Genomic DNA, 55,595 nt, shown 5'->3' on the forward strand with positions numbered 1-55,595 from the left:
GCTATTGCGACCGCCTCGTCGGCATGTCTGCTGGCAAGATCGTATTCCGCGGCACACCGTCGATGCTGACAGATATGGCATCACGCGACCTTTACGGCATGGAAGCCGCTGACGTCATCGATGCCGATGAGCAGCAGGATGAGCCAATGCCTATGCCAGTTCCGCAGTCGGCTGAAGCCGTTCTGCGCCAGCTTTCCGCCTGAGCGCACAAAGCTCCGGAAAAGAAACACGCTCCAAACTCAGGATTAACAGGAGATACCTATGCTTAACCGTAGAAACTTTCTGGCGGCTGCTGCGCTTACCGCAACGCTGACCATGCCAATGATGGCTTCCACCGCTCAGGCTGCTGACTGGAGCAAGGATTATCCGGAAATCGTTCTGGGCGTGATCCCGGCTGAAAACGCTTCGACCACTTCTGACCGTTATGCGCCTCTGGCAGCTTACCTCGGCAAGGAACTCGGCACGAAGGTCACGCTGCGCGTCGCCAACGACTATGCTGCTGTCATTGAAGGCCAGCGCGCCGGCAACATCCAGATCGCATTCTATGGCCCGGCTTCCTATGCGCGCGCCGTCATGACCGGCGTTGAAACCACTCCGCTCGTCAACCAGCGCCATGACACCGGCGTCAACGGCTATTACTCGGTCGTTTATGTTCGCGCCGACAGCCCGTACCAGAAGATGGACGACCTGAAGGGCAAGACCATTGCTCTCGTCGATCCGAACTCGACCTCGGGCAACAATGCGCCGCGCTTCTTCCTCAACCGCGAAGGCTATAGCGTCGATACGTTCTTCGGTAAGAACTTCTTCGCTGGCAGCCATGAAAACGCAGTCCTCGCACTTGCGCAGGGCACCGCTGACGCCGCTGCCAACTCCTGGAACTCGGAAGACGATTCCAACCTGACCCGTATGGTCAGCCGCGGCGTTCTGAAAGACGCCAACGGCAAGGCAATGACGAAGGACGATTTCCGCGTCATCTTCAAATCGGACTTCCTTCCTGAAGGCCCGTTCGCCGTTCTCAGCACGCTGCCAGACCAGTTGAAGGCAGACATCAAGCAGGCTTTCCTCGACATGCCGACGAAGGACAAGGCTGGCTTTGACGCTCTTTCCGACGGCAAGGACAAGGAATTCGTAGCGACCGAAGCCAAGGAATATGAGCCGATCATCGAGATGCTCAAGTTCAACGACAAGGCTCGCAAGTCTTAATCCGCAGAACAATTGAAGTGCCCGGAACGTAACCCGTTCCGGGCATTTTTTTAGAGCATGATCCCGAAAAGTCGGAACCGCCTACGCAGGGAAATCAGTCCACTGGACTGATTTATGATCCTGCTCCGATCAGACAAGGTCATGCTTGATTAGAGCGCATCCCGAAAAGTGGGAACCGGTTTTCGGAGAAGATGCGCGTCAAAACAAACAGTTAGAGCGTCGACCTGATGCAATCAGATTGAAATACGCTCTAAAGGAATCTCGCATGACGGTATCCTCACTCGACGGCAACAGTGCAAAAGGACTGCTTGCCGATTATCGGAGAGAAGTCGGCAAACGGCGTCTCTACGGTATCGCGCTGCTCCTCGCGCTTGTCGTTGTCGCCATTGCTGCCTCCGTCGTTGCCGATGTTCGGCCGGGCACGCTGGTCGAAAATCTCTTTCGCTTCACAAGCTATCTCGGTCGCATTCTGCCGGATCTGACCCTTGCCAATTTCTGGAGCGACCTCGCAGCCTGGTACTGGAACCTCGGCGGCTGGCTCAAAATGCTATTTGAGACGCTGCTGATCGCCTATCTGGCGACATTGATCGGTGCAGTCGTCGCTTTCGCCGCTTCCTTCGCGGCTTCATCCAACATGGCTCCCAATTCGACGGTTCGCTTCATCGTCCGTCGCGGACTGGAATTGTTGCGTACGGTTCCAGAAATCGTCTTCGCGCTGCTCTTCGTCATTGCCTTCGGTCTTGGGCCGATGGCAGGTGTGCTGGCGCTCATGCTTCATACGACAGGGGCGCTGGGCAAGCTGTTTTCCGAAGTCGTCGAGAATATCGACATGCGCCCGGTGGAAGGTATCCGCGCATCAGGCGGCTCCGGCCTGCAGGTCATTCGCTTTGCCGTGCTGCCGCAAGTGGCCGCGAATTTTGCTTCCTATGGCCTGCTGCGCTTTGAAATCAATGTGCGCGGCGCTTCCGTCATGGGGTTTGTGGGGGCAGGCGGCATCGGGCAGGAACTGCTCACTTCGATCCGACAGTTCTATTACAGCGATGTCAGCGCCATCCTGCTTCTGATCATCGTGACCATTGTTGTCATCGACCTCATTACGCAGCGCGTTCGTCACGCACTGCTTGGCCGTATTGGTTGAGGAGCGTGATCCCGAAAAGTGGGAACCGGTTTTCGGGAAAAGATCATGCTCAAACAGAAGAGAGAATTATGACCGATATTGCACAAAGTCTCTCCCGTGAGGCACACGCGCACGAAAAGGAACTTCGGGCGGAACATGCCGAATTGTTCGGAAATGCGCGTGCGTGGCGCAATCTGGCGATTTTAACCCTAGCTCTCATCGCTTCGGTCTGGTTCGCCTTCTACTGGCTCGATTTTTCGCTGCTGCGCATTCTGAACGGTCTCGGTCGCCTTGGCGATTTCGCGCTGATGATGATGCCGCCATCGTCCGGCGGTCGTTTCAGCCTCTATCTGTGGTCGATGATGGAAACGCTGGCGATTGCCTATCTCGGCACATTGCTGGCGGCGATCCTGGCCTTTCCATTTGGTTTTCTGGCTGCCAAGAACATTATCCCGAATGTCTTCCTGCATTTCGGCATTCGCCGCTTCCTCGACACCATTCGCGGCGTCGATACGCTGATCTGGGCGCTGATCTGGGTGTCGGTGGTGGGACTTGGACCATTTGCCGGTATTCTCGCCATTGCCTGCTCGGATTTCGGAGCCTTCGGCAAGCTTTTCTCCGAAGCCATTGAAGGGGCCGACAAGAAGCCGGTCGAAGGCGTGGTGTCATCGGGTGGGGGCAGGCTGCACGGTTATCGCTTTGGCGTGCTGCCACAGGTTCTGCCGTTGATTGGCAGTCAGGTTCTTTACTTCTTCGAATCGAATACCCGTTCGGCGACAATCATCGGCATCGTCGGGGCAGGCGGGATCGGCGCGCATCTGGCGGAACAGATCAAGGTTCTGAACCTTCAGGATGTTTCCTTCCTGATCATCATGATCCTGATCGCTGTTGCCGTGATCGACTGGTTCTCGTCCAAGCTTCGTCACGCGATGATCGGCAAGAAGGCGCAGAAATCGGCTTAACCGTTGATGAGTGTCTTGATGCCATCGGCAACGAACTGAACGGCAAGCGCTGCCAGAATGACGCCCAGAAGGCGGGTCAGGATGGAACGACCGGTTTCGCCTAGAAACCGGTCGACGCGCTCTGCCAGCAGCAGCACGAGATAGGTAATCAGCAGGCAGACGAAGATAACGCCAAGAAGGGCCAGACGCGGCCCGATGCCGTGGAATGAGTCCGAGGTCAGCACGATAGCCGAAATTGCGCCCGGACCGGCAATCAGCGGAATGGCGAGCGGGAAGGCAGCTATATTGCGGATATGGTCCTTGGTGATCGCAACCTCGGCGCTCTTTTCCTTGCGCTCCGTCCGCTTCTCGAAAATCATTTCAAAAGCGATCCAGAACAGCAGCAGGCCACCGGCAACGCGGAACGCGCCAATAGTAATGCCGAACATGCCAAGAATCTGCGCACCGGCAATGGCGAAGAGCGCCATCACGATAAAACCGATGATCGAGGCGCGTAGCGCCACCTGTCCGCGGTGATGCCGCTCCATGCCCGGCGTCAGCGCCAGAAACAACGGCGCCAGTCCGGGCGGATCGATTGTAACAAGCAGGGTGACGAACGCACTGAAAACCGTATCGTAGAACCCCATACTGCAAGCGCCCTTCTTGTTGGCATGTTATGCTCAATCGGATACATGGATTGTAGACGATCGACGGCACATGGTCGACGCAAAGCGCCAGTACGAGCAACATCGTTGCTCAATCTTTATGTGAATATCTTTTAAGTCATTGAATTGACAGACGGAAATAGCCCGCCGAAACGGTCGTGAAATTGGCGTTTTTTGCTGGTTTCCGTTATAAAGTGACTTTATCGATTCTGTTGAGAAAGAAATCTGAATAGTGTCAGATCAAACGCCTCCACCCGGTTCCGACGATATGAATGGTGGCCCAAACGGCGGCCCTAGCGGTATCGAACCGATTTCCATTATCGAGGAGATGCAGCGCTCCTATCTCGATTACGCGATGAGCGTTATCGTGAGCCGTGCGCTGCCCGATGTGCGCGACGGCCTGAAGCCCGTGCATCGCCGCATTCTCCATGCCATGAACGAGATGAACCTCGCCTATAACCGCCCGTACCGTAAGTCGGCGGGTGTGGTCGGTGAGGTCATGGGTAAGTATCACCCGCATGGCGACGCTTCCATTTATGACGCTCTCGTGCGTATGGCGCAGGATTTTTCCATGCGCGATCCGCTGGTCGACGGGCAGGGCAATTTCGGCTCCATCGACGGCGATCCTCCGGCAGCGATGCGTTACACCGAATGCCGTCTGGAAAAGCTTACCGAATCCATCCTGTCGGATATCGACAAGGATACGGTCGACTTCCAGGACAATTATGACGGCCGCGAGCAGGAACCTGTGGTTATGCCTGCTCGCTTCCCGAACCTGCTCGTCAATGGTTCGGGCGGTATCGCGGTCGGCATGGCGACCAATATCCCGCCGCACAATCTCGGCGAAATCATCGACGGTTGCATTGCGCTGATCGACAATCCGGCCATCGAGCTGGAAGAAATGATTGAGATCATCCCTGGTCCTGATTTCCCAACCGGCGGCATCATTCTCGGGCGCGCAGGCATCAATTCCGCCTACACGACCGGACGCGGTTCGGTGGTCATGCGCGGACGCGCCACCATTGAGCCGATGCGCGGTGACCGCGAAGCCATTATCATCACCGAGATCCCGTATCAGGTGAACAAGGCTTCGATGATCGAGAAGATGGCCGAACTGGTGCGCGACAAGCGCATCGAAGGCATTTCCGATCTGCGTGACGAATCCGACCGCGAAGGCTATCGCGTCGTGGTGGAACTCAAGCGCGATGCTGTTGCCGATGTCGTGCTTAACCAGCTCTATCGCTACACGCCGCTGCAGACCTCGTTCGGCTGCAACATGGTGGCGCTGAACGGCGGCAAGCCGGAACAGCTCAATCTGCTCGACATGCTGCGCGCATTCGTCGTCTTCCGCGAGGAAGTGGTGACGCGCCGTACCAAGTTCCTGCTCAACAAGGCGCGTGACCGCGCGCATGTGTTGGTCGGTCTTGCAATCGCCGTTGCCAATATCGATGAAGTGATCGCACTCATTCGCCGTGCGCCCGATCCGACGACGGCGCGCGAGCAATTGATGGAACGTCGCTGGCCGGCAGTCGATGTGGCTCCGCTGATCCGTCTGATCGACGATCCGCGCCACACCATCAATGAAGACAACACCTACAATCTCTCCGAGGAACAGGCTCGTGCCATTCTCGATCTGCGTCTGCAGCGCCTGACCGCGCTCGGTCGCGACGAAGTAGCCGACGAACTGAACAAAATCGGCGAGGAAATCCGCGATTATCTCGACATCCTCTCGTCGCGCCTGCGCGTGATGACGATCGTCAAGGACGAGATGATTGCGGTTCGCGACGAGTTCGCAACGCCACGCCGCACCGAAATCGGTTTCGGCGGCGCTGAAATGGACGACGAAGACCTGATCGCCCGTGAGGATATGGTCGTCACCGTCAGCCATGCAGGCTATATCAAGCGCGTTCCGCTAACGACCTATCGTGCGCAGCGCCGTGGCGGCAAGGGTCGCTCCGGCATGGCGACGAAGGATGAGGATTTCGTAACCCGCCTGTTCGTCGCCAATACGCATACGCCGGTTCTGTTCTTCTCCTCGCGTGGCATTGTCTACAAGGAGAAGGTCTGGCGTCTGCCTGTCGGTACACCGCAGTCGCGCGGCAAGGCGCTCATCAACATGCTGCCATTGCAGCAGGGCGAGCGCATCACCACAATCATGCCGCTGCCGGAGGATGAAGAATCCTGGGCAAACCTCGACGTCATGTTCTCGACCACGCGCGGTACGGTTCGCCGTAACAAGCTGTCGGACTTCGTTCAGGTCAACCGCAATGGCAAGATCGCGATGAAGCTCGACGACGAGGGCGATGAAATCCTCTCGGTCGATACCTGTACGGAATTCGATGACGTGCTTCTGACCTGTGCCGGTGGCCAGTGCATCCGCTTCCCGGTTACCGATGTGCGCGTCTTTGCAGGCCGTAATTCCATCGGCGTGCGCGGCATCAATCTGGCTGATGGCGACAAGGTCATCTCCATGGCGATCCTGCATCACGTCGATGCCGATGCATCGACCCGTTCCGCCTATCTCAAGCGTTCGATTGCCGAGCGCAGGGCGCAGGGTGCGGACGACGCGGACGACATCGTGGTGGTCGGTGAAGACGTTGGAACCGATGCGGAACTGACCGAAGAACTCTATCAGGAGTTGAAGGCTCGCGAAGAAACCGTGCTGACTGTCAGCGAATACGGTTACGGCAAGCGGTCCTCATCTTACGAGTTCCGCGTTTCGGGCCGTGGCGGCAAGGGTATTCGTGCTACCGATACGTCGAAGACCGACGAAATCGGCAAGCTCGTCGCCCTGTTCCCGGTCGAAGCAAGCGACCAGATTCTGCTTGTTTCCGATGGCGGACAGCTCATCCGTGTGCCGGTCGACGGTATCCGTATTGCCGGACGCTCCACCAAGGGCGTCACGATCTTCAACACGGCGGACGGCGAAAAGGTCGTCTCGGTCGAACGCATATCCGAAGCGGATAGCGACGAAGAAAACGGTAATGAGGGCGAGGCAGCTTCTGAAGGCGAAGCACCAGCCACAGACACCGAGGAATAATCAAAAGCCCAGGTTGGAGTATTTCCGAGCCAAAAGTGTGAAACAGTTTTGCGTCGGATAATGCGATAAAACAACGGATCTGGGCTTTTTATATAGATCAATGAAAAAGGCCGATGGCGGGAACCATCGGCCTTTTTCAGATGCCAAGACTGGAGGAATTGGCGATCACACAAACTCTTTGCCAGCAAGCTCCAACGCTATTGCGTGAACTCGGCTGTTAATACTCAGCGCGAACGCATGTTGCGCAAGCTGTTGATGTCGAATGCCACCTGACGCACGCGCTGACGCTTGGTTTCATTCTCTTCAAGAAGCAAAATGATTGCCGATGCAGCCATCGCGACCATCATGGATAATGCCAGAAGAAAGATCATCATCGTGTTATCCTTTCGACATACATACGCTTCAGAAGCGAAAAGGTTGCACCAAACTTGCACCTATCTTGGTAAATCGGTTGTGAACTTGTCGTGAAATCGCTGTTCATATCGCGTTCATCTGGTTTCTTGGTTTCTGTTTTCTTATCGCAGTGGTTCTTGTTGAAAATCCCGTCAGAAAAGGCTAGCTGGAAGAAATGACGATCGCGATTTATGCGGGCTCCTTCGACCCGGTGACAAACGGCCATATGGATGTCCTCAAAGGTGCCTTGCGCCTTGCCGACGAGGTTATTGTCGCAATCGGCGTTCATCCCGGCAAAAAACCTCTCTTCACCTTCGAGGAGCGCGTGGCGCTCATCGGTGAAAGCTCCAAGGCTGTATTGGGCAAGGATGCAGGCCGGGTTTCGGTCATTTCCTTCGACGGGCTGGTTATCGATGCAGCGCGCAAGCATGCCGCACAATTGATGGTACGCGGTTTGCGTGATGGTACTGATCTCGACTATGAAATGCAGATGGCGGGCATGAATGGCACGATGGCGCCGGAATTACAGACCGTATTCCTTCCGGCTGACCCGGCAGTGCGCACGATTACCGCCACATTGGTTCGCCAGATTGCCTCCATGGGCGGCGATATAAAGCCTTTCGTTCCTGCGGCTGTTGCTGCCGCCTTGAACGCCAAATTCAAATCCTGACCACAGGGAGTTTTTCGATTATGTCCTTTATTCGTTCGGCGCTTGCCGCTGTTGCCTTTATCGCGCTGTCGCAAGGGGCGGTCCAGACGGCTTCCGCCGCCAAGGCCGAAAACACCGTGGTTCTCAAGCTGAAGGACGGCGATGTTGCCATCCAGCTTCGCCCCGATCTCGCACCCAAGCATGTCGCCCAGATTGAAAAGCTGGTTGGTGAGGGCGCTTATGACGGCGTTGCCTTCCACCGCGTCATTCCGGGCTTCATGGCTCAGACCGGCGATGTGAAGTTCGGTAACGTGGACAAGGGCTTCGATGCTTCGCGCGTCGGCACCGGCGGTTCCGACTATCCGGATATTCCGGCAGAATTTTCCAAGGAACCCTTCGTGCGCGGAACGGTGGGCATGGCCCGCAGCCAGAACCCGAATTCGGCCAATTCGCAATTCTTCATCATGTTTGCGGACGGCGCTTTCCTCAACGGCCAATATACTGTGGTCGGCAAGGTTGTCAGCGGCATGGACGTCGTCGACAAGATAAAGAAGGGTAGCGAAGCCGATAATGGCGCCGTGGAAACCCCCGACAAGATCATCAAGGCCACGCTTCAGGCCAATAAAAAGTAAATACAAGGAGAGGCCCAATGGCTTACAAAGACCCTGAAAATACACTCGTTCTTGAAACCACCAAGGGCAATGTCGTTCTCGAACTCTACCCGGACCTCGCGCCGGATCATGTTGCGCGCGTCAAGGAACTGGCTCGCGAAGGCGCTTATGACGGCGTCGTATTCCACCGCGTGATCGACGGCTTCATGGCCCAGACCGGTGACGTGAAGTTCGGCAAGACCGGCGGTGCTCATTTCAATGGCTCGCGCGCTGGCATGGGCGGTTCGGACAAGCCGGACCTGAAGGCTGAGTTCTCCAACACGCCGCACAAGCGCGGTACTGCTTCGATGGCACGTTCGGCCAACCCGAATTCGGCCAATTCGCAGTTCTTCATCTGCTTTGCTGATGCTCCGTGGCTCGACCGCCAGTACAGCGTATGGGGCCAGGTCATCGAAGGCATGGACAATGTCGACAAGATCAAGCGCGGTGAGCCTGTATCCGATCCGGACACGATCGTAACGGCCCGCATCGCTGCCGACGTCTGATCCTGCCGATTCCATTGAGAAATTACGGCTCCGGTTCATGCCGGGGCCGTAATTTGTTTACCGCATTTCCGAACGCAAAACCGCTTCGCACTTTTGCTGGAAATGCTTTAGAGGTTCATAATGCGTGTTGATCTTTTCGATTTCGATTTGCCGGATGAGAGCATTGCTCTGCGCCCGACGGAGCCGCGTGACCACGCAAGGCTGTTGCGTGTCCGTCCCGGCCAGCCATTCGAAGATCGACAGGTATTCGAATTGCCCGATCTGTTGCAGCCGGGCGATGCGCTTGTCTTCAATGATACCAAGGTAATACCCGCGCAGCTTGAAGGCATGCGTGAGCGCGACGGCAATATTTCGCAGGTCAGCGCTACGCTGCATATGCGCGCCGGTCCGGATCGCTGGAAAGCATTTCTGCGTCCGGGCAAGCGCGTAAAGGAAGGCGACCGCATTCGTTTCGGCCATTCCGGTTCAAGCTGCTTCCTTGGTACACTTGATGCCACCGTGGCGGAAAAGGGCGATGCGGGCGAAGCGCTTCTCGTGTTCGATCTATCTGGCGCCATGCTGGACGAGGCCATTGCATCGGTCGGGCACATTCCCCTGCCACCCTATATCGCGTCGAAGCGCGCCGAAGACGAGCGCGACCGCAAGGACTACCAGACGGTCTATGCCCGCGAGGAAGGCGCTGTCGCGGCTCCCACTGCCGGATTGCATTTCACGCCCGACCTTCTGGAAAAGATCAAGGCCAAAGGCGTTGAAGAACATTTCGTAACGCTGCATGTGGGGGCAGGGACATTCCTGCCGGTCAAGGCCGATGACACCACCGACCACAAGATGCATTCGGAAATCGGATATGTGTCACAGCGGACTGCCTATGCGCTCAATGCCGTGCATGAGCGGGGCGGCAGGATCATCTGTGTCGGCACGACATCGCTGCGCCTGATCGAAAGTGCTGCGGGCGAAGATGGCATCATCCGTCCATGGTCTGGCGCGACCGACATCTTCATCACGCCGGGCTACAAGTTCCGTGCGGTCGATCTGCTGATGACCAACTTCCATTTGCCGCGCTCGACGCTGTTCATGCTCGTATCGGCCTTCAGCGGTCTCGACACGATGCGCGCCGCCTATGACCATGCCATCCGCAACGGCTATCGCTTTTATTCCTATGGTGACGGCAGCTTGCTTGAGCGAGCCGACAAAGTTAAAGACACCGCATGACACTGGAAAACCTAAAGACAAGCGAAAACTTCGAATTCAAAGTGCTGGCAACCGACGGCGCTGCTCGTCAGGGCGAGATTTCCATGCCGCGCGGCGTGGTGCGTACGCCTGCCTTCATGCCGGTCGGCACGGCCGGCACGGTCAAGGCCATGTATATGGACCAGGTGAAAGAGCTTGGAGCCGACATTATCCTTGGCAATACCTATCACCTGATGCTGCGTCCCGGTGCCGAGCGTGTGGCGCGACTGGGTGGCCTGCATGAGTTCGGCGGCTGGAAAGGTCCGATCCTCACCGATTCCGGCGGTTTCCAGGTCATGTCGCTCGCGCAATTGCGCAAGCTCGACGAAAATGGCGTGACATTCCGATCGCATATCGATGGCAAACCTTATGAAATGACGCCGGAGCGATCCATCGAGATTCAGGGGCTGCTCGATAGCGATATCCAGATGCAGCTCGATGAATGCGTGGCGCTGCCTTCACCGGAAAAGAACACCGAGCGCGCAATGGAATTGTCGCTGCGCTGGGCCGAGCGCTGCAAGGTCGCCTTCGGCAATCAGCCGGGCAAGGCGATGTTCGGCATCGTGCAGGGCGGCGACGTTGCACGCCTGCGCGAAAAATCGGCGGAAGCGCTGAAGGCAATGGACCTCAAGGGCTATTCGGTCGGTGGGCTTGCGGTCGGCGAGCCGCAGCAGGTCATGCTCGACATGCTGGAAGTGGTCTGCCCGATCCTGCCATCGGAAAAGCCGCGTTACCTGATGGGCGTCGGCACGCCGGACGATATTTTGAAGTCCGTAGCGCGCGGGATCGACATGTTCGATTGCGTGATGCCAACACGTGCAGGTCGTCATGGCCTCGCTTTCACGCGCTTTGGCAAAGTGAACCTGCGCAATGCGCGCCATGCAGACGATCATCGTCCGCTCGATCCGGAATCGGATTGCCCGGCATCGCGCGACTATAGCCGCGCCTATCTGCATCATCTGGTAAAATCCGGTGAAGCGCTCGGCGCCATGCTCCTGACCTGGAACAACCTGGCTTATTATCAGTATCTGATGAAGGGCATCCGCGCATCGATTGCCGATGGGCGCTTTGGCGAATTTTCCGCCGAAACCTCGGAAGGCTGGGCGAGGGGCGATATAGCCCCGCTCTGATTCGCGAACCACCAGAATGAAGGGGCGCTCGGCGCCCTTTTTTCTTATAGCTGTCAGTTTTCTGTCAGCATGTTTTCCAGACGGACGAGAACAGCGCGCTGTTCCTCATCGTTCAAAATTTCACATTCCATCAATTTGGAGCATTCGAGACCTGCGACGGCCAGATAGACAATAAGCGCCGTATCGGGATCGGTTGTGTCCTTGATCATGCGATCAAGAAGAGCCCTGTGATACTGCCGAACCGGCACCATGAAACCCGGATCTTCGGCAAGCGCGGCAAGGACACCACAAGCTGGCGGCTCATCATCGGCCTGAACCCGGTAAACATCGAGAAAAGCCCGCGCGACACGGTTTTCATCGCCTTTCTGGAGTGTTTCCTGAACCTCCATGGCGTGTTCGTGCTCTTTCATATATTCTTCGACCACCGCTTCGAGTAGCTTGGCCTTTGTCGGAAAAGAATAAAGCAGTCCGCCTTTTGAAAGCCCGGCTCGGGCTGCTACGGCATCGAGAGAGAGGTGGGCGGGTCCGATCTCACGGGCAAGCTCGGTAGCAGCGCGCAGAATACGTTCGCGCGACGAGACTTTCTTTTTTGTTAGCAACTTACTGGTGTCTCCTGACAGTTCGTGTGTTGACAATACCGTCCAGACGGTACAGTTATTCGCCACTTTCATACAAGTAAAATACGCGCGACCTTTGCGTGAATGCGAAAGAAGGCGCCGCGGCCAATCCCCCAACCCTGATCAATCAGGGAGCCATCTGGAGTGCATCCGCAATGATCAAGCGCCTTATTCTGGCAATAATATTTCTCGTGATCGTCGTTGGAGGCCTCGTTGGCTTTAACCTGTTCCGATCACAGGCGATCAAAGATTTCTTCGCCAACATGCAGCAGCCCGCCCAGACGGTTTCGACCGTTACGGTGGAGCCGGGCGTGTGGAAGCCGGGTGTGGAAGCCATCGGCACAGCCAACGCGCTCAACGGCGTCGATCTGACCGTGCAGCTTGACGGCCTCGTGCAGAAGATCAACTTCAAGGCCAATCAGGACGTCAAGGAAGGCGACCTGCTGCTTCAGCTCGAAGACAGTATTCAGAAGGCCGACCTCGCAGCCGCCGAAGCTGAAGCCGTTCTTGCCCAGCAGAATCTGAAGCGTGCCGATACGCTGCGCACGCGCGGCGTCGGTGCGGTTTCGAACGTGGACACGACCGCTTCGGTTGCCAATGCTGCTGCTGCAAATGTGGAGAAGATGCGCGCTACGCTGGCGCAGAAGTCCGTTAAGGCTCCGTTCTCTGGTGTTATCGGCATTTCCAAGGTCGATCTCGGTCAGTATCTGACACCCGGCACGGTCATCGCCACGCTGCAGAACACCGACGTGATGCGTATCGACTTCACCGTCCCCGAACAGTCGCTGTCTTCGATGAAGCTTGGACAGAACGTCAAGGTCGGATCGACTGCGGAAGCACTCGACTTCACCGGCACTATTGTCGGTATAGACCCGAAGATCGACCCGACGACACGTCTCGTCTCGGTGCGCGCTGAAGTTCAGAACCCGGATCACAAACTGACCCCCGGCCAGTTCGTGCAGGTTCGCGTCGAGCTGCCGGAAGAAGAGAATGTTATCGCTCTTCCGCAGACCACGATTATCTCCAGCCTTTACGGCGACTATGTCTACGCAGTTCGTCCGGAACAGAAGCAGGAAGGCGCGAAGGCCGCCGAAGGCGACAACGCCGCCAAGGCTCCTGCAGCCGATGCCAAGCCGGAAGAGGGCGAAAAGCAGGTCGCGCAGCAGGTCTTCATCAAGCTTGGACGCCGTTATTCCGGTCTTGTCGAAGTGACGAGCGGCCTCAAGGCTGGCGACATCATCATCACGGCAGGCCAGAACCGGCTTTCGCCCGGTGTTCCGGTGAAAATCGACAACACCGTTAATCCGATTCCTGCCGGCCAACCGGCTGACAAGCAATAGGCGATCCCGATGAGCTTTTCCGATATTTTCATCCGGCGCCCCGTGCTTGCCACGGTGGTCGCCCTCATGATCATTCTGTTGGGCCTTCAGGGTATCGCGCAGCTGACGGTGCGCGAGTATCCGAAGGTCGACGAAACCGTCATTACGGTCACGACGAACTATGCCGGTGCGAGTGCCGATCTCATTCAGGGCTTCATCACTGCACCGATCGCCGAAGCGGTCGCAACCACAGAGAACATCGACTATGTGACGTCTTCGAGCCGTCCGTCTTCGAGCACGGTGACCGTGCAGATGAAGCTCGGCGCAAACCCGGACGCGGCGCTGACGGAAGTCATTGCCAAGGTCAATCAGGTTCGCGGCGACCTGCCGGACGAATCCGACGATCCGGTCATCGTCAAGGGAACGGGCCAGAACTTCGCTACCATGTATCTGGCAGCGCAGAACCCGAACATGACGAGCGAACAGATCACCGAATATCTGGAGCGCGTTATCCAGCCGCGCATGTCCACCATTCAGGGCGTTGCAAAGGCTGAAATTCTGGGCGGTCAGGTCTATTCGATGCGCGTCTGGCTAGACCCGATCCAGCTTGCGGCCCGCCAGATCACGGCGCCGGAAGTTCTGGCGGCAATCAAGGCCTCCAACTTCCTGTCGGCTCCGGGCACGACGAAGAACGAATATGTGGCATCCTCAATCACACTGAAGTCGACCTTGCAGACCCCGGAAGCCTTCGGCGCCATGCCGATCAAGGCTTCGGGAGACGACGTCGTTCGTCTGCGTGATGTGGCCCGCGTCGAACTCGCGGCAAAAAGCACGGACACCATCGTTTCGTTCAACGGTTCAGCGGGTACCTTCCTCGGCGTCTTCCCGACACCGGCGGCAAACCCCATCGACATGGCGGCTGCCGTCCGCAAGGAACTGCCGTCTATCCAGGCATCGCTGCCGGAAGGCATGTCACTTGTTCTCGTCTATGACGCGACCGAGCAGATCAGCTCTTCGATCAAGGAAGTCTTCACGACCATCGGCGAAGCCGTGGCTATCGTCATTCTGGTCATCATTGTCTTCCTTGGGTCGTTCCGCTCGGTGTTGATTCCGATTGTCACGATCCCGATCTCGCTGATCGGCGTGTGTTTCTTCCTTTATGTGCTTGGGTTCTCGATCAATCTGTTGTCGCTGCTCGCCATGGTTCTTGCCATCGGCCTTGTGGTCGATGACGCTATCGTGGTTCTGGAGAATATCCACCGGCATATCGAAGAGGGCTTGCGCCCCATGGATGCCGCGTTCAAGGGCATGAAGGAAATCACCGGCTCGATCATCGCCATGACGATCACGCTGGCGGCGGTGTTCGCGCCGCTCGGCTTTACGGGCGGCCTGACGGGCGCTCTGTTCCGCGAATTCGCCTTCACGCTTGCCGGTGCCGTCATCATTTCTGGTATTGCCGCCTTGACGGTTTCGCCGATGATGTGCGCGCGCATGCTCAAGCATGGCGACCAGACGCGGTTCCAGAAGTTCATCGACCGGACCTTCTCGCGCTTCGAGAAGTGGTATCACCGTCGCGTTTCCAATTCGCTCAACTATCGCGGCATCACGCTGATGATCGTTGTAGCGTTGATGGGGCTAACGGGATTCCTGTTCATGAACACGTCGAGCGAACTGGCACCGGAAGAAGATTCCGGCGCACTGTTCTCGATGTTCCAGGCTCCGCAATATGCTACCTCGGCCTATACCAATCTCTACGCCGAACAGATCGACGAACTGACCAAGGATCTTCCCGAACTGAAGACCCGCTTCCAGATCGTCGGTATGGACGGCGGCACGACGTCGGGTATCGCGCTGTGGGTTCTGAAGGACTGGAACGAGCGTACCCGTTCGCAGAAGCAGATTCAGGAAGACCTGACCGCACGTATCTCCAAGGTCGCAGGTGTGCAGGCTTTCATCTTCGCACCTCCGTCCCTGCCGGGAACGGGCGGCGGCCTGCCGATCTCGATTGCCCTGCAATCGACAGGCCCGGCAGATCAGGTCTTCGCACTGGCTGAAGAAATCAAGAACGAAGCGCAGGCTTCAGGCCAGTACATCATTGTGCAGAATTCGCTTTCCTTCAACGCACCGCAGATCACGATCACAATCGACCGTGACCGCGCGGCGACGCTGGGCGTGCAGATCAGCGATATCGGTTCGACACTTGGCCTTTTGACCGGTGGCGCATCGGTCGCGAAGTTCGACCGCGATTCGAACAGTTATGACATCATCACGCAGGTGCCCGATGCATATCGTTCGAACCCGGAAAAGCTCGGCGATTTCTATGTGCGCAGCGTTTCCGGTTCGATGATTCCGCTGTCGTCGGTCATCACGATCAACCAGAACGCATCACCTGCGGCGATCGAGCAGTTCAATCAGTTGAACTCGGCAACGATTTCAGCCTTGCCGCTGCCGGGCGTCACAACCGGGCAGGGCCTGCAAACTCTGGTTGATCTGGCCAAATCCAAGATGCCGGAAGGCTTCTTCCTGGATTATTCCGGCCAGTCGCGTCTGGAAGTGGAGCAGGGCAACACGATCCTGATCGCCTTCGGCCTCGCCGTCATCGTGATCTATCTCGTGCTTGCGGCACAGTTTGAAAGCTTCCGCGATCCGTTCATCATCATGATGTCGGTTCCGCTGTCGATCTTCGGTGCCATTGTGCCGCTGAATATCGGTCTCGGTACGCTCAACATCTATACGCAGGTCGGTCTCATCACCCTTGTCGGGCTGATTACCAAGCACGGTATTCTGATGGTGGAATTCGCCAACCAGCAACGCCGCCTGCATGGTCTTTCGCGTCGGGACGCGATTATCGTCGCGGCTGAAACCCGCCTGCGTCCGATCCTGATGACCACCGCCGCCATGGCGCTTGGCGTTGTGCCGCTGATCATCGCGACCGGCGCCGGTGCAGCCGCTCGTTACTCGATGGGTCTGGTGATCTTCACCGGTATCGTGATCGGCACGATCTTCACGCTGTTCGTGGTGCCGATGTTCTATACCTTCATCGCCAAGAAGGATGTGGAAGGCGAATATGTTGCGTCACCGGATGAAGGCGGCGAACCGGCTCCAGCGCAACATCACTGAAACTTGCGTTGAACCAATGACAAAGGGCGGCCTAGAAATAGGTCGCCCTTTTGATTTTTGCTAACGTTGCAAACGCTGCGTTCCAACCCATATGAGCCAGTATGATACCCTTATCCGTTCTCGATCTTTCGCCCGTTCCCGAAGGTAGCGATGCAGCGCAATCGCTGCACAACACGCTGGAACTTGCGCAACATGCCGAACGGCTCGGCTTTCATCGTTACTGGCTTGCCGAACACCACAATATGCCGGGCATTGCCAGCGCTGCGACGTCCGTGGTCATCGGTTACGTCGCCAACGGCACCTCAACGATCCGTGTCGGCGCGGGCGGCGTCATGCTGCCCAACCACGCACCTCTGGTGATTGCAGAACAGTTCGGCACGCTGGCTTCCCTGTTTCCGGGGCGTATCGATCTCGGTCTTGGGCGCGCTCCGGGCACTGACCAGATCACCGCTCATGCGCTTCGTCGTAATCTCGACAGTGACGCCAATGCGTTTCCGCAGGATGTGGTCGAGTTACTGAACTATTTCAAACCCGCCGAACCGGGCCAGCGCGTGCGCGCCGTGCCGGGTGAGGGGTTGAATGTGCCTGTCTGGATTCTCGGTTCCAGCCTGTTCGGCGCGCAGCTTGCCGCCATGCTGGGACTGCCCTACGCTTTCGCCTCGCACTTCGCGCCTGCAGAGATGGAACGCGCCATCGCTCTTTATCGTGAGCGGTTCGAGCCATCCGAATATATGCAGAAGCCTTATGTGATGCTGGGCCTCAATGTGATTGCAGCGGATACGGACGAAGAGGCGAACTACCTTTTCACCTCGCAGCTACAGGCTTTCGTCAACTTGCGCAGCGGTCGCCCCGGCAAGCTGCCTGCGCCAGTCGAAGGCTATATGGAGCGGCTTGATCCGGCAGCGCAGGCGCTCGTCCGTCAGATGCTGTCATGCCGTGTGGTCGGTGGACCGGAGACTGTTGCGAAGGGTATCAAGGCCTTTGCAGAGAGCACTGGCGCCGATGAACTGATGTTGACCGGCATGATCCACGATCACAAGAAGCGCCTGCATTCATACGAGATTGCAAGCCGATCAATAGCCTGACCGGCCGGTCTCCATATCGGCATAGACCAGATAGCGAAGCGGACCAGGTGTAATCGCATCGAATGGGTAGCAGGTTGCCAGCACAAGGTGGCGGCCTTCGCTATCCGGAACGATTTTCGCTTCATCCCACCGCGCCACGGTCATATGGCTGACGCGATAGGAAACCGTCTTTCCGTCGCTGCGGGTGACAAGTATCTGGTCGTTCTTCTCGATATTCTTCAGAAATGCGAAATGCGTGTCGCGATGCGCGGCATAGACAGCCGTTCCCCGTTCGCCGGCCATCGGCGTATTGTCCAGATGGCCGGGACCGAAAGCCAATGCCTGTCCGCTGGCGCCTTTCAGGGCAATGGCTGATTCATTGAGCCTTGGGGCTTCGATGCGGGCAACCGGCCATGTATCGGCCCAGTTCCAGGGTTTAACCGGAGCGCCCGTTTCAATGCTTTCCGAAAAGGCCGTTTCCAGCAGGATCTGAGCCGCAAACGCTTTCGCATGGATCCAGATTCCCTGACCGGCAATTGCCATCCCCATCGCAATCAGCACCATGCCAAGCGCGGGGAGAAGGGAGCGCTTCAGCGCGCTCCCCGTAACAAGCTGATTGATAGGCATCATACATTCTCCTTGCGACGGAAGAACCAGAAGACGAACAGTCCAACCAGCATCAAACCCAAGCCTTGCAAAAGCAGCAGTGTCGCTGGCGTTGCCGTCTGCGGCAGCGGGATCGACTGCGATGGCGATGATGGTGAGGCAGGGCTTTCATGGCTGCGAACAGCGTCGCTCACCCCATTCATGTCCATGCTTGCGTGATTCCCGACATTGCGGTCCGCGCGGATGCCGAACAGCGTGTCATAATCCCACCCGGCAGGCAGTTGCAGTGGAATATCGGCGCGGGTCAGCGGCGCATTGGCCGGTCGCGACGGTGTCTTGTCGACAGCCACGAGGCTCGTCAGCCGGCTGACCAGATGATGCTCCAGTGCCAGGCGAAGAATGCGCGCATCGGCTGCGTCCTGAGTAATTTTGCCAAGGGTAAGGTCTACTTCCGCATCGTCAATCTTGCGACGTGCCCACAATTTTGAGATGCCTTCAGCATTCATTGCCTGGTCGAGCGGCAGATTGACTGTCCACGGACGGCCATCAATCTGGCCTTCGATAACAAGGTTTCCGGTTGCCTTGCCCATTCGTGCGGCGATGACAAGCGGTTCACCACGATAGAGATCGGGCAGAAGGGAGGGTGTCATGCTCACATTCTTTTCCGAAAAATTGGCCTTCAGATCGGTAACAGCCGGGTTTTCAAGCTTGTCGAACAGAGCCCGCATGCGTTCGTCCACTTCAGCCGCCGACCCGATATGGGTGAAGGTTCCACGTCCAAGTTCTGCCGCACGGTTCATCAGATAGGAATTCGGGGCAGAGCCGATGCCGACCATGAAAATACGCGAGCGCCCCCGGCGTGCCGCAACGGCATCCAGCAATTGCTGCTCATTGCTGATCTCCCCGTCGGTCAGAAACACGATCTGGCGCAATCCATTGCCCAGATGACTGTCATCCAGGGCTGCATGAAGGGCAGGCAGCATTTCCGTACCGCCTTGCGCTTCAAGGCTCGTTACGAAACGGCGGGCGGAGGCGATATTCTGCTGATTGGCATCGACAGAATCGTCGAAAAATTTGGTCAATGTGTCATCAAAGCGGACCACATTGAACCGATCTCCGGGCTGAAGATGCGACAGTGCATAATCCAGGCTGGCCTTTGCCTGTTCCATGGAAGTACCACCCATCGATCCGGAATTATCAATCACGAAGATGACCTCACGCTGGGCCTTTTTTGCGCTGGCAACAGCCGGTGGCGTAACATAGGCAAGCACATAATCGTCCTTGCCGATATGTTCGCTGAACAGCCCGACCTGCGGTGCATCGCTTGCGACAGCGCTCCATTCCAGAACGAAATCACGATCAGCAGCCGCCGTTCCGTCCAGCGTGATTTCTCGTGTCATGTCGTTCGTCGCGTCGATCCTGACCTTATGGTAAAGGCTTTCGACCTTTCCAAGCGGGAAGCCTGCCTTCAGATTGACCTTGACGGTCACAGAATTGGTTCGCAGGGCAGCCGGTGGGGTCAATGGCGTCACAACCGGTGCGTTGTAGCTATCAGGCTTGCCAGTATCGCTCGACTTGCCCCAGCCGTTTTTCATTTCGACTTCCTGAACAACAGGTGAGGCATTATCCGGATTGTAACGTGGCGCGACGACCAATGGCACACGCAGCGAGAAACGATCATCGGAAAGCCGCACCGCCTGCTGATACTCGATCTGGACGACGACTTTCTCATGCGGGCCGATATTGGCAACCGCATTGGTAAACACGTTGGGCCGCTGCTGTTCGATCAGCGTGGCCTTTTTGCCTTCGTTCTTCGCCTGTTCATATATTTCGCGCGCGGCCTGCTTCTCCTTGATTTCGGCGACAATCACACGATCGCCGATGACCATCTTCAGCGAATAGACCGCACTTTCTTCCGGCAATGGAAAAACATACAGGGCTTCAACGAAACCGTCGGTCGGGTTCTCGAATGCCTGCGTCAGCCGGGTCCGGGCCGTCGGCCCACTCACATCGAGATTGACGTCCGTTGCGATTCGAGGCGCTTCGACATAACGCCCGGCTTCGCTTGTCTCTAGCAAAAGACTGCCGGATTGAACCTCGTTCGGCGTGACCAGAGCAGGTGTTTCAGCACGAGGCTGCACAATCTGCAACAGACAGAAAATGACAGCCAGCGCTGGCAGCAACGCCATGTTGCAAAACCAGACGAACGAACAGAAGCGGGAGAGTATCCGGCGGCTGTTATCATGATTTGTAAGACTTATCGCGGGTGACATGATGTGCTCCTTGTTCACCTCGAAGAACTGGAGCCATTGTCGCTGGAGCCACTGTTTCCACTCCAGCGTAAGCTTTGCCAAGTTTCAGCCGTCACTTTCCGCAAACCGCCTTGCCGGTTACGCATATGTGTGGAATTGTGAAGAAAAGTACGCAATTCAGGATAAGCCATGTCCGATCAGGACTCTCACCTTCCCGACCAGCTCAATGCCCGCGTTGCCGTACGGGTTCGTGAGGAAATTGCCCGGCGGCGAATTTCGCGCCAGTTGCTGGCCGATGAAGCGCGGATCAGTCTTTCGACTTTGGAAAAAGCGCTGTCGGGCCACAGGCCCTTCACACTTGCAACGATCATCCGGCTTGAACAGGCAATGGGTGTCGCCCTGCGCGAACAGGCAGGCGATACTCCCGCCTCGTTGGCCAGGAATGGCAACAGTCACGCAGCGGAAGAATTGGGCGCCTATTCGCGCGCCTCGGTTTCATGGCTTGAAGGCGATTACCTGACCTTGCGTCCGTCCTTTGGCGAGGACAAGGCCATCTTCGCTTACATCACGGAAATCGGTTGGGATTTCGATGCCGGGCATCTCAGTTTTCGTGAGCGGGAACGTTCCGACGTTTCATTCTCGCAACAGGGTACCGTCTCCGTTCCACATCTTTCAGGGCACATCTATCTCGTCACGAATACATCCGGCCAATACCGTATGGCCGTGCTTTCCCGCCCAAGCATTACAGGTGAAATGTTTGGTATCCTGACGACATTGCGCGCCGGGCAGGGCGCACATCTGACCCCGGTTTCAACGCCACTTGCGCTCGTACCCATGAGGCAATTTGCCGGTCCGTCATTCGGGCGTATAAGGCCTGACGATCAGTCTTTCGCCGATTATTCGGCGATCCTGTGCAAGACTCTGAGCGACGGCTATGCGGGTTTCGTGACTGGTTGAGTCACACTCTCGCTTTTGATTTCCGTCAACAGCCAATCCCGGAAAGCAGAAACAGCAGGCGTGCTCGAGCGAGCCTTCGGCGTCACAAAATAATAGCTGCTCGGGCTTTTGACCGTGTGCGGACAAGCGACCACAAGCTGGCCGCTTTCAATCTCGGCGCGAATGAGGAACAGCGGCATCAGCGCAACGCCAAGACCGGCAATGCAGGCCTGCGAGACATTTGAAAACTGCTCGAAACGCATTCCAGGAGAAACCGGGGCCGCGATGTCGAGGCTTTTGAACCAGTGATCCCATGCGCCGGGGCGTGATGCCATATTGAACAAAGGGAGCGGCAGAAGATCGGTTGGGGCGTGAACCGGGTTTCGCTGGAGAAAAGCGGGGCTGCACACCGGCGCAACTGTTTCATCCATCAGAAAGACACTATCGGCGTTGGGCCAGTCCGGTTGGCCGATATGGATTGCCGCATCCAGCCCTTCGCGATCAAAATCGAATTGCCCGATACGTGTCGCAAAATTCAGGATGATATCCGGATATTTTTCCACGAAACGCGGTATGCGCGGTATCAGCCAGCGCGTCCCGAATGTCGGCAGGAACGCGAGATTAAGCGTGGTGCCGCGCATCTGCGACATGACTTGCAGCGAAGCCGCACGGATGGAAGCGAGCGCTGGCCCCACCGCCTTCAGATAGGCTCGTCCCGCATCGGATAGGACCACATGACGGCTTGAGCGGTCGAACAGCGCGGTTCCGAGCTGTTCTTCCAGCGTTGCAATCTGTCGGCTCACTGCGCCTTGAGTTAGCGACAGTTCCTCGGCAGCCGCCGAAAAGCTTTCATGCCGCGCAACCGCATCGAAGGCGGCAAGCGCACTGGTGGAGGGAAGCAGGCGTCGCGATATCGAAGTCATGATCCATTACTAAATGGAATAGATCGATGAGTAAACGTCGATTGCACCGAACTTCGGCACGGTTCATATTTCCTGCAAATTTTCATTGAGGAGAATACACTGATGTCACGTGCGGCTTTTAGCTGGGAAGACCCGTTTCTGCTGGATGACCAGCTGACCGAAGACGAGCGCATGATCCGCGACTCGGCTAAGGCCTTCGCGACGGATGTTCTGCTGCCCCGTGTTGAAAAGGCCTATCTGGATGAGACGACCGATCCGGAACTGTTCCGTCTGATGGGGCAGTCTGGTCTTCTGGGCGTCACGCTTCCTGAAGAATATGGCGCGGCCAACGCTGGCTATGTTGCCTATGGCCTGGTGGCGCGCGAGGTCGAGCGTGTCGATTCCGGTTATCGTTCGATGATGAGCGTGCAGTCGTCGCTGGTGATGTATCCGATCTATGCCTATGGCTCCGACGAACAGCGCAAGAAATATCTTCCGGGCCTCGTCTCCGGCGAGCTGATCGGCTGCTTCGGCCTGACCGAGCCTGATGCAGGTTCCGATCCCGCAGGCATGAAGACACGCGCCGAGAAGATCGACGGCGGCTATCGTCTCAGCGGCTCGAAGATGTGGATTTCGAATTCGCCAATCGCCGATGTGTTCGTCGTCTGGGCAAAGTCAGCCGCGCATGACAACGCCATTCGCGGCTTCATCCTCGAAAAGGGTATGAAGGGCCTGTCCGCGCCGAAAATCGGCGGCAAGCTTTCGCTGCGCGCATCGATCACCGGCGAAATCGTCATGGATGGTGTCGAAGTTTCGGAAGATGCACTCCTGCCGAATGTCTCCGGTCTCAAGGGTCCGTTCGGCTGCCTCAATCGCGCCCGTTACGGCATTTCCTGGGGCGTCCTCGGCGCAGCAGAAGATTGCTGGTTCCGCGCCCGTCAGTATGGCCTCGATCGCAAGCAGTTCGACAAGCCACTGGCCGGTACGCAGCTTTACCAGAAGAAGCTGGCCGACATGCAGACCGAAATCGCTCTTGGCCTTCAGGCAAGCTTGCGCGTCGGTCGTCTGTTCGACGACGGCAGAATGGCTCCGGAAATGATCTCCATCGTCAAGCGCAACAATTGCGGCAAGGCGCTCGATATTGCCCGTCAGGCGCGTGATATGCACGGCGGCAACGGCATCCAGATCGAATACCACGTCATGCGCCACGCGCAGAATCTGGAAACGGTAAATACCTATGAAGGCACGCATGACGTTCATGCGTTGATCCTGGGCCGTGCCCAGACCGGCATTCAGGCTTTCTTCTGATCGCTGTATTGCCAAGCCTTCCATTCGGGCCCGTTCGCAGTTCGCGGGCGGGCCTCTTTATTTTTGTACGGGATTGCTGAAAATGCAGAATACACCGCTTGACGGTCTCAAGGTGGTAGAACTGGCGCGCATTCTTGCCGGGCCATGGGTGGGGCAGACACTTTCTGATCTTGGAGCCGATGTCATCAAGGTGGAAAGCCCTGAGGGCGACGATACGCGCAAATGGGGGCCTCCATTCATCGATGTGGAAGGCGAACGGTCTGCTGCCTATTTTCACGCCTGCAATCGCGGCAAGCGCTCGATTACGGCCGATTTCCGCACTGACGAGGGCAGGAAACTGGTACGCCAGCTCGTGGCCGGGGCCGATGTGGTCATCGAAAACTTCAAGCTGGGCGGCCTCGACAAATATGGCCTCGATTATGAGAGCCTGAAGGCCATCAATCCACGCCTGATCTATTGCTCGATTACCGGTTTCGGCCATACCGGCCCTTATGCGGAGCGCGCAGGCTACGATTTCATGATTCAGGGCATGGGCGGCGTCATGGATCTCACCGGCGAACCTGACGGTGAGCCGCAGAAGATCGGCGTGGCTTTCGCCGACATTTTCACCGGGCTTTACAGCGTGATCGCAATCCAGTCCGCTCTCATCATGCGCGAGCGTACCGGCACCGGCCAGCATATCGACATGGCGCTGTTCGACTGCATGTCTGCGGTCCTTGCCAATCAGGCCATGAATTATCTGGCATCCGGTGTTTCGCCAAAGCGCATGGGCAATGCGCATCCGAACATCGCGCCATATCAGACGCTCCCCGTTTCCGACGGCTATTTCATCATCGCCTGCGGCAATGACGGACAGTTCGGAAAACTGACATCGTTGCTTGGCATTGGTAACCTCGCCACCGACGAGCGTTTCGTTAGCAACTCGGCGCGCGTGGCCAATCGAGCTGCTCTGACAGCACTTCTGGAAGAAAAGACACGGGCTTGGAAGCGCGACGATCTTCTGGCCGAACTCGCCAGAATCGGCGTGCCAGCCGGTCCGATCAATACGGTAGCCGATGTATTCGCAGACCCGCAATTCGAAGCGAGGGCGATGAAAATCGACCCGCAAGGGATTCCAGGCCTGCGGACGCCTATTCGCTTTTCCGATGCAGAATTGAAGCTCGACAAGCGTTCGCCGAAGCTTGGAGAACACAGCAACATCATTCTTTCAGAAATCGGCAAAAACTGATCGGGAATAGTGTCATCAACCAGACGCGCTCTTCATCGAAGGGCGCGTTTTTGTTTGTAATGCAGCGATGAAAAGTGAAAGTCTCAAATCAAGAAACAACTTTAACCCCTTGCGGGGAAAGCATTTTTAAATTGTTCTTGAGAGAAGATGGTGCGGTCGAGAAGATTTGAAAAGTCGACGCATAGCCCGGAAAAGGTGGGTTTAGGTGTCCCACGTGTAATTAATTTCACGCAATACGTTTCAATAAGATAGCATCCCGGTGTCCCACGGACGGTTGGTATTATCCACGGGTTTCTTCGGCTGTGGAAAAGCCAGAAAAGCAGACCGGTAAAACGCAAAAAATCCCCGCCACCTTTCGGCAGCGGGGCGTATCCTTGGGAGGATTAAGAGAATTGCAGTTTTCCTACGGAGGGGCGTGAAGGGCACGGCAGGCATAACCCGCCGTTTCCGTCATGGCCCTGGGCACGAGTTGTATTACAAGCTCTTCACGGGTCATGCTGATATCCTCGATCAGTCGAAACACCGGCCGGTGAACGAGAAAAGCGAGGAAGGCGATCAGCACCACCCACCCGAAGACCTTGTCGCCAATGCGTGAAGATTCCGCAGGTGTCGTCATTTTCCACCTCTGAGCGCGCGAATGAAATCGAGCATCGTATTGCCGTCAATGTTCGCGGTGAACCGTGTGAGCGCGTAGCCCATCATTGCAAAAAGTCCGGCGACGCCGTTGCGATACGTCCCCGGTTCGAGCTGCATGAAATCAATAAATGGATCCGCCAAGACCGTCGCGCAGAAGAGACCGGCAGCCACGCGCGTGATGGCGACCACGAACGAGTGACGCTCCGACGACATGACTGAGACGATCAGCCCCCCGGCAGTCGCCAGGATGAAGCCCATTTGCTCTTTGAAAAAATCGCCCATTATTCCCGCGCCCTTCTTACACCTTCGTCGAGCCGCTCCCACTCAGTCGCCAGTACATCGAGCTCCTTGGATGGCGCGGCCTTTTCAAGGTAGCTGAGGATTGCCTGTTGCCTCGGCAGCGGCGTCGGGGCAGGACACGCCCGCCCCAATGCCAATTCAGCCTGCGGTCCCGATGCGGTCACGCAGCCTGCGAGCGACATCAGAAGCAGCGCCCCTATCGGCCATGTCATTTTCATGTTGCTCATCGGCTTTGCCCTGCAACTGCTTTGATAATTCGCTCACGGCGTCAGCGGCGCCGAGATCCTTCAGACTTCGCTCATAGCTCCAGTCCTTAAACAGATCTCGGATCAGCGAGGCGAATGCCCCGGCCAGTACCGAAAGAACGACCTCAAGCACCGGCAGCCCCTTCGCCCTTTGACTTCTCGTCATACGACACGAGCTCGCCGACATCCGGGTAGATGTAGAGCTTTGCTTCGAGGAGATCGGCGAGGCGCTCGGGCGAGAGCCCGAAGAACTTGACCGCATCCGGCACTGACTTGAGAACGTAGTCGATCCCGGCGGCGAGCACGGCGCTCTTAACATCGATGGACTCCTTGTCGGCTTTATCTTCGAGCTTATTGAGACCGAAGTTCACCGCATTCTTGAGTGCAGTCTGCAGGGCGTCTCGATGGCTTGCTTCGATACTCAGACCGGTGAGCTTGGTCCATTTCACGAGAAGCCAGCCCACTGCGGCCGCGATGAGAGCGTAGGCAGCTTCCATCAGATACGGCATGAAGATGTCGACGATGGAGGAGACGGGGACTGAGGTGGAAGCATCCTGCGCCAAGGCACCGGCGACGGCACCAACGAGGATAATTGCTGCCCCTGCCATCGCGATGATGACATAGGCGGACAGTGCTTTGATGGAATAGTTCAAGGGAGTTACTCCTAATTGAGCCGTCATGGCAGCTGATTGGTCAGGCGAGGTCAGCTTCCAGATCATCGAGAAGCTTGCGGATATCTGCGATTTTCTGTCGCTTCGGGTCTGGCTTTGCGCCGTTCTCGACAGCCGGGCCGTTGACAACTTGGAAGTCTGCCCGGCTTGCCCACACGAGGTATCCGGCTGGCGTCTCGATTTGGATGCTGTTGCCGTCGACAGCGATGACCTCGACGGTCGTGCCAGAAGGAAGGCTGCCGTTGGCCGCCTGTCCCTTCACGCTACTCGTCTTCGCCCCGGTCGAGGTGATGGCAATGGCTCCTACGGGGATCGGCACGAGGACCACTTCCGGGGGGGCGGACATTGCAGCCAAGACCTCAGCACGCATCTTGTTACCGACGGCGGCAGCGCCTACAACAGACGGCTCGAAGACCAGACGAGAGACGTCCCACTTGTTCTTCTGCGTAATGCCGAGATTGGCCTGCACTTCCGCATGAAACAGGATGGTCTTGTTCGTGACTGCGATCTTGTAGAAGGCAGCCAGCTCGGCGACGACCTTGATGAACGCCGCCCACTGTTCCTTCGTGATCGGATATGAGCCAGGCTTGAACGGAGACTCGACCGCACCGGCCATGGCGCACATGGAAACGCCGATGGAATCCGTGTTGCAGTTCAGGGTGTGCGCCGCATAACCATCCTTGAGAGAGCCGGAGTTGTCGGCGATGGATGCATTGCCCTTGACGACAGTGCCATCGCCTTCAATCAGAAGGTGGTAGGCTTTCTTGTCGGTGGCGTTCGCCTTGTTCGTTCCAGCCGTCCAGTGGCAGATGATGCGTTTCATCGAGACGGCCGGCATCCATTGCGCCGATACGAGCGACATCTTGAAATCTCCGATTATATGAAAAGGTTCCCCACCTGCTCCGGGTGGAAAGGGGAGCAGGCAGGGACACGTCAGCCCGTGAGGATGACGATCAGTCCCACAGAGTCTTGAACGACTGAGCCTGTTCTTCCTGCGAGATGGTGGGGAGGACGATCCTCAGCCCGGCCGGGAGCACCGGGCCATAAGCGAAAAGACCTGGGTTGGCTTCCAGCAAAGCCTCGGTGTTCTTGCCGTGCTTGCCGTAATATTTGTAGGCAATGGCGTCGACCACGTCGCCGTCGATGGTGATGTAGACCTTCTGGCCGGTGATGCTCGTCACAATGCGGTTCAGCATTGCCGCCTCCTATCCGATATTGGAACCGGGATCGCCGGTCAGGCTTGGCGCACCCGCTTCGAGACCGGATCTCGGTACTGCGCCAGCAGGGTTTGTTTTCGTGGACGACGATGCAGACGAGGGGGAAGACTTGCCGGAGCTGGAGCCAGAGCCGCTATTGTCATTCGGCTTCGTGCAGGACAGCGACGTTGTGTATGCACCGCTGGCTGAGAAGTTGTGAGTGACAGATCGGATCGACCAGATCCCGTCCACATTCGAGCGGCACCCACTGACGACAGCGTTGGCCTCCGCCTGGGCGAAAGGCTCACCGTTAATCTCGAACGTCGCATCACCAGTATCGCGGTTGAGCTTCTTCGCTTGTGCCTTGGCAGCACGTTGCGCTTCATCCTTGTCCTGATGAGGGGTGCGTATCGTGAACCGAGGCCCATCCAACCCCGTCTTCTCCTCGACCGTTTCCTTCTTGTTTTTCTTCCGGTCGTAGTAGGACGCCTCAACAGTCGAGTGTCGCGGCTCGTCCTTCTCCGTGACGGAGTATTTCAAAAGATTGGAACCGCGCGCCACCAGAACGTCAGGGAGTCCCGTCCCGCTTGCGCTGAGACTATCGCCACGAGAGACGACAACAAGACGGCCGGACTTGACCGTGATCGATGCATTCAGCTTGTCGCCTATACGAGTCAGGAACTCGAGCGAGTTCTCTTCGGTCTGCGCTTCGTAAGCGTTGACAGTAGCCTTGATGTCATCCGAAATCGTGAGCGTAAGACCTATCCGTCCCGCGACGTCACTGAAAATGTCGCCGTAGGTTGCGAAGTCTTTCTTCGGATACGCCTTCGGATCTCGCTGCTTGGCAAGGGACTTAGCCGCAACCGACTTCGCCTGAATCGTGATCTGCTGAGGCCAGCCAGAGAAGACGACGGAGTCCACAGAGAACTGGCCGAAGTCCCTCATCCGGCCTTCATAACCACCGACTGGATTCAGGATCGCTCCCGTCTTCGGGGCGGTGACAGATCCGTCGACGTCTGAAATCACAATAGACAGCGTGTCCGACTTGGAGCCGACGCCGTCCGTAATCGTCATGGTCACGCCAGATCCAGCGATCCGACCTGTGATGTCCACGCCGTTGGCGCTGATCGAGAATTTAGGAACTGGCATTAGAAACCAAGCCTCAGAGATGCGCTGAACGAACCGCTCGACCCGACGCCAAGGCTGAGCGAGATCCCGCCAGCCGACAGCGATAGCGCAGCCATGCGCGCTGCCGACTGATCGTATCTCTTCAGCTTCAAGCTGACGGTCACGGTCTGCGGCGTGCCTGCATTATCGAACGTCGTCTCTTCATTGCTGATCGACGTCGCCAGCCACATGCCGAAGATGTTCTGTCCAGCTCCATTGATGTGAACGAGATGAAGAGGGAGCTGCGCATTGACAGCCTCCCTTACGCCAGCGAGCTGACTCAGCCCCCGGCCATTGAAATGCCGGGGGTGAAAGGTTGAGCTGAGGGTTATCTCCTCAGCGCCGGGACCAAGGCGATGCAGAAGAGGAGCGGCGCCAATGATAGGCTGCTCTTCCATGCGCGGCGACAGGGACCGGCTGATCGTCTCGACCGAGTAATTCGGTACTGTGAACCGGAACGGTCCCCATGCCATGAGCATCATCCATCTCCGTATGAAAGATTGCCGAAGTAGGTCTGCACCGAACGAGCGAGCTTACCTTCAAGCTGAGCAAGCGCCTGTTCAACGCCTTGCTGGACTGCGGCCTTAACACTGGCAGCATCTGCACCAGCGCCGACGGTAATCCCGCCGAGGTTGATCGGAGCATGAACAGTGACTCCGCCGCCACCGATCTTGTGGTTCGGGATGATCGTCCCGTCCGCACCCGGCGCGAAGAGTTCCTGTCCCTTCTCGTTGATCTGGTAAATGCCACCCGCTTTCACGGGGCCGCCAGCCGCACGCTTGCCGTCAAGCTTCGGATCAAGTGACCCGCCCGACGGAGAAACCGCTGCAGAGCCGCCGCGTGCCACCGTGGCGAACTGACGGGCCAGACCGAGGGCTCTTTCAAGCTGGCTCGTGTCTATCGTCAGGGCACCGTTGACGGTCAGCGCCTCCTTGATCTGCTCGCCCGTGGCATGAGCTTTCGCTTCGGCCTCGGCACCTCCGGTCATCAGCACGCCGATGTATTCCCGGATTCCTTGCTGAGCAGCAATCGGCCACTGTGCGGTCTGCTGCGAGATGTCGACCTCGAGAGCTTCCTGCGGTGTGCGCTTGCGACCAAGCTGAACGTTCGACGGGTTGATGCCAGTGTGCTTTTCCACCCATGCGTCAACGCCGCTCGTCAGTCCCCACAGGTTTCCATCTGGGTCGGTCTGGTTGAGGGCGGTAGCCGTAAGAGCACCGGCACCAAACGGACTGGCTATTGCCCGTCCGCCAAGTCTGAGGGCACCTCTCAGGAGTCCACCGCCTGCCGCCCCAGCAGCTGCGCCGCCTGCAGCAGAGCCTGCGCCACCGCCAAGGATTCGGGAGAGGATCCCTCGGCCTGCACTCATGGCAGCGTAACCACCTGCAGCAAGGGCGAGGGCGCCCAGAGCTTCAATAACCCGGCGAGTGGTGGTGCTTAACTGAGTGAACTCAGAAGCAAGCCAGTCGACAGACTTGAGGACGCTACTGATCGGCTTTTCCCAATCGCTCACGATCTTGATGAGCGCTGTTTCCACGGCACCCGTCGCGCGGGTGTAATCACCGTACAAGCCCTTGTTGGCGTCAACGCCCATTTGGTGTGTGATGCCTTTTGGGATATTTTCCATGACCTTTACAAGGGCGAGAAAGTCCTGGTAACGGCTTGCTAGAGTCATAGCTCGAGCGCCCTGGCGTTCTGTAAAGATTGCATTGAGCTGCGGGCCTGTCGGGCTTGCCCCGAAGATAGCTTTTAATAACGACTCAGCATCGACGCTCTCTGCGCTGTATTTATGGAAACTTCCAAGGTCGCTTGCTACAGCCTTTTTATCTTTGGCGGACATCTTGCCAAGAACAGGATCGAGGAGATCCATAAGGCCAGAAGTAAACTCACCTCTGCTACCCCTCACCGAAACATCTTCATTGTTCTCCTCATCGAAATATGTAGCCTCTTCAAGCCATTCAGATATTTTCTGCTGAAGGTCTTTACCGACTTTAACGCCAAAGTTTTCTTTAAGCATACTTGCGATGCCCTCGACTTTGAAAGCGTCAGGCTGCTTGACGTAGTCATCAAAGTTAATACCCATGGCGTGCATTGCCATGCGGCCTTTGTTGGTTGGGGCTGTTAATTTCGCTGATGCAGTTCGGGTGAAAACACCAGCTTCATCGCCGTAGTAACCGGCCTGCCTCAAAATAATACCAGCGGCATTGGCCGTGGTGTCCTTGAGGCCAGCATTTCTCATGGCAGCGCCACCGTAGCGGATATACTGACGGACATCCGTGTCAGTCATGCCGCCGTTCTTAGCCATCCACACCAAGGAATCTACATATTCATTGATGGCCTTAACGTCGGTTAAAGGTATTCTTCGGATCTGAGAAGCCGACCTGATGGTTTCTGTTGCTTCTTCCATGGTGACATTCATGGCTAAAGCATAATCGGTGATGGGCTGGATGACGTTTCTAATGGATTGAGCGTCACGGATACCGCCTTGCAAAACACCGATTTGGGCGCGAACAACATCAGCATTCGTAAACCGAGTTTCATAGCCGATCTTTTCGGCCTGCTCATTCATGAGCTTGCTGCTGTTTTCATCAAAGACATCGTAACCAAGAGCGTCACGGTAGGCTGTCGCCTGATCGTAGGACACCGTGTCCATGAATGCATTGCGTGCCACACCGCCAGCACGGACAGCGGCATAACCACCAGCTGCACCAGCGATCGTGCCGCCTACAGAGGGGCCAGAGCGACCCGGTCGTGGCGGCTTTGCCGGAGGCTGCTTGCGGTTTTCCCGCTCCATCTCGCGCATCTTGCGGATGGTCTGGGCCAACTGATCGCGGATAGCGCGCTGAGACTGACCAATGCCGTTCTTGCTATTGATGCTAAATGATCTCAGCGATTGCTCTGCCGAACGTGCGGCGGCTCGCTGTTCCTGGAAAGCTGTCGTCGCTGCCTTGAGTGCAGAACGTGCCGACCGCATGTCAGCATTCAGCTTCGCCGTGGGCTTGGTCACTGAAGCGAGTGCGGCTTCCAGCTCTTTAACACGGGTGCGAGCTGTCCGAAATTCGCCGAACGCTGCCGCTGCACCGCGCCGCAGATCCTTGAAGTCGCCGACTGCTGCCGCCTTCCGGCGCAAGTAGTCGAGCTGGCTGCCGAGGTTCTTGGCCCCGGCAACACCGTTCTTCCCGAGTTTTCCAATGGAAGACTCGAGAGCCTTGAGGGCTTCCGTTGACTTCTTGGATGGGCCGCTGACGGAATCGATCAGCTGAAGACGAAGAGTGGCTACCCGAGATGCCATGACTATCCACCTACATTATCTGGATAGCCTCTTCCCAAAGCCCGACGAGCTGAGGAAACGTCATTTCCAGAATGGATTCAAACGTTACCCCGCCGCTGGTTTCACGCATCACCTTGAAGGAGATAGCCAGCCAAGCGTCTATTCTTGCGGGGATGGGGTCTCCGTAGCCTCCTCTCGGGGCAACGTTGACTGTGCGAAAAAACCTTCTTGCGCCGCCTCCACGCGGGATGCGTCGACAAAGTCGAGGCTCTCGAGGACAACGGCCGGCGCGCTCACCCACGGCATGTCGACCTTTTCGTCGGCCCCCTTGCCATGTTCCTTCACAGCCTCAGCGCATTCCTGAAGGTAGTCTCGCCACTCCCGCATAATCGGGCGGCGGACAGTAATTTCGCTGTAGACGACGCCGTCGTACTCGACAGGGAAGTCGAGAGAGACGACCATCTCCCGTCGTCCACCGTCGCCGACAAAACGAGGAGGCTGCTTTGCGACGGCCTCCTGCAATGTCTTGGCTTCCGCATTGCGAGCTTCCACCCTCGCGAGTTCCTCTCGGCTGAGAGACTTCGTGACCTGGTTCATGACCACTCTCCTGAAATGAAAACGCCCGGCTTAGTAGCCGAGCGCCTGATTGAGTTCGGCGAGCTGGTTCACGCCGTTGATGATGCGTTTCGGAGGCCACGCCTGAAGCTCGTGGACGACGTCGATGCCGGTTTCGTAACGCATGTACTTGATGCTGTTCATCACGAACTCGACGCCGCCCTTTTCACCACGCTGCCAGCGATCACGGGAGCTGCCGTTGATCTGGCCTTCGACGATGCAGACGTGCGCGTCGATCCCGCCGTCCAGCTCACGGAGCACACCGCCACGGAACGTGACGCGAGTGGTCAGGCCCGGACGGAGTGCCATGCGCTTCATGATGTCGGGATTGTGGCCAGCCATCTTCACGGTGACTTCGAGCGCTTCGATAGCCGACATCGCCTGAGAGACGCCAAGATCCATACCGCCGCCGCGATAGTCCTGAGTCATCGGACGGGGAAGGGGCAGGTCCACCTCTTCCGTGTCGATACCGAAGTCGAGGCCATCCAGGAACATGGTGAAGCCTTGCAAAATATGCCGCATGGGAATTTCTCCTTATCGCGCGGAAGGTTGTGTTACGCCGTCTGAAGGGCAGTGCCAGCCAGACGGGCGATTTCACGAGCGGCATTCTCGGCAAGGACCGTGTAGTAGCCGGTGTTACGCGAGAACATGAACGTGATATGCTCGATCGGAGCAGGGGCTTCAGCGTCGTAGCTGATGTAGAGGTGACCGGAGGCCCAGGTTTCCTTGGTGTTCAGGCTGGAATCCAACCACACACGACCGCCGAGCGTTGCGCCCATAGCCGCCCAACGACGCAGTGCCGAGTTCACGGTCTCCGCAATGTCGGTCAGGTTCTGGAGGCTGAACGGCTTGTCGATAAAGGCTTCCGAAGCGATCTCGACCGAGTCGATGATCGTGTCGTGTGCACGGCGCACCGACCAGAAGTTCTTCAACGAGTCCGACGATGGCACCCGGCTGCCCCACAGCTTGAAGCCACCGCTCGGTGCACGCACGATTGCGGCAATGGCGTTCTTATTGAGGAGCTGCGATTCAGCCGCAGGGTCCGTGATCGAATGGTCGATCGGGCGGGAGATGCCGACGATGCCTTCCACAACGTGGTTCGACGGGGAAACCCAGAAGCCTTCGCTGTAGTCAACGCGGGCTTGCAGGCCAGCCACACGGGCCGAAGCAGGTTCGTTCACGGCCGCCGCATCCTTGAATACCTTGACCATCGGCTCGACGATCAGAAGGCGGTCGGTGTCGTAATCCAGGCGATCCTGAATGGCGGCCGAGGTGTTGGTCGCCGTGGAATCCTTGATCACGCCAGCGCGGAAGCGGTTCGCCAGAGTCAGCAGCTCGACCGTTACCGGGTTTGCTACCGTGCCAACCGTTGCCGTTGCCGTCGCGGCTTCCGTTGCGCCGCCACCGGTCAGAGTCACCGTAGGTGCGGACGTGTAGCCGAAGCCCGGCTTGGTGATGACGATCTCGTCGACAACGCCCGTCGTCGAATTGATCGTTGCAACGGCCTCAGCGCCAGTGCCAGCGCCACCGGTGATCGTCACAGTCGGGACCGAGGTATAACCCGTGCCTCCTTCCGTAACCGAGATGGTCGCGATACCATCGGTCGGACGGGACGAGGTGAAGCCCGGTGCAATCAGCAGCTTCGGTTTCAGGCCGTGCTCACTCTGCGCAGTGCGCAGTGCGTGCATGCCCTTGTAAGTCGTCGCGTTGCCGATGATGTTCGACATGGTCTCGTTGATGTTCGCGCCGGGTTCAACGCGGACAACAAGGATCGTCTGCGAAACACGAGACGCCTGATCGAAGATGCCGTCGATGGCATCCTTCAGCGTACCGGCAGCGCCGAGACCCTGGACTTCGCCATTTGCACCGTAGATCGGGACGACGGTGTCAAGCGGCCAGAGCGCGGAATCGGCGTCAGGCGCCGTGCCAATCAGGCCGATGATACCGGTGTCGATGGTTTCGACCGGACGAGGGCCGTTGTTCTGCTCGACCGTTTCAACGCCGTGAAGATAAATGTCCGTCATTGGATCTGCTCCGTGGAAATGACAAAGCCCGGCGCAATGGCCGGGCATGTTGCTGGAAAAAGAAAAGCCCGGCTGCTAACCGGGCTGTTCCATTCTTAATTTGCTGAGGCGGTCAAAGGGTCTCAAACGCGGCTTCAATCTCAGCCGCCGTTGTAATGAGCCCGCTCTCAATGTCCTTCGCCACCTGACTCTCCTTAGCAAAGCAAGCTTGCACATGATCGCCGACAGCTTTGCCGATTGCCATCATCGTAGCGGCATCGAGAGTTACCCAACCGCTTGCAGCTTTGAACTCAATTACCTTGTCGGGATTGTCCTGCGCATATTTATATGCGCCGGTGATCATGGATTGGCTATCGCGGGTAGTGTCAATGATCTGACCGGCGATCTCCGCTCCAGACGTTTCCTTCTGGTATCGTATGCGCTCGGCATGCAGGAGCAGGTTGCTCTTGATCTGCTCGGAGCTATACGTGGATACCAAATATGTTACCTCGACCTTGTCATTGCCGATGATCCAGTCACCCTTGCCGCGCTTGTCGATGAAGTGTGTTATAGGGTTATAGGATGGCGGGGTATCATGCACCGGATAAACATTCAGAGACAGTAGCTCTTGGTCGCTTAACTGCTGTGCGTCGTCATTAAACCAACGGGGCTTACCTGTGACCTCGACGATCGATCCATCTTTTACATGAGCGTAAAGCATCACACATCCTTCCACGCACCGGCGTGTTTAACCTTGGTATTGGAAGGCTTCCAAATACCGTTTTCTTTTACATATTTATTTGAGGGTTTCCAGACGCCAGCATCTCTACAGAATGTTGATGTTGTCGGTTCGTAAGAGATAATCCAATCATCCATAGATGCTCTGGAATCAGAGGATAACCCAATACCGATATTGGACTGCCCTGTAGTGGTAAACGTAGTAGTAAGTTGTTTCCATTCGTTGTAACCACTATGTACGGGCGCTGACAGGTGGATTGGGTCTTCGGACGAATACACGCCAAGTTGCATATTCCCTTGGTCATATTGGGCAGAATTTTTTATCCACACAGATGCCGTTATAACTGCGTTGCTTGCTTCTGCGGGTAAAGCGCGTAAACCAATTCCTATCTGCAAAGTGTCTGCGCTAACATCAGCAGCCCAACTACCTGAGCGAACAAACACTGCATTAGAAAGGCGAATCACAGGGGAGCCTGAACTCGTATTAATCCAACCATCTGATCCTGTTTCAAATCCTCCACTAAGAACTGGCATAATTACACCTTAAACCAAATATCACCGTCAACGCCACCGCTTGGATTTGCGGTGGAGATAGTGATGCGGCTGTTGCTGACTTTGTTTGCTAACCCTGTATCGACGTACTGCTTATTCGCAGCATGCATAGGGTCAGCTGGCGCGTCGTTGAGTGCAAGACGGCCGGTCATAGTACCGCCCGCCTTGTCTAGCTTACCGGAAACAGCACTTGCGAGGTCATCATTATTGAGGAGCGTTTTCACAGCCCCCCCTGCCTGAACAAAGGCTCTGCCGTCTGCCGTATTGACGATAATTTCACCGTCTTCGAAGTCGCCAGAGGTAGGAGCTTTGCCGGCGACGCTGCTCCGCTTGTGCTTGTAGCTCATTAGAATGTGCCTCCATCAAACAGAACGCCTGTTATATTCCCGCCCGATATATTGACGTTGTTGGCGTTCTGCGTCGCCATTGTTCCAAGGCCGAGGTTTGTGCGAGCGGCGGCCTTATCAACCAAGTCGGAAAGATTCGCTGCCTTAGCGAGCTTTTCCCCAATCGATGTCGCAACGGTTGTTGCAAAGTTAGGGTCGTTGCCGAGCGCTGTTGCAAGCTCTGAGAGCGTGTCCAGTGCCGCAGGCGATCCATCGACAAGCGCCGCGAGCGCCGCCTTAACAAAGGCGGTCGTCGCAATCTGCTGGTTGTTTGTCGCCTGTGCTGCCGTCGGCGCTGTTGGCGTTCCTGTCAACGCAGGGGATGCCAGCGGCGCTTTCAGATCGAGAGCCTCTTGCTGCGCCGTACTGACCGGGTGGTTGGCGGGCGAAAGATTCTCGACATTACCAAGCCCAACATCGGACTTTGTCACGCTATCCCATGTCGGGGCAGAACCTGCGGTCGATCCTGATTTCAGGAACTTGCCGGTATTGGCCGCTGCTGTTGCTGGGACGTGGCGATTGCCGTCTGTCGTCGGGTGGACGTAGTTATTTGCTCCGGCTGCGATGCCAGCAAGCTTTTGCTTTTCAGCGCCGGTCATAAAGCCCGATGCACCACCTGAAACGGCATCGTCATGAGTGTGCGCGGTAGGCGGGAACGTTGCTGGCTTGTTCTGAACGCCAGTCCACTGAACGCTGTCCGCCACCTCTGCCTGATCGACCTTGCCGTCGTCGTCCGCGTCATATACCGACTTGAGCATGTCGCCCGCGCCGGTATTTTCAAGCGCATCAGTCAGGAATTGCTTTGTAACGAAAGCGCCAGAGCCACCGATTGAGACAACAGAGGTTGCATTCCCATTGCCGTCATCACCGAAGCCGATATAAAGAGTATTGTCGACTTCGTTATGCGCAATCTCGCCGGATCGCAAGGATGTAGGCGCACCCGGATTGCCTCCGACGGCACGACGTTTGATGGCAATCGTGCCGGTTACTTGGACTTGAGCCATCAGAAAAACCCTCCGGTAATATTCAGCGTTGTTAAATTTTCGATGTTTCCGGGCTCGCCTTGATCCCCTTTGTCCCCCTTCTTACCGATGGGGCCGCGTCTTGCGGGGACGTTGAGGATTGCTTTTTCCCGATTGGTCTGGACATCAGCCGTTACTGTATGTCTGGTATAGTCGGCCCCTCCGGTTGTGCTGGAGTAGGATGAGACGTTGTAATTCTTCATTGAATCATCTCCAGTGGTGGGCCGGGAACAATGGTGAATGATCCAGAGAAATAACCTTCAACATCACCGCCCGGTGGCGTGACATCGATGAGGTATTGGGCCGCGCAACTAGTGGTGAGTAGCGCGGTTTGTTGACCAGTCATTCTGATCACGGGGATGACCAATGCTTCATCAGCGCCGGGAAGGAACTCTACTTCTTCGAAGGTCACGCCGTCGCCGGGAGCGAGGGTGAAGAGAGGCCCTCTGCGGCTCCAGACATGCATACGGATCGTCCAGAGAGGCCAGTCGTCTGGACGATCACCATCGAACATCAGATCAAGATCTAATCTCCATGTGTAGCCGGGCGCAACAATCGCAGCTTGTATGGGAAGTGCTACTCGCTTAGACATAGTTCTCCCCTTAATAAGTGCCGCCGTCTTTTTGTGCCGCCAACAGCAATATGACCTGTTCTTTGGTGTAGTAATCCGTTGCGTCCGCCTCCAAGTAGGCATCCACATAATACCGGTCACCCGGCTGCGGGTTGGTGATCGTGATCGTAGGGCTGCTTGCCGTGTAATCAGGGCCTTCTTGAAGAAGGGCACCGTTGAGAAACACCATCGCAAAGCTGAACCCGCCTGACACAGTGATTACACCGCTTGGGGAGGCCCCGAACGTTCCTTGTTCGAAACGACGTCCTCCAATCGAGGTCGTAACTGTCGGCACAAAACTGGTGCCATCATAAACCCGGAGAATGGATCCATCCCACCATATCTGGCCGAGTCGAGGGGCCGTGGGCGTCGCTACTGGCGGGGCGATTATATTGCGCACATCAGCCAGCGCTTGCTGCGATCCATTGCGGGCGGTAACCGCTGCACTGGCCGCGGATTGGGCTTCGCCCCTTGCGGTCTGCGCGGCCTTCTTATCACTATCCACAACCGTTCGGTCAGCGGCAACCTGATTGCGGAGAGCAACAGTCGCGTCATATATTGCCTGCTGAAGATATGCTACCGCAGGCATGCTTGTAATAACCCAATCATTAAATGGGCCACCCGCACCGGTTACCTGCTCTAGCTTCAGAGTCAGAAGCCCGGTTGTTTTGTTGTAATTTTCAACTTTGGCTGTCGCCCAATTTACTGCTGTTGCAGCTCTGGAGAGGGTCACGTAAGGGGACACGGCAAAGAACTGCCTGTCCTCAACCTTGACGTAGATGTTGATCGTCGCCCCTAGAGTCAGATTAGCCGATGTGCTTGAGGCGCTGAAGAACACCCCGGCCGAAACCTTCCGGTCGAGTATCTCCATTTTAATGTCAAGCTGCTCGATGCTTTCTGCCAGAATTTGCTCGGCTTGCCCGACGAGAGGTGCGATCTCGTATTCAATAACTGAGAGGCCCCGTGCGATAATTGCATCGGCTACCTCTTTTTGAATGTTAAGCTGCTCTTCGAGAGGGGCCAGTCTAGATCCGATAGCTTCAATCAGGCCATCCCATAGTTTGGCGCTCCACCCCTCCCTGTTTTGGGTTGAGAGAAATCTAGACAGGTCCGACATTTTTACACCGCCTCGTAGTGCTTGACCGCGTCTTTGTCCTGCTCGATCAGAACGGCAAGTGCGTCACCGCGGATGCGCGTACTGTTCGAGGGGTTGATGATCAAACGGCCAATCTTCACGCTTTTCGCAAGGCTGACCTTGTAGAGCGTAGACGGATCGATCTGCTCTTTTGCCATGTGGCTTTCTCCTAATTGAAAAGCCCGGCACTAAGGCCGGGCTTGGTGAGGTTCGGTCAGTTAACGATTACGGATAGGACACACTCGTAGCCGCAGACACGAGGAAGATCGCCAGCGGTGACGTGGTGCTGTAAGTCGTCTTACGCTTCCACGACGTTACTGCCGTACCGAGCGTCCAGGTGAAGACGCGACGGATCGAGCCATCTGCCTGCACTTCGTCAGTGACAGCCGTGGCGGCAGTTTCGGTGCCATAACCGGACCCGGTTAGGATCGAGCAGGCCAGGTCATGGTTGACCTCGTCGTAATGCTCGAGCACGAGGATCTCGATGATCTCCGTAACCGGGCCTGGCGCGACTCGTTCCTTCGTGATGTGCACGCCATTCGTCCGAGGACGAGATACCGTGACATTCGACTGCCCGAGGTTAATACCCGGCATCAGCTCGGTGGTGCCGAGGAGGACCATGCGAGCGTTGATGTTGGCAGGAAGATTGAACAGCGGCGAGGCTCCACTCGCAACCGCTTCAATCGTATGCCAGACCGAGCCGACCTGAATTTCGTATGAGATCTCGCAACCATCCGGCACGACTTGCTTGGTGAGAAGGTCGATACCGCAGATGCCGCCCGAGAGATTCCACGCCGTCAGGTTGACAGTCACACGAGGAGCACTGAACTCAGCGACGAGGATCTCGAAGCAAGCGTCCAGAGAAATGCTACCCTGCGACCAGAGACCGTCCGTCGATACGAAGAACGAACCCTGCGCATACTTGTTGTTTTCAGCCACCGCCAGCCAGTGGTTGCCGGAGGTGATGACGAACCAGCCGTAACGCTTGCCACCTTCAAGGAAGATCGGTTCGATTGCGAACTTGGTTGCAATTGGGTGGATCTTCAGGTCAGCCGCCGCGACTGTGGTAACGGCGAGGCAGCTTGCGTAATTCGGTGCGCCGTTTTCAAATAGCTCGCAGAGAGCCATGCGCACGTCACCGCCGCCAGCGTCAACGCGACTGAAGTAAAGGTTCACACCCGTCACCCAACCAGAGCGAGGCATCATGAAGGTGTTGCCTGCCACCTGTCCGGTGTAGGACGCCTGCACGATTGTTGCCGCCCAATACGGCTCTTCGTAGGTGTCGTAGAAGATCTGACGCAGACGCATGATGTAATGCGCCGGGCCGCCGCTGTCCTGAGCGAACTCGACGTTATAGGTCGTGCCGTCATTCTTATAGAAGATGCCCTTCGTCTGGTCGTACCGGCCAGTGCCCCACCAAGCCGCGTTGGTGCAGACGAGGAAGGGGTCGCCATAGCGAATGCGAGTCTTCGAGATCGTCTTCAGCGTGTACTCGATGGTCTGAGAACCGCCGTTTGCAAGGGCATGCTCCGTCGACTTCGACGTGATCGTGATCAGGTTGTTCTCGGTATAGCGCGGCAGAACCATGCCACCCGTCGAGACCTGAATGCTGGTGTCGGACGGCGTGAGAAGGCCGAGGGTGATCTGCGCCGAGTTGTCGTCAGCAAAGCGGATACCTTCTTCCACCTTCGTCACCGACTGCAGATGCTCGAGATCGCTATCCGTTTCGTCGAGGAAGTAATCCGACTTCGAGTAGGACTTGCCTTCCGGCATCCCGGTCATTTCCGCCACGCGAGCGAGCTGCTCGAGGAGGTATATCTGCATCTGGCGTGACAGCTTGTCAGCGTTCGATGCGACCAACTTGGACACGTCGGTCTTGAGACCCTCGACGACCGGCTGCGTTTCATCCATCCAGCCTTCGAGCACCTGCACGCGGGAATCCAGCGAGCGCATCGTAGTGATGCGATTGTCCGTGCTCTGCTCGACCAGTACAATTTCCGTCGAGGAGAGAGTCACCCAGGCGATGACCGTGTTGGCACTGTCGACCACCGGCTTCGACGGGGAGGGCGCCTGATCGCCGAGCTGGATTGCCACGTTGACCTTGCGCCATTCAACGGTCGCTGTCGGCTGCGGGTCTACTTGAGGCGGATATACCGAACCATTGACCACGAAATCGCGAGGCTCGGTCCCGTCATTCGCCGTCTGCGCCTGAAGCAGGATCGCAACAATGCGGCGGTTGCCGGAGGTTGGCATGTGCGCCAGGAGATTGAGAACCGTCGCGTTGTCGCCGCCCGTGAAGAGCTTCCCGTCTTTGAAAAGGATGACAGGCGTTTCAACCGTGACCTGCGTCGTTGCCGTCTTGGCGACCGTTGCGCCTGAGTAGCAAGCATCGAGTGCGCCGCTGACTGCTGCCGAGATCAAGGTATCCATGGCATCGCGAGGGAACTCAGCGAGGTTCTCAAAATCGCTGAGGGTCGCGTTCTGGTTGGCGGTAAAGCGGGCAATCTTCATAGTGAAGTCCTCTCAATGGGAACCATGCCGTCCCATTTCTGGTCGGCTGTGAAACTTAGATCGGCGATGCGCATGGGGCGGTAGGTCGCCGTGGTGAACCAGATCTGGTCACGCAGGGAACGCGACTTATAGATCGCTTCCCCGACGTCCTTGACGCGCTCGGTCGCGAGACCGATATGGCACTTGCCGACGACAGCATGACCGACGTAACTCCACATTCCCTCTCTGCGATAGGTAGCCTTGACCCTGAGCAGCGCGGTGTATGAAGTGAGGCCGATGTAGCTGTAGTTGATGAACGGCGAGAACAGGCCAGCCGCCTGTCCGATCCGCGCCTTGGTCTCATCCAGAAGCCGCCAGCGGTCATAGATGTGAAGGGCGGACGCATCCGAATAGACATGCATGTAGTTGACGCCATTCTTGCATCCTGACGCGAGAAAGGATTCCAAGTATCGCGCGTCGTGACGTTCGTAGATGCGTTCTGGCGCGATACTCAGCGGAGTCACGCTCTCGATGCCGTTGGGGATCTGCCCCGAGCCGAAGGTGCCGTCCTGACCGATGGTGATCAGTCGGCCACGGTTCTTGTCGGCGACGTAGGAAAGACCCACGTAGCAATTGTCCACGACGGTATCGATCGGGTTGTACTCTGCCGGTATGGCGAATGTCGTGACGTCGACCGCCGCATCGCTGCCCCATGTGCCAAGCTGGTCGAAGGACCGTATCTCGGTTTCCACCCCGTCCTCGACGATAGTGGCCCGACGCCCGTAGTATCGGGCAGCCTCGTTTTCCATAACGAAGAACCCGCCGACGTAACCCGGCACTGTGCGCAGTCCATCACCGACAGCGAAGGCCGGGCGCTCACCCGGTATGCTGTAGGGATAGAGCCGAAGCTCGGCGAACTGTTCCCGCCACTTGTCGAGAGCATCAGGCGAATAGTCCGTCAGGTACATGCCGACAGGCGGGATGACCGCGTCGTAAATGCTGGCGTCCATATAGGACAGATACTTATTGATCCCCGGCAGAGTGCCCTTCAGGCCCTTCATACCGTAGATCTCAGCCGTTATCCGGCGTTTCTTCCACTCCGGCCAGTTGTCTCTCCAGAGATCAACGCCGCGTCCCCATGCAAGGAATGGAAGGTGCGAGGCCGAAGTGAGATACGGGTCGCGCATTCTCTTGACGAGATCGACATCCACCCGATTGACGGAGAAGGCAGCAAGTCCTTCAAGCGCCTTCTCAAAATCGGTCGCGTTCAGTGGGAGCAAAGACTCACCGCTATCCATCACGCCACCTCGACGATTACCTCTGGTACATAGACCGTTCCGTATTTGCCCGGATCGACATTAGTCGCTGGCTCGATGACCACCACGCTCTCCAGCGCATTGCCGTTATGAGCGGCGGCGATAATCCCGTCTGCGCGCAGCACAGTGCCGATTGCAGATCGCGAGCTGGCGTAAGTCTGAATCGAAGCCTTGGCCTTGGCGACGGTTGTCGATACGTCTGGCCCCGTCTGCGCCGTGACCTTCACCCGGATAATCTGGCTCACAATCGTGGCCGAGCGCACGTAGACATTGTCGGTCAGCGGTCGCCGGGTCTTCGCAGACAGTGCGTCGTAGACTTTCGTTATCACGTCCTGGCTGACAGTGCCGTCGCCTTCACGCCCGAGGAGGATGATGTCGCACCGATTGTTTTCGCCCTTAATAGCCTCGACCTGCTTGATGCTGCCGTCGGCTGACCATGCGAAGAATCGGTATGCATCTTCTGGCCCGGCTGCAGCATATCCGTCCGGTGCGAGGTTGCGGCGCTGCCGGAACTCCTCATCACTTTCGTAGACGGGGTTGCCGTCATCATCGTAGCGGATGATGCGACGGGTCACGCCGAAGTCGGCGGCGAAGTTATCAAGATCCGTCCCGGTCGTCGTCGCCAGCATCACAGCACGAGCCACCTGATTGGCACGTGCGCGCCAGAGGAGTTCTCGGTATGCAAATGCTTCGATGACGATCTTGACCGGGTCCGTCTCGAGCATCTCGACGTTGTACGCCGGGAGCTCTGGTTTTGTTTCCCGCACCTTGGCCCACCGCTCTTTGAAGTCGGCGACCATCTCATTCAGGATGGTTTCGTAATCGAGAGTTTCGATAACGTCCGGCAGCGGGACAAGTGTCAGGTCGATAGCCACGTTCTAATCCTCTCGAAGGGGAAGTCGTCAGACCGTGCCGACCAGAAGCTTCCCTTCGGATTCCGTAAGGGAGAGATAGGCAGCACGTTCTACAGGGTTGGAATAGTCACCGAGATGGCCGTTCTCGAAGAACACGCCGCTCACCTCGAGCCTAACAATGCCGGGGGTTTCAACATCGAGATTGGCGCGCAGAAGAACGAAACCCGGTTCCCCGAGCTGCCTGCCTTCCTCGACACGGGCTTCAAGCGCCTGTGCCGTTGCGACATACAGGTCGACGATAGTGTCGACGTTCTGCGGCCTGTCGATGATACTCGGGAGATCCGAGCCAAACCCGCGCAGCTGAACTCGTTCGCCGAGTTCCGTTGTCAGAATGGTGACTATGCTCTGCAGGCAGTGGTCCCATCCGAAGAGGCATCGACCGGTTTTAGCGTCAATGCCGACCCGAGCCATTAGCGCGTCTTCTTATCCAGAACGACCGGGGATGGCTCAGCCTTCGGAGATTCAGCCTTGACGCTGGCCTCGCCAACCAAGCCCGAGAGGACAAGGTATTTGGCTTCCCGGTCGGTCAACTGGATGCGTGCGCCCTTGGCGCGATGTGCACCGGCGATGAACCCTTCGGCATTCACGACGTAGGTTTTCTTGCTGCTCATTGATCTGCTCCTTAATTGGACGGAACGTCGGTATTGGCGCCGCCTGGAACGACCCCGCCATGGATGTGTGAGCTGCCGACATTCTTGCCGTCATGCTCCTGCTTCCCACCGGTCTGGATGAACCCCTCGCCAGTGAATTTAAAGGTTGTGCCGCCGACCTCAATGAATAGGCCGTCAGCCGTATGGGTGATGGTTGCCCCGCCGATCACGACGCGCTTCTCTGCGCCCTTGCTGTGCGGCTGCGGCGTATCATCTGTGAACCCGCCCTTGATGATGAAGGACTTACTCAGTTCACCGTCTGGCGAAACCAGCATGACGCGCTGCCCGACTGATAGCGGCGTCCACTCATTGATGTCGCCTGCCTGCTCCGACCATGACGTTGGCGGGGAGTCGATACCGTGAGCTGTCACGATGGCCGTGCCGTTCTCGTAGTCGACTTCCTTCACGACGCCTTCACGGAACATATTGTTCTGTCGGACAGACATGCGCCGGACGACGTTCTCCATGGACTCGAGACGCTCGATCAGCTTGTCGAAGAAAGTGAAAGAGGTCATGTCGAAATCCCTTGATGATACCATACGATAGGCGTCGTCAGGAGAGGCTGTGCACCTGTCGGAGAGCCGAGTTTTTCTGCAAGGTCGTGGGTATATCCGAGCGTCTTCATTGCCCGGTCATTCGGCGAGTCTGCTGCATTGGCCGTAAGCAGGGCCTCAATATCGCCGACACGCTCGCTGTAATCGGGGAAGATCTGAAGCCTGTCGAGAAAGCGCTGGACATCTCCGGGGATAACGCCTGTGGCATTCTCGCGGATCGCCTTCATTTCCACCGTGACTTGTCGTGCAGCAAGACGCAGACCACCTTCAACCGAAGCACCTCGGCGGCTCACCACATTGTGATATGACGGGCAGAGATAGTTGAAAGCATCGCTGGCGACGGTGCCCTCGGTCAGCGCGCGGAACACCTGAAACTCAAGTGCGTCCAGCGTTGTTTCGATCTCACTATCCGTGGACGGGCATTCGAGACTGTACGGCTCTGCTACCCCGTCCGTCTCCACCGTCTGCACCACCAGCATTTCGAAGGTGAGCGACATGAAACGGTCCTCGTGGACGCGCCCGGCTTTAGGCCATGGATCTTTATCGTAGTCGGTGTAGACGACCACGCAGGGGAAAACCCTGTCCATCTTCATGTCTTCAACCGGCTCGATCTTGGAGTCGAAAATGTATGGGCCGGCCAGTGTAGGCCACGGCTCTTCCAGATAGTTGTTGAGCGCGCATACAGCCGCCATGCGTGTGATACTGCGATAAACGCTCATGCCTGCCCTCCGCGCTGCACAAGCATCAGGACGACGCGAGACAAGCCATCGCGCTGCGAAGAGATGACTTGGAAGTCCGGCAACTCTGGCCGGCTAGGGAATGTTATCTGGTCGCCTTGTCTCGGTTCTTGAGTTCCGACCGGGAAATAACGTCGGTCAACCGACAGCTGCGGGTCTCTACCAGACTGGAGCGAACGCAGGTCGTTCGCCTCACGGTAGGATCGACGCACGCCGAGCTGCACGCCGTATTCGACTGAGATATAATCGAATATACCGGAGCCACAGATAACCTCCCGCGTTGTGTCCTGAGAATACCTCCCGTTCGGAGTAGACTCCATGGGCGTGAACACAAAGCTGATCGCGTTGACTCGATCGACCGCCTTGCTGATAACTTTATCCATACGGTCGAACATTGCCATGGCGGGGAGTCCTTATTTATCAGCCTTCTTGGCTGGAGCCTTTGATTCAGCCTTCTCTTCGGCCTTAACCTCTGCGGCTTCATCCTTGACTTCTGCGATCAGTCCAGCGGACTTGTAGCCCTTGGCGTCTTCGTCGGAGAGGGAGACGATGTCCTTCTCGAAGACCGGGCGACCCTGGATGATGGTGTCCAGTTTGACGTGGTACTGCTTCATTGGTCTCTCCATGCGGAGAGCGGCGGCCTGTTACCAAGCCACCGCGCGCCGGATTAGAAGTTGTCGTTCAGACGAACGCGGCCAACACCGGAAGGATTGGCAGCATCTTCGATAGCAACGCCGATCTTCGTGTTGCCGGTGGAGACCGTCGTGGCGATGCCGTCAGTGTCAGCGTAAATCTCTGCGCCGACGGTCCAAGCCTGAGCCGAGGTTTTCGGCAGTTCGTACACACCGCCGAGGGCGAGTTCGAACTCTTCACCGATTGCTGCCGAGGTGGCTGCGATGCCGAAGATCTTGCCGGCGACGACAAGCGAACCGGAGGAGACGGCGGCTGCCGCGACAATGGTGATAACCTTGCCGGGCTGAATGAAATTGCGCATGGGGATGCTCCCTTGTTTCGCACAAAAAGAAAAAGGCGCTGAGGGTTAGCCAGCGCCATTTGGTGAGGTGACCGAGCCAATTACTTGGCGGTGCCAGCGTTCTTGTACGCGAAGCGGTAGTCGGTCAGGCCAACACCGAAGTCGTGAGCCAGCGTGTACTCGACCCCCTCGACATCGAAGCCGAGACGTTCGTTCGTACGCGGGGTTTCCGAACCGAGCAGGTGCAGGTAGTGGATACCGCGCCCCATGGTCGATGCCGCATCAGCAAACAGGAACCACGCCTTGGTGTTCAGAGCATCAATGCGATGCTCATAGACCGGCTGGATCGAGCGGATTGCCTGCGGGACAACTTCCGCCGTGGTGGTCGGAACGGTAATACCGGTGATCAGCTTCTGAGCAACGGTTTCGTTGTCAGCGCCGACGAAGAGGTACTTCGGCGTAACATTGATGGATTCGCCGTCGATGTTCTTCTGCTTGCGGAATTCCAGGCGAGCCGCTTCAAGGGAAGCCTGATCGATCGCGCTGCCGGTAGAGGCAAGGTTCTTATGGTCCGTGTGGAACAATGCCTTGCCGTCCTTCAGCTTCAGGACGTTATCGAGGATCGCGCCCCATACAATATCGCCTTCGAGCTTGGCTGCCTTCATGCCCCAATTGGCGACGAGCTGCATGAATGCGTTCAGCTGGTCGTTGATCAGCATTTCACGGGTGAACCCGATCTTGCGACCGTACGACTGGAGCTTCATGCCTTCTTCGGATTCTTTCACCGTGCCGGACTTGAACTCGCCGTGCTCGTTCTTCGGCAGCAGGTCAGGAGCGGAGCCGATGTCGAGCACCTTCGTTTCACGGAAGTCGGAGAGGACCGTCCGGGTTGCGAAGAGCTGGAAGGTGTTTTCATACAGGCCGTACGCATTGAGAAGCGTCTGCGTCGTGATGTCCTGCAGAATGATCGGGAAGTCCGACGTGCTGTGCAGAGCGCGCTGAGCGACGTCGTGCATCGAACCACGGGTGGACTCACCGCGAGCACGCAGCAGTTCCTTGGCGATGTCCATGGTCGACATGGCACGCCATTCACGAGCGCCGTCTTCGAGTTTCGTGACGACGTTGTTGCGATGCAAGATCGCGTTTGCCACCATGCGGCGCATGGTTTCCTGAGCATCCTGCATTCCGCGGGTCTCCACGACAGGGAAGGTTGGAGCCTGGTTCTGGCGCTCGACCATCTTGTCGAACAGCGCGTTGCGGAAAGCTTCCACATCCGTGCCGACGTCAACAGCCGTGCGAACCATCTCGTCATTGACTTCGAAGCCTGCCGTGCGGGCAAGGTCATTGATGTCCTTGACGCGCTTGCGCTCGGCAGCGACGGCTGCGCGGGACTGCTCGGCAACTTCAGCCGGGCTAACACCGTCCACCTTGGCGGAAGCCAAAGGAGCGCCGCCGTTCGGCTTCATCTCCGTAATGCCGCGAGCCTTGAGCTCGGCGTCAACGGCGCGCTTTTGTGCTTCTTCAGCATCATTGCGCTGCTTGTCTTCCTCGTCGTATGCGGCGATGAGGCGAGCGCGCAGTGCGTCGTCGGTTTCGCCTTCGTTGCGGGAAAGACCAGCGCCGAGGGCCAGAGCGTCGAGCTTATCGCCGTTAAAGGACTTAGCTGCATCGCGCTTATTCATGGGTGTTTTCTCCGTGAGAGGTGCGGCCTCGGCCGCGTCATGATTTTCCTGGCGAACCAGAACTTTTTCGACGTCCTTGCCAGTCGGCTCGGATCGAGAGATGGCCTCGGCATCCGCCGGTACGGGGACGATGGACAGCTCCATCGGTTCCCAATCGATGGCCCGAAGGATAGGCAACTGCCCGTCCGAACCTTCGGTCTTTTCGTAGCGGTGGATCTTGTAGCCCACCGAGACCGAGAGCGGATGTCCGTCCCGCAGATCCTGGAGGATCGCCTCGGCCTTTGCATTGCGTGAGAACTTGATCAGGGCGTAGCCGCGACCATTCTCGATCCTCACGCTGCTCGGAATGACCGTGCCGAGACGTGAGTCCATGGACCACTGTTCGTGGGTATCGAGCAGGGACATGGCGTTGAAGCGGTCCATACGGATCGCCTTCTTGTCCACGGCCAGCTCTTCCATGTAGTAGCCTTCATCCCAGGAATACCGCTTGACCTTGGCGCCGGTTGTCCAGCAAACCTCGACCGTGCGGTCTTCCTCGTTGAAGGAATCCGAGCGCACCTCACACGCCGCGAAGGGCTTGGGGATGCGAATCTCTTTCTCAAGAGCATCTCTAAGGGCTTTTGGCATTGCTGCCTCCGGTATTGGAATCGCCTTCCTGGACCCATTGAGACTGGCCTTGCGATGTGACCTTGCGCGGATCACTATCGAAGACGACCTTGCTCGCCGTCTTGTCCACGGCTTGGTTCCATTGATCGAATTCATTAAGGACAGTCATCGGATCGCGACCGGTGGAGGCGATAACCTCTTGCGGTGAACGCTTGCCAATGCGCATTTCAATGAGGTCTGCCCGCGCATCATCGAGGCGGGTGATGCTCGCCACTTCTGGCGGAACCCACTCGACCTCTTCATTCCACGTTTTCGGGATGGACCCGTCCAGAATTGCAGCCTGGATAAACCAGCCCCAGATCTTCTGAAGCACCATCGGAATGATGAAGTGCCACTGAACGATCTCCACGAAATTCTGGTATGCCAGTAGGCCAAGCTTGCCAGAGGCAAAGTTGGCCTGACTGAAATCGCCGGTCATGATTTCGTACGGCATGCGAACGCCAGCTGCGATGCTGCGCTGACGTGTGCGGATATAAGCTTCAACGCCTGCCGAGATGGCCGGGCTATTGAACTTGATGTCCTTACCGCCACGCAGCACACCGAACATTCCCGGCTCCATTCTTTCAAATGGGAAGCCATAGATGTCCGTGACGCCGACAGGGTCCGCCTTATCCGCTGTCTCGTCGAGGCCGATATTCGGATCGCTTTCGTCGACATCCTCGTCGCCGGGGATCACCATGCCGACCATGCAAGACTCGACCTTCTTGCGGATGTTCTCTGCAAGCTCGTAATCCTTCAGGTCGCGGATCTCATTCATCACCGAGTGCAGCCAAGGCACACCGTGCACCTGATTGTTCTGCGGCTCGTACAGGTGAGCGATCTCGTTTTCTGGGATGAACTTGCTCACCACACTGTCGAGCCCGCCGGTCAAATATGACAGGCCCGATTTCGGGTGATCGTTGAACATCCAGTAGCCGCGGCGGTTGCCGACAGCATCGAACTCGACGCCCTGAATAATCCGGTTGCCGGGGTTGCCGGGCGGGACGCCCTGCTTGGTCCAGTCGCAATATTCAGATTCCAAGATCTGGAGCTGAAGAGGGACGGGGAACCCGTCGCCACGACTGCGGACACGACGGCGAACATAGACCTCACCGTCCTGAACCATCATCCGGGCAAGCAGATAAACACCGCCGTCGAAGTCAAGGCCCGTGCCGGAGAAGCAAACCTTCTTCCACTTATTGAACAGCGACATCACCTTCTCGTCTTTGACGCGAGGGGTAATGCCGAAGCCAACGAAGTAGTCGGCGTGCTTTCCTACGATCGTTGTCGCGAGCGGATTATTGCGGACAAGCTCTCGCGATCGATCCCGGAGAGTCTGACCTGCTTTTCGGATTTCAGCATCCGCCGTGCCCGATACAACGTTGATGCCTTTAGCAAGGCGTCCGGTTGACGCCCCCTCGTATGAACGAGCACCATCCAGGATCTCCATACGTCGTCTGTGAGCAGCGCGCGCCGCTCCAGCCCTCGGGCTAAAATACCCGATGGCCTTATCCAGAAGGTTCGCCATTAGTACCCCCTGCTGAACGTTGTCAGGATTGTGTGCTTCCTGCGCCGCTGCGGGGTTGCTTCGGCTTCGAGCTCATCGATGATGGCCTTCATGTCCGCACGACTGCGGTAGGAAACGTCACGTTCCCGGAACTTCACACGGGTGGCGCCGAGGTAATACGCTTCCTTTAGATCCCGGAGAAAAGCGAGCTTCTCTTCCGGCGTAAACGACAGTGCGTCGTTTTCAGGTTCTTCGGCCATCACCAGATGCTCCCTCTGCTACCCCAAACGCTCGATGGCCGCGCAGGCCGGTTAGGGGCTGGACGGGTCGGTGTTTCTGGCGGCTCGGTAGGTTGAACTTCACGAACGACACGCCTCGAAGGGTTCACGTCGTCTCGCAGTTTGGACAGGTTCAGGATCATTGCGCAGGCGCCCTGCATGGATTCACAGTCGAGGAAGTGGTTTTCCTTCGACCGTTGCACCCACTTCACCTTGCCGCCGGGAGCGCGCATGCGGCTCTCGGAAACGATCTGGCGGGCATAGTCCTCGCTGATGTCCTCGGGCAGATACCACGCCCCTGGCGCATCATCGGCCCAACGGATCTTCTGCTGCACCCACGACTTGAAATAGTCGGTGTCCAGCCGGAGCAGATCCAACCCCTTTTTGATTTCCTTGCCGCCGATCTGGATGTCGATCTTGTTAGCCAAGAGCGGCTTGCGCATCGGGTTAGACGAGCCCTTCGTCGCCCGCACAAGATGCGGGAATCGACGAGCGAAGGCGTAAACCCGGTGCTCGGGAACAAGGAACTTCTTGCCGGGCCGATAGCCGGAGTCGACCAGAGCGAGCCTGATAGGCAGACCGTCATAGGTATCCGTTAGCACATTGGCGAACGTGTCCCAGACCTCCTCGCCTTCGGTCATGCCGTACAGCTCTCGGGCTTCGACCAGCCATGACGTGCCGCCAGCGCCCCACCCACGGATGACGTAGATAAGGCGGTCCAGCTGCACGTCACAGGTTAGCGTCAGAACCTTGACGGCTGCAGGAACTTCACCCATGACGTAATCGTCGGTGCATTCCATGACCTCGCTCCACTCGGGAGCTGCGCCACCACCCGGCGAATAAAGCTCGCCGAAGCCTTGGTTCTTGACCGACTGAACTGCCCGAGGATTACCGGAGCGCACAGCTTCGACATACGCTGCAGCACGCTCTCCCCACGATTTGAATGGAGAGCAGAGGCCGGACACCCAATAGCTGAGGGTCCATGCATCCGGCGGCATTCCGATAACGTTGCCTTCTAAGTCAACAGACTGACCGGGTGCGACGTAGACGCCGCGATCATTCATCCACTCTTTCGTGGTGATGTCCGCATTGTCCGGTGCCGGGTCGTTATCAAAGATGAGGCAGCCATTCTTCGGGCACATAAGATGCGCCGTCCGCTGCGCCAATGCAGGAGTCGACGGCAGTTCTCGACCAGCCTCAGACATCGGCTTGTCCCACGCAAGGCAGGCAAACCGGGGAATGAAATACTCGCCACAGTGAGGGCAGGGCCATGCCCAATGGTATCGAGTCCCCGTCAGCCACAAGCGCCAGACCGTGGACTTGATCTCATCCGGGTCAACCTCAGACCAGAACTCAAGGCCGCTTTCAGGGTCGGTTTCCACTTCGGCCACCCCCTCGCTTGGCGTTGACGTGATGGCGTGAACGAAGGCCGGATAGGTATCACCACGTGCATCGATCAGGCCGACCGGGTCGCCTTGACCGTTGAGGTTACCCGCCAGCTCGTCCACTTCGTCCGTGAGCGCGAGACCGAACGGGTCCGATTTCATCGCTGTGGATGAACCGCCATGCGCCAGTCTCAGCGGTACACCGTTGATCAGCTTCTTGGTTTTCTTCTGCTTGGACTTGGCGGCGACGACATCCTTGAGGCAGGTGCTGCGCATGAGTTCGTCAATGCGCGGTTCCCACTGGTTGATGATGAAGTCCTTCGACGGGCCGACATACAAGGTCGGAACCGGATGAGTGTCGAGGCGCTCCCCGATCAGATCGAGAAACGTCTCCGACTTGCCAGACTGAGCAGACACCACCATGACCACGCGCTTGTGCGTCCGGCCGTGAACAGCCATCGCGAAAGGGATCATGTACGGAGTCTTGTGCGGATTGCGTGGGCCCGGATGACCCGCCGTGTCGGGATATTCGCGGTTGTCTTTCGCCCATTGGACAGGGTCAGTCCTCGGCCTCGGCGTCAGAAGTTTCCTCACCCGACCGTAGATCCGCGATTTTTTTGGCAAGACGATCTGCCAATCGGAGCCTTCCCTTGTCGATGATGTCATTCAATCTCTGCCGCTCTCGCGGCGCTCCCGTGATCTCGGCTGGCAGGCCGTTGAGGTAGGAAAGGAATAGACCAGCCAGCTCGTCCGCTACGGACAAGGCTTCATCGAGCGTGATCAGCTCGCGGTCTTTCCTCATGCGGTTCATGCGGAGGTCGAGCGCCTTTTCTTCCCGGACCTTGTCCAGGCTTTCGCTCCCGGTCTTCTTGACCGCGCCCTCCTTGAGATGATCGGCATATGCCCGGACGGTATCGCCTATGGCGTAGCCAACACCCGTCTTCGACAGCACACCGTCCGTCGTCATGATGCGAAGGAACCGGTCGCTCACCCGAAGAATCCGGGACATCTCCTGCTGGTTCACCACCTGATCCGCGATGTACGACTTCGGAGTTGGTGCCACCGCAACCTTCTTCGGCGCTGCCGCTTTCTTTGCCGCAGGTTTCTTTTTTGCTGCCGTCGCCATCATCTCACCCTTGCAAGTTTCTTATCTCGACGCCGTGCTCGGCGGTTTCCCTGTTCCATCCATGGGGCAGGGGCCGTCGGTACATCGGGAGATATGCGTTGCTCGCCAGACACGACGAGCAACATCAATGCGGCGACCGCGATCAGCATTAGAACCTCATGAGTTTTTCGATGCGCTTGCCTACGTGCAGCTCAAGCTGCTGCGGGCCGACCACCAAGAACGTGTTCAAGGACTCGTCCTCTGGGATTTCCTTCATCAGTGCGGGGCCGAACAGCCGGCGGATCTTGCCGTACTTCACCCCCGAGGAGGCGAACTTGCCGCCTGCGCCTCGTGGCTGATTAGGCTTCCGGCCAAAGGTCCAAAGCGCTTTCGGTGCGCGACTTGACGTCCCGGCGCTCGGTGGCAGCATCGCGTAGAAATTTCCGTCCGCAACAAACGAGCGTTTGAAGATGCGCGGATTGTTCCACACTCCAGACCGGACGGTTCCCCGATCCAGTCCCTTGCGGCCAACATTCAATCGGCTGGATGATTTCACCGATCGAAGTCCCCGATACTTCTCAATGTCCGTACCGCCCTTCACACCGAAGATGTCGAAGGCGAGAATTGCTTTGCGAGAGACGCCTCTCGTACCGGCCACGACGTAACCCTGATAGTTGCCGGCCTTCAGGTTCATCTGTTTGGTGACTGCTCTCTGCACCTTCACTTTGGTGCGACGGCCAGCGTCAACAACGCCGCGATGAAGCTCATCTTTGAGGGTGCCTTTAGCCAGGCGCTCCGACAATCGAGTGAAGCTCTTCAGCGAATTGATGTTTGAAGTGCCGAGCTTGATCTGCATTTCAGCCTCCAAACGATAGCTTTGTTCTAACGATGCCCCGGTATTTCCGTGGTTGTGCGCAAAATTATTTCTATCGGAGCTAGTCACCCCGTAGAATTTTTTTCTCGAAACTGAGTGCCAAGATCACCAGAACCAAGAGGCCGACCGTCACGGAATCGGAACGGTAGAAACAAAATCTTCAAAACCGCTCGAATACTGCGCTGCGCCCGACCCGCGGTGCCCCGCCCCCCTGCCAGAAGAACCTAACCGGCCACGGGGTCTAACCCATTGATATGTAATGACATTTGGCGGCGGCTCATGGGCGCGCATGATGCGGGCACGTGGGCGCATGGGTAGGCGCGTGGGTGCCGTGCACGTGGGTGCGGGCATAGCGCGCCATGAGCGGGCAGGCATGGGCAGGCGCTGGCATGGCGTGGGTAGGGCAGACGCCTTCCGGCTTCGCCTTCGCTTCGCTCTGCTAGTCCTGTTAGCGTATGTGGAATGTGGTTATGTGCACCATGCGCGGCGTCCGGCGTCTGGGCCGTACCTTATCGCCGCTGGCAATAATGGCTTATGGGCATTTGTTTGACTCGCCGATTTGAGTCCACGCAAGGGGAAAAGTGAAAAGCCTATCCGCTTTGCACCATAGCCAGCGCCCGCCACCTATCGGCCGCATGTGCGGTTGACAGCCTATGGCGCGGCCTTCCTGCCACCATGGCCCGGCCTGTTTTTGGGGAGATTTGGCGGAAATTTAATTCGTTTCGTATAAAATTGTTTTGTTTGTTTTCAATAAGTTAGATACAAAACGTATAATTTATTAAAAATAGCGCTTGCGTTTAATACGATATGAATTATTCTATGTGTATCGAAGCAACGGCAACGGGGCGACGATACGCCGAACCGGCAACGGTCCAGCGGGATCTTTGAAAACAAGTCGACGGCTTTTTGCCTTTGCCCTGTTAGGTGGACGTAATGCGAGACTGATTCGTCGGTGCGGCATAGCGGGATTGACCAGAGATAAAGGACTCACGAAAAGCGCGGTCGCGAATCGGTGATTGATACGTGTGAAGCCTTGCAAGCTTTGCCAGTCAATCGGGGCCT

59 protein-coding genes (1 of these 59 cut by a window edge) are annotated in these 55,595 nt (G+C 57.3%); 17 read left to right on the forward strand and 42 right to left on the reverse strand.

The genetic code is table 11. The features are described 5' to 3' along the window. The 4 genes from phnC to phnE (F9K91_RS07470) form a co-directional block, all read left to right on the forward strand. On the forward strand, nt 1–203 hold the end of the coding sequence (phnC, locus tag F9K91_RS07455; RefSeq protein WP_151643431.1) for a phosphonate ABC transporter ATP-binding protein. Its footprint begins 628 nt before the window's first position; the window shows 203 of its 831 coding nt (coding positions 629–831); its start codon lies off the left edge, out of view; its stop codon occupies nt 201–203. Between the two features lie 58 nt (nt 204–261). Beyond that, entirely contained in the window at nt 262–1,203 is a 942-nt protein-coding gene (gene phnD / locus F9K91_RS07460) for a phosphonate ABC transporter substrate-binding protein (RefSeq protein WP_151554958.1), read from the forward strand. A gap of 265 nt (nt 1,204–1,468) precedes the next feature. Continuing rightward, nucleotides 1,469–2,341: a phosphonate ABC transporter, permease protein PhnE gene (gene phnE, locus F9K91_RS07465; protein WP_151651225.1), complete on the forward strand. Its 873-nt coding sequence runs from the start codon at nt 1,469–1,471 to the stop codon at nt 2,339–2,341. Between the two features lie 68 nt (nt 2,342–2,409). Further along, entirely contained in the window at nt 2,410–3,282 is an 873-nt protein-coding gene (phnE, locus tag F9K91_RS07470) for a phosphonate ABC transporter, permease protein PhnE (protein ID WP_151554956.1), read from the forward strand. Here the strand turns inward: phnE (F9K91_RS07470) and F9K91_RS07475 are convergent. Then, nucleotides 3,279–3,908, reverse strand: a complete 630-nt coding sequence (locus tag F9K91_RS07475; RefSeq protein ID WP_151554955.1) for a MarC family protein — start codon at nt 3,906–3,908, stop codon at nt 3,279–3,281. The genes phnE (F9K91_RS07470) and F9K91_RS07475 overlap by 4 nt on opposite strands. Before the next feature lie 286 nt (nt 3,909–4,194). Between F9K91_RS07475 and gyrA the strand changes: the two genes are divergently transcribed. Continuing rightward, entirely contained in the window at nt 4,195–6,966 is a 2,772-nt protein-coding gene (gyrA, locus tag F9K91_RS07480) for a DNA gyrase subunit A (RefSeq protein WP_061346500.1), read from the forward strand. 224 nt (nt 6,967–7,190) lie between these two features. Here gyrA and F9K91_RS25940 read toward each other — a convergent pair whose 3' ends face one another. Continuing rightward, a complete protein-coding gene (locus F9K91_RS25940) occupies nt 7,191–7,340 on the reverse strand; it encodes a hypothetical protein (protein ID WP_167522188.1) in 150 nt (49 codons plus the stop codon). Between the two features lie 194 nt (nt 7,341–7,534). Between F9K91_RS25940 and coaD the strand changes: the two genes are divergently transcribed. From coaD to tgt, 5 genes are all read left to right on the forward strand, one after another. Next, nucleotides 7,535–8,029, forward strand: coding sequence for a pantetheine-phosphate adenylyltransferase (gene coaD / locus F9K91_RS07490; RefSeq protein WP_109987838.1), 495 nt, complete (start codon nt 7,535–7,537; stop codon nt 8,027–8,029). Nucleotides 8,030–8,049: 20 nt separating this feature from the next. Next, entirely contained in the window at nt 8,050–8,640 is a 591-nt protein-coding gene (locus tag F9K91_RS07495; protein WP_151677533.1) for a peptidylprolyl isomerase, read from the forward strand. Nucleotides 8,641–8,657: 17 nt separating this feature from the next. Then, entirely contained in the window at nt 8,658–9,164 is a 507-nt protein-coding gene (locus F9K91_RS07500) for a peptidylprolyl isomerase (RefSeq protein ID WP_061346322.1), read from the forward strand. Between the two features lie 120 nt (nt 9,165–9,284). After that, a complete protein-coding gene (queA, locus tag F9K91_RS07505; protein ID WP_151677534.1) occupies nt 9,285–10,376 on the forward strand; it encodes a tRNA preQ1(34) S-adenosylmethionine ribosyltransferase-isomerase QueA in 1,092 nt (363 codons plus the stop codon). Then, nucleotides 10,373–11,524 carry a tRNA guanosine(34) transglycosylase Tgt gene (gene tgt / locus F9K91_RS07510; RefSeq protein WP_061346320.1) on the forward strand — a complete coding sequence of 384 codons (1,152 nt, stop codon included), beginning with the start codon at nt 10,373–10,375 and terminating at the stop codon, nt 11,522–11,524. Before queA ends, tgt begins: the two co-directional genes overlap by 4 nt. Before the next feature lie 53 nt (nt 11,525–11,577). On the opposite strand, the gene F9K91_RS07515 is transcribed toward tgt, so the two are convergent. Then, a complete protein-coding gene (locus F9K91_RS07515) occupies nt 11,578–12,195 on the reverse strand; it encodes a TetR/AcrR family transcriptional regulator (RefSeq protein WP_369798318.1) in 618 nt (205 codons plus the stop codon). A gap of 101 nt (nt 12,196–12,296) precedes the next feature. Between F9K91_RS07515 and F9K91_RS07520 the strand changes: the two genes are divergently transcribed. The 3 genes from F9K91_RS07520 (at nt 12,297) to F9K91_RS07530 (ending at nt 17,665) form a co-directional block, all read left to right on the forward strand. Beyond that, nucleotides 12,297–13,481, forward strand: coding sequence for an efflux RND transporter periplasmic adaptor subunit (locus tag F9K91_RS07520; RefSeq protein WP_151677535.1), 1,185 nt, complete (start codon nt 12,297–12,299; stop codon nt 13,479–13,481). Between the two features lie 9 nt (nt 13,482–13,490). Beyond that, entirely contained in the window at nt 13,491–16,580 is a 3,090-nt protein-coding gene (locus F9K91_RS07525; protein WP_151554950.1) for an efflux RND transporter permease subunit, read from the forward strand. 101 nt (nt 16,581–16,681) lie between these two features. Next, on the forward strand, nt 16,682–17,665 hold the full coding sequence (locus F9K91_RS07530) for an LLM class flavin-dependent oxidoreductase (RefSeq protein WP_061346316.1): 984 nt from the start codon (nt 16,682–16,684) through the stop codon (nt 17,663–17,665). Here the strand turns inward: F9K91_RS07530 and F9K91_RS07535 are convergent. Continuing rightward, on the reverse strand, nt 17,654–18,271 hold the full coding sequence (locus F9K91_RS07535; RefSeq protein ID WP_151677610.1) for a class GN sortase: 618 nt from the start codon (nt 18,269–18,271) through the stop codon (nt 17,654–17,656). The two genes, F9K91_RS07530 and F9K91_RS07535, sit on opposite strands and share 12 nt — an antisense overlap. After that, nucleotides 18,271–20,523, reverse strand: a complete 2,253-nt coding sequence (locus F9K91_RS07540; RefSeq protein WP_235912813.1) for a marine proteobacterial sortase target protein — start codon at nt 20,521–20,523, stop codon at nt 18,271–18,273. The genes F9K91_RS07535 and F9K91_RS07540 overlap by 1 nt, the downstream gene beginning before the upstream one ends. Before the next feature lie 168 nt (nt 20,524–20,691). Between F9K91_RS07540 and F9K91_RS07545 the strand changes: the two genes are divergently transcribed. After that, nucleotides 20,692–21,459, forward strand: coding sequence for a helix-turn-helix domain-containing protein (locus F9K91_RS07545; protein ID WP_151554947.1), 768 nt, complete (start codon nt 20,692–20,694; stop codon nt 21,457–21,459). Here the strand turns inward: F9K91_RS07545 and F9K91_RS07550 are convergent. After that, a complete protein-coding gene (locus tag F9K91_RS07550) occupies nt 21,435–22,361 on the reverse strand; it encodes a LysR family transcriptional regulator (protein ID WP_151677536.1) in 927 nt (308 codons plus the stop codon). The genes F9K91_RS07545 and F9K91_RS07550 overlap by 25 nt on opposite strands. A 102-nt stretch (nt 22,362–22,463) precedes the next feature. Here F9K91_RS07550 and F9K91_RS07555 point away from each other — a divergent pair, with 102 nt between their 5' ends. Then, nucleotides 22,464–23,648, forward strand: coding sequence for an acyl-CoA dehydrogenase (locus tag F9K91_RS07555; protein WP_167522189.1), 1,185 nt, complete (start codon nt 22,464–22,466; stop codon nt 23,646–23,648). An 82-nt stretch (nt 23,649–23,730) separates the two neighbouring features. Beyond that, entirely contained in the window at nt 23,731–24,876 is a 1,146-nt protein-coding gene (locus F9K91_RS07560) for a CaiB/BaiF CoA transferase family protein (protein ID WP_151677537.1), read from the forward strand. A 403-nt stretch (nt 24,877–25,279) separates the two neighbouring features. Here the strand turns inward: F9K91_RS07560 and F9K91_RS07565 are convergent, their stop codons facing one another. The 36 genes from F9K91_RS07565 to F9K91_RS07735 form a co-directional block, all read right to left on the reverse strand. After that, nucleotides 25,280–25,492, reverse strand: a complete 213-nt coding sequence (locus F9K91_RS07565) for a hypothetical protein (RefSeq protein WP_140019466.1) — start codon at nt 25,490–25,492, stop codon at nt 25,280–25,282. Further along, on the reverse strand, nt 25,489–25,794 hold the full coding sequence (locus F9K91_RS07570) for a hypothetical protein (protein ID WP_140019465.1): 306 nt from the start codon (nt 25,792–25,794) through the stop codon (nt 25,489–25,491). Before F9K91_RS07570 ends, F9K91_RS07565 begins: the two co-directional genes overlap by 4 nt. Beyond that, nucleotides 25,794–26,039 carry a hypothetical protein gene (locus F9K91_RS07575; RefSeq protein ID WP_151677538.1) on the reverse strand — a complete coding sequence of 82 codons (246 nt, stop codon included), beginning with the start codon at nt 26,037–26,039 and terminating at the stop codon, nt 25,794–25,796. The genes F9K91_RS07570 and F9K91_RS07575 overlap by 1 nt, the downstream gene beginning before the upstream one ends. A 143-nt stretch (nt 26,040–26,182) precedes the next feature. Next, on the reverse strand, nt 26,183–26,710 hold the full coding sequence (locus F9K91_RS07580; protein ID WP_151677539.1) for a hypothetical protein: 528 nt from the start codon (nt 26,708–26,710) through the stop codon (nt 26,183–26,185). A 40-nt stretch (nt 26,711–26,750) separates the two neighbouring features. Then, complete coding sequence (locus tag F9K91_RS07585; protein WP_151677540.1) at nt 26,751–27,590, reverse strand: peptidoglycan recognition protein family protein; 840 nt, start codon at nt 27,588–27,590, stop codon at nt 26,751–26,753. 91 nt (nt 27,591–27,681) lie between these two features. Beyond that, on the reverse strand, nt 27,682–27,924 hold the full coding sequence (locus F9K91_RS07590; protein ID WP_151589666.1) for a tail protein X: 243 nt from the start codon (nt 27,922–27,924) through the stop codon (nt 27,682–27,684). A 9-nt stretch (nt 27,925–27,933) separates the two neighbouring features. Then, nucleotides 27,934–29,073 carry a phage late control D family protein gene (locus F9K91_RS07595; protein ID WP_151677541.1) on the reverse strand — a complete coding sequence of 380 codons (1,140 nt, stop codon included), beginning with the start codon at nt 29,071–29,073 and terminating at the stop codon, nt 27,934–27,936. Next, nucleotides 29,073–29,564 carry a phage tail protein gene (locus F9K91_RS07600; protein WP_167522190.1) on the reverse strand — a complete coding sequence of 164 codons (492 nt, stop codon included), beginning with the start codon at nt 29,562–29,564 and terminating at the stop codon, nt 29,073–29,075. Before F9K91_RS07600 ends, F9K91_RS07595 begins: the two co-directional genes overlap by 1 nt. 5 nt (nt 29,565–29,569) lie before the next feature. Continuing rightward, a complete protein-coding gene (locus tag F9K91_RS07605; protein WP_151677543.1) occupies nt 29,570–32,383 on the reverse strand; it encodes a phage tail tape measure protein in 2,814 nt (937 codons plus the stop codon). 138 nt (nt 32,384–32,521) lie between these two features. Further along, nucleotides 32,522–32,959 (reverse strand): hypothetical protein, encoded by a 438-nt coding sequence (locus tag F9K91_RS07610; protein ID WP_151589670.1) that lies wholly within the window; start codon nt 32,957–32,959, stop codon nt 32,522–32,524. A gap of 30 nt (nt 32,960–32,989) precedes the next feature. Beyond that, nucleotides 32,990–33,499, reverse strand: a complete 510-nt coding sequence (locus F9K91_RS07615) for a phage major tail tube protein (protein WP_109368993.1) — start codon at nt 33,497–33,499, stop codon at nt 32,990–32,992. Between the two features lie 32 nt (nt 33,500–33,531). After that, nucleotides 33,532–35,001, reverse strand: coding sequence for a phage tail sheath subtilisin-like domain-containing protein (locus F9K91_RS07620; RefSeq protein WP_167522191.1), 1,470 nt, complete (start codon nt 34,999–35,001; stop codon nt 33,532–33,534). 112 nt (nt 35,002–35,113) lie between these two features. Continuing rightward, nucleotides 35,114–35,701, reverse strand: coding sequence for a DUF4376 domain-containing protein (locus F9K91_RS07625; RefSeq protein WP_235912826.1), 588 nt, complete (start codon nt 35,699–35,701; stop codon nt 35,114–35,116). Beyond that, nucleotides 35,701–36,252: a hypothetical protein gene (locus tag F9K91_RS07630; RefSeq protein ID WP_151677546.1), complete on the reverse strand. Its 552-nt coding sequence runs from the start codon at nt 36,250–36,252 to the stop codon at nt 35,701–35,703. The genes F9K91_RS07625 and F9K91_RS07630 overlap by 1 nt, the downstream gene beginning before the upstream one ends. Nucleotides 36,253–36,254: 2 nt before the next feature. After that, nucleotides 36,255–36,617, reverse strand: a complete 363-nt coding sequence (locus F9K91_RS07635; protein WP_151677547.1) for a hypothetical protein — start codon at nt 36,615–36,617, stop codon at nt 36,255–36,257. After that, complete coding sequence (locus F9K91_RS07640) at nt 36,617–37,660, reverse strand: head decoration protein (protein WP_151677548.1); 1,044 nt, start codon at nt 37,658–37,660, stop codon at nt 36,617–36,619. Before F9K91_RS07640 ends, F9K91_RS07635 begins: the two co-directional genes overlap by 1 nt. Then, nucleotides 37,660–37,881 carry a hypothetical protein gene (locus F9K91_RS07645; protein ID WP_151677549.1) on the reverse strand — a complete coding sequence of 74 codons (222 nt, stop codon included), beginning with the start codon at nt 37,879–37,881 and terminating at the stop codon, nt 37,660–37,662. Before F9K91_RS07645 ends, F9K91_RS07640 begins: the two co-directional genes overlap by 1 nt. Further along, nucleotides 37,878–38,270, reverse strand: a complete 393-nt coding sequence (locus tag F9K91_RS07650) for a hypothetical protein (protein ID WP_151677550.1) — start codon at nt 38,268–38,270, stop codon at nt 37,878–37,880. Before F9K91_RS07650 ends, F9K91_RS07645 begins: the two co-directional genes overlap by 4 nt. Before the next feature lie 10 nt (nt 38,271–38,280). Next, nucleotides 38,281–39,405, reverse strand: a complete 1,125-nt coding sequence (locus tag F9K91_RS07655) for a hypothetical protein (protein WP_151677551.1) — start codon at nt 39,403–39,405, stop codon at nt 38,281–38,283. 2 nt (nt 39,406–39,407) lie between these two features. Then, nucleotides 39,408–39,581: a hypothetical protein gene (locus F9K91_RS25945; protein WP_167522192.1), complete on the reverse strand. Its 174-nt coding sequence runs from the start codon at nt 39,579–39,581 to the stop codon at nt 39,408–39,410. 67 nt (nt 39,582–39,648) lie between these two features. Continuing rightward, nucleotides 39,649–41,934, reverse strand: coding sequence for a hypothetical protein (locus F9K91_RS07660; protein ID WP_151677552.1), 2,286 nt, complete (start codon nt 41,932–41,934; stop codon nt 39,649–39,651). Beyond that, nucleotides 41,931–43,211: a phage tail protein I gene (locus tag F9K91_RS07665; protein WP_151677553.1), complete on the reverse strand. Its 1,281-nt coding sequence runs from the start codon at nt 43,209–43,211 to the stop codon at nt 41,931–41,933. Before F9K91_RS07665 ends, F9K91_RS07660 begins: the two co-directional genes overlap by 4 nt. After that, the gene (locus tag F9K91_RS07670) at nt 43,211–44,104 is read right to left on the reverse strand and encodes a baseplate assembly protein (protein ID WP_151677554.1); all 894 of its coding nucleotides are present in this window, start codon (nt 44,102–44,104) and stop codon (nt 43,211–43,213) included. Before F9K91_RS07670 ends, F9K91_RS07665 begins: the two co-directional genes overlap by 1 nt. A 27-nt stretch (nt 44,105–44,131) precedes the next feature. Further along, nucleotides 44,132–44,554, reverse strand: coding sequence for a GPW/gp25 family protein (locus F9K91_RS07675; protein ID WP_151589679.1), 423 nt, complete (start codon nt 44,552–44,554; stop codon nt 44,132–44,134). Next, nucleotides 44,554–44,754, reverse strand: coding sequence for a hypothetical protein (locus F9K91_RS07680; RefSeq protein WP_151677555.1), 201 nt, complete (start codon nt 44,752–44,754; stop codon nt 44,554–44,556). The genes F9K91_RS07675 and F9K91_RS07680 overlap by 1 nt, the downstream gene beginning before the upstream one ends. An 11-nt stretch (nt 44,755–44,765) precedes the next feature. Continuing rightward, entirely contained in the window at nt 44,766–45,308 is a 543-nt protein-coding gene (locus F9K91_RS07685; RefSeq protein ID WP_167522193.1) for a phage baseplate assembly protein V, read from the reverse strand. Continuing rightward, on the reverse strand, nt 45,305–46,066 hold the full coding sequence (locus tag F9K91_RS07690; RefSeq protein ID WP_151677557.1) for a hypothetical protein: 762 nt from the start codon (nt 46,064–46,066) through the stop codon (nt 45,305–45,307). Before F9K91_RS07690 ends, F9K91_RS07685 begins: the two co-directional genes overlap by 4 nt. Further along, nucleotides 46,063–46,485: a hypothetical protein gene (locus F9K91_RS07695; RefSeq protein ID WP_151677558.1), complete on the reverse strand. Its 423-nt coding sequence runs from the start codon at nt 46,483–46,485 to the stop codon at nt 46,063–46,065. Before F9K91_RS07695 ends, F9K91_RS07690 begins: the two co-directional genes overlap by 4 nt. Before the next feature lie 12 nt (nt 46,486–46,497). Next, a complete protein-coding gene (locus tag F9K91_RS07700; protein ID WP_151677559.1) occupies nt 46,498–46,698 on the reverse strand; it encodes a hypothetical protein in 201 nt (66 codons plus the stop codon). Nucleotides 46,699–46,751: 53 nt separating this feature from the next. Next, nucleotides 46,752–47,078 (reverse strand): DUF2190 family protein, encoded by a 327-nt coding sequence (locus F9K91_RS07705; protein ID WP_109369007.1) that lies wholly within the window; start codon nt 47,076–47,078, stop codon nt 46,752–46,754. Between the two features lie 80 nt (nt 47,079–47,158). Continuing rightward, on the reverse strand, nt 47,159–49,366 hold the full coding sequence (locus tag F9K91_RS07710; protein WP_151677560.1) for a prohead protease/major capsid protein fusion protein: 2,208 nt from the start codon (nt 49,364–49,366) through the stop codon (nt 47,159–47,161). Then, nucleotides 49,350–50,912, reverse strand: coding sequence for a phage portal protein (locus tag F9K91_RS07715; RefSeq protein ID WP_151677561.1), 1,563 nt, complete (start codon nt 50,910–50,912; stop codon nt 49,350–49,352). The genes F9K91_RS07710 and F9K91_RS07715 overlap by 17 nt, the downstream gene beginning before the upstream one ends. Continuing rightward, nucleotides 50,912–51,151 (reverse strand): phage head-tail joining protein, encoded by a 240-nt coding sequence (locus F9K91_RS07720; protein ID WP_109369010.1) that lies wholly within the window; start codon nt 51,149–51,151, stop codon nt 50,912–50,914. The genes F9K91_RS07715 and F9K91_RS07720 overlap by 1 nt, the downstream gene beginning before the upstream one ends. Beyond that, nucleotides 51,151–53,220: a terminase gpA endonuclease subunit gene (locus F9K91_RS07725; protein ID WP_151677562.1), complete on the reverse strand. Its 2,070-nt coding sequence runs from the start codon at nt 53,218–53,220 to the stop codon at nt 51,151–51,153. The genes F9K91_RS07720 and F9K91_RS07725 overlap by 1 nt, the downstream gene beginning before the upstream one ends. Beyond that, nucleotides 53,114–53,683, reverse strand: a complete 570-nt coding sequence (locus tag F9K91_RS07730) for a hypothetical protein (RefSeq protein WP_151589687.1) — start codon at nt 53,681–53,683, stop codon at nt 53,114–53,116. The genes F9K91_RS07725 and F9K91_RS07730 overlap by 107 nt, the downstream gene beginning before the upstream one ends. A 145-nt stretch (nt 53,684–53,828) precedes the next feature. Then, nucleotides 53,829–54,515 carry a hypothetical protein gene (locus F9K91_RS07735; protein WP_151677563.1) on the reverse strand — a complete coding sequence of 229 codons (687 nt, stop codon included), beginning with the start codon at nt 54,513–54,515 and terminating at the stop codon, nt 53,829–53,831. 277 nt (nt 54,516–54,792) lie between these two features. Here F9K91_RS07735 and F9K91_RS07740 point away from each other — a divergent pair, with 277 nt between their 5' ends. Further along, complete coding sequence (locus F9K91_RS07740) at nt 54,793–55,083, forward strand: hypothetical protein (RefSeq protein ID WP_151677564.1); 291 nt, start codon at nt 54,793–54,795, stop codon at nt 55,081–55,083. Nucleotides 55,084–55,595 lie beyond the last annotated feature (512 nt).

It is taken from the genome of Brucella tritici (genome assembly GCF_008932295.1).
GTDB classification, from domain to species: domain Bacteria; phylum Pseudomonadota; class Alphaproteobacteria; order Rhizobiales; family Rhizobiaceae; genus Brucella; species Brucella tritici.

Bases quoted from the DNA above. Each gene is read 5' to 3' on its own strand.
- F9K91_RS07495 (WP_151677533.1), top strand. From the start codon at position 8,050: ATGTCCTTTATTCGTTCGGCGCTTGCCGCTGTTGCCTTTATCGCGCTG.
- F9K91_RS07555 (WP_167522189.1), top strand. From the start codon at position 22,464: ATGTCACGTGCGGCTTTTAGCTGGGAAGACCCGTTTCTGCTGGATGAC.
- F9K91_RS07625 (WP_235912826.1), bottom strand. From the start codon at position 35,701: ATGCTTTACGCTCATGTAAAAGATGGATCGATCGTCGAGGTCACAGGT.
- F9K91_RS07660 (WP_151677552.1), bottom strand. From the start codon at position 41,934: ATGAAGATTGCCCGCTTTACCGCCAACCAGAACGCGACCCTCAGCGAT.
- F9K91_RS07730 (WP_151589687.1), bottom strand. From the start codon at position 53,683: ATGATGGCGACGGCAGCAAAAAAGAAACCTGCGGCAAAGAAAGCGGCA.
- F9K91_RS07725 (WP_151677562.1), bottom strand. From the start codon at position 53,220: ATGACATCATCGACAAGGGAAGGCTCCGATTGGCAGATCGTCTTGCCA.
- F9K91_RS07545 (WP_151554947.1), top strand. From the start codon at position 20,692: ATGTCCGATCAGGACTCTCACCTTCCCGACCAGCTCAATGCCCGCGTT.
- phnE (WP_151554956.1), top strand. From the start codon at position 2,410: ATGACCGATATTGCACAAAGTCTCTCCCGTGAGGCACACGCGCACGAA.
- F9K91_RS07535 (WP_151677610.1), bottom strand. From the start codon at position 18,271: ATGCCTATCAATCAGCTTGTTACGGGGAGCGCGCTGAAGCGCTCCCTT.
- F9K91_RS07530 (WP_061346316.1), top strand. From the start codon at position 16,682: ATGATACCCTTATCCGTTCTCGATCTTTCGCCCGTTCCCGAAGGTAGC.
- F9K91_RS07735 (WP_151677563.1), bottom strand. From the start codon at position 54,515: ATGCAGATCAAGCTCGGCACTTCAAACATCAATTCGCTGAAGAGCTTC.
- F9K91_RS07560 (WP_151677537.1), top strand. From the start codon at position 23,731: ATGCAGAATACACCGCTTGACGGTCTCAAGGTGGTAGAACTGGCGCGC.
- F9K91_RS07720 (WP_109369010.1), bottom strand. From the start codon at position 51,151: ATGGCCGAAGAACCTGAAAACGACGCACTGTCGTTTACGCCGGAAGAG.
- F9K91_RS07600 (WP_167522190.1), bottom strand. From the start codon at position 29,564: ATGGCATGGGGACCGTTCCGGTTCACAGTACCGAATTACTCGGTCGAG.
- F9K91_RS07640 (WP_151677548.1), bottom strand. From the start codon at position 37,660: ATGGCTCAAGTCCAAGTAACCGGCACGATTGCCATCAAACGTCGTGCC.
- F9K91_RS07740 (WP_151677564.1), top strand. From the start codon at position 54,793: ATGACATTTGGCGGCGGCTCATGGGCGCGCATGATGCGGGCACGTGGG.
- F9K91_RS07715 (WP_151677561.1), bottom strand. From the start codon at position 50,912: ATGGCGAACCTTCTGGATAAGGCCATCGGGTATTTTAGCCCGAGGGCT.
- F9K91_RS07575 (WP_151677538.1), bottom strand. From the start codon at position 26,039: ATGAGCAACATGAAAATGACATGGCCGATAGGGGCGCTGCTTCTGATG.
- phnE (WP_151651225.1), top strand. From the start codon at position 1,469: ATGACGGTATCCTCACTCGACGGCAACAGTGCAAAAGGACTGCTTGCC.
- F9K91_RS07610 (WP_151589670.1), bottom strand. From the start codon at position 32,959: ATGAACCAGGTCACGAAGTCTCTCAGCCGAGAGGAACTCGCGAGGGTG.
- F9K91_RS07695 (WP_151677558.1), bottom strand. From the start codon at position 46,485: ATGGCAATGTTCGACCGTATGGATAAAGTTATCAGCAAGGCGGTCGAT.
- F9K91_RS07620 (WP_167522191.1), bottom strand. From the start codon at position 35,001: ATGACGGACATTTATCTTCACGGCGTTGAAACGGTCGAGCAGAACAAC.
- F9K91_RS07645 (WP_151677549.1), bottom strand. From the start codon at position 37,881: ATGAAGAATTACAACGTCTCATCCTACTCCAGCACAACCGGAGGGGCC.
- F9K91_RS07475 (WP_151554955.1), bottom strand. From the start codon at position 3,908: ATGGGGTTCTACGATACGGTTTTCAGTGCGTTCGTCACCCTGCTTGTT.
- F9K91_RS07590 (WP_151589666.1), bottom strand. From the start codon at position 27,924: ATGCTGAACCGCATTGTGACGAGCATCACCGGCCAGAAGGTCTACATC.
- F9K91_RS07520 (WP_151677535.1), top strand. From the start codon at position 12,297: ATGATCAAGCGCCTTATTCTGGCAATAATATTTCTCGTGATCGTCGTT.
- F9K91_RS25940 (WP_167522188.1), bottom strand. From the start codon at position 7,340: ATGATGATCTTTCTTCTGGCATTATCCATGATGGTCGCGATGGCTGCA.
- F9K91_RS07635 (WP_151677547.1), bottom strand. From the start codon at position 36,617: ATGAGCTACAAGCACAAGCGGAGCAGCGTCGCCGGCAAAGCTCCTACC.
- F9K91_RS07585 (WP_151677540.1), bottom strand. From the start codon at position 27,590: ATGTCGCTCGTATCGGCGCAATGGATGCCGGCCGTCTCGATGAAACGC.
- F9K91_RS07540 (WP_235912813.1), bottom strand. From the start codon at position 20,523: ATGTCACCCGCGATAAGTCTTACAAATCATGATAACAGCCGCCGGATA.
- F9K91_RS07650 (WP_151677550.1), bottom strand. From the start codon at position 38,270: ATGTCTAAGCGAGTAGCACTTCCCATACAAGCTGCGATTGTTGCGCCC.
- F9K91_RS07630 (WP_151677546.1), bottom strand. From the start codon at position 36,252: ATGCCAGTTCTTAGTGGAGGATTTGAAACAGGATCAGATGGTTGGATT.
- F9K91_RS07570 (WP_140019465.1), bottom strand. From the start codon at position 25,794: ATGGGCGATTTTTTCAAAGAGCAAATGGGCTTCATCCTGGCGACTGCC.
- F9K91_RS07550 (WP_151677536.1), bottom strand. From the start codon at position 22,361: ATGACTTCGATATCGCGACGCCTGCTTCCCTCCACCAGTGCGCTTGCC.
- F9K91_RS25945 (WP_167522192.1), bottom strand. From the start codon at position 39,581: ATGGCAAAAGAGCAGATCGATCCGTCTACGCTCTACAAGGTCAGCCTT.
- F9K91_RS07515 (WP_369798318.1), bottom strand. From the start codon at position 12,195: ATGAAAGTGGCGAATAACTGTACCGTCTGGACGGTATTGTCAACACAC.
- F9K91_RS07565 (WP_140019466.1), bottom strand. From the start codon at position 25,492: ATGACGACACCTGCGGAATCTTCACGCATTGGCGACAAGGTCTTCGGG.
- F9K91_RS07685 (WP_167522193.1), bottom strand. From the start codon at position 45,308: ATGACCTCTTTCACTTTCTTCGACAAGCTGATCGAGCGTCTCGAGTCC.
- F9K91_RS07615 (WP_109368993.1), bottom strand. From the start codon at position 33,499: ATGCGGCATATTTTGCAAGGCTTCACCATGTTCCTGGATGGCCTCGAC.
- F9K91_RS07500 (WP_061346322.1), top strand. From the start codon at position 8,658: ATGGCTTACAAAGACCCTGAAAATACACTCGTTCTTGAAACCACCAAG.
- F9K91_RS07680 (WP_151677555.1), bottom strand. From the start codon at position 44,754: ATGAGCAGCAAGAAAACCTACGTCGTGAATGCCGAAGGGTTCATCGCC.
- F9K91_RS07705 (WP_109369007.1), bottom strand. From the start codon at position 47,078: ATGCGCAATTTCATTCAGCCCGGCAAGGTTATCACCATTGTCGCGGCA.
- phnD (WP_151554958.1), top strand. From the start codon at position 262: ATGCTTAACCGTAGAAACTTTCTGGCGGCTGCTGCGCTTACCGCAACG.
- F9K91_RS07595 (WP_151677541.1), bottom strand. From the start codon at position 29,073: ATGCCAGTTCCTAAATTCTCGATCAGCGCCAACGGCGTGGACATCACA.
- F9K91_RS07655 (WP_151677551.1), bottom strand. From the start codon at position 39,405: ATGTCGGACCTGTCTAGATTTCTCTCAACCCAAAACAGGGAGGGGTGG.
- F9K91_RS07525 (WP_151554950.1), top strand. From the start codon at position 13,491: ATGAGCTTTTCCGATATTTTCATCCGGCGCCCCGTGCTTGCCACGGTG.
- tgt (WP_061346320.1), top strand. From the start codon at position 10,373: ATGACACTGGAAAACCTAAAGACAAGCGAAAACTTCGAATTCAAAGTG.
- F9K91_RS07665 (WP_151677553.1), bottom strand. From the start codon at position 43,211: ATGGATAGCGGTGAGTCTTTGCTCCCACTGAACGCGACCGATTTTGAG.
- F9K91_RS07690 (WP_151677557.1), bottom strand. From the start codon at position 46,066: ATGAGCGTTTATCGCAGTATCACACGCATGGCGGCTGTATGCGCGCTC.
- F9K91_RS07605 (WP_151677543.1), bottom strand. From the start codon at position 32,383: ATGGCATCTCGGGTAGCCACTCTTCGTCTTCAGCTGATCGATTCCGTC.
- F9K91_RS07700 (WP_151677559.1), bottom strand. From the start codon at position 46,698: ATGAAGCAGTACCACGTCAAACTGGACACCATCATCCAGGGTCGCCCG.
- gyrA (WP_061346500.1), top strand. From the start codon at position 4,195: ATGAATGGTGGCCCAAACGGCGGCCCTAGCGGTATCGAACCGATTTCC.
- F9K91_RS07710 (WP_151677560.1), bottom strand. From the start codon at position 49,366: ATGCCAAAAGCCCTTAGAGATGCTCTTGAGAAAGAGATTCGCATCCCC.
- F9K91_RS07675 (WP_151589679.1), bottom strand. From the start codon at position 44,554: ATGGCTCGGGTCGGCATTGACGCTAAAACCGGTCGATGCCTCTTCGGA.
- coaD (WP_109987838.1), top strand. From the start codon at position 7,535: ATGACGATCGCGATTTATGCGGGCTCCTTCGACCCGGTGACAAACGGC.
- queA (WP_151677534.1), top strand. From the start codon at position 9,285: ATGCGTGTTGATCTTTTCGATTTCGATTTGCCGGATGAGAGCATTGCT.